The following is a 57,671-nucleotide window of genomic DNA, read 5'->3' on the forward strand; positions in this document are numbered from 1 at the left end:
CGAAAGCGTGGCGTTCTGCTACCTGCAAACCACGGCTAACCGTCCCCCGGCGCGCTTAGAATTCCCGCGCTGGATGCTCGACGATGGCGTGCTGGAACCCGTACTGGATGTTGTGCGGGCCGAGGTGATCGCGGGCCAGGGCTATCCCTACGCCATCGAAACGGCGGATGCTGTTTCGGTGATTACCATGCAGGATCGGGCCGAGTTCTACCAGCAATTCCAGGAGTTCATCGAGCGCCAGGGCCTGAAGTTTTCGTTTTCGACGAAGGCGGTGAGCAAAAGCCGGAGGAGGTGAAAATGACTACTATCTGTGTTTTAGGCTTTTATTCTTCAGGATGCTTATTAAGCCAATGATGAATCTTAGTTCTGGCTTGGCGCGTCCGGGCAAAAACATAGTACATATAATTATTTATCTCATCATTAATATCTATAGGCTTTTGTGAATTCGGCTCGTCTTTACTCTCAAGTCCCTCCTCATTCTTAGGTTCTTTAGTCTCTTTATCTCTATTCCTATTAGCATCCTCTTTTTTGTAAAGCCATTGAGGGATTCGACCATTTTCAATGCTAGTGATGAGAAATTCAGCTAAACCGGTACTTTTTAACTCATCATCCAATCTACTCTTACTAAGCCATTCAGGATTCGGCCCTTTTCTCGTGCGAGAAGTGATGACCTCAATAATATCACCATTCTTCAATTCGTAGTCTATAGATACAAAGCGACCTCCAACCTTAGCCCCAAGATATTTATGGCCAAGATCGGTATGGATACGGTAGGCGAAGTCTAATGGAGTCGCTCCTGTGGGGAGATCAATAATGTGTCCCTTGGGAGTAATCACATAGATGCGATCCTTTAGAATCCTATTCTTTGACTGCTCAGTAGAATCCTGCTTTTTTTCTTCGACCACACTTTTGCGCAACTGAGCCAGCTCTTGATCCCAGATTTGTTCTTTCGTCTTCAGAACTCGTGGCGTCTTGCCCTTCCGGTATGTCTTGCTCTCTTTATAACGCCAGTGCGCTGAAGCTACGCCATATTCCGCAATCTCATGCATCTCTTTGGTGCGAATTTGAATCTCAACTATCTTACCCTCAATTTTTACCGTGGTATGCAGGGATTGATATTGATTTTCTTTGGGCCTTGCTATCCAGTCTCTATATGTTTCACCGTTATACACATCTGTCTCTGCTGGCCATGTGTCTAGAATAATTTCCAATACATCATAACAATCCTGCTTGCTATCCACGATGATACGAATGCCAAGCAGGTCCTTCACTTCCTCGAAGGACAGGTTTTTGGCGACCATCTTGTTATAAATGCTATAGATATGTTTGGCCCGACCAGTAATCACTGCTTCAATCCCAAATTCCTTAAGTTCTGCCTGAATCTGTGGGATGATATTATTGATCTCTTTCTCACGCTCTTCCTTTTTTACTGCAAGTTGTTTGGCTATCTTTTTGTATTGTTCAGGGTCTATCAAGCGGAAAGACATATCTTCCAGATTTGATTTGAGTTGCCATATGCCTATTCTATCGGCAAGTTGCGCATAAATTGCTAAGGTTATTTTTGCCAGTTGCAAATGATTGATGGCTTCTTGCTTCTCCGAAGATAAATCCTTCAGCCGTTTGATCAGATACAGCCGGTCAATAAGCTTAATGATGAGAGCATTCATGTTAGTTGCAATCGCAAGAAACATTCTGATGATATTTTCAATTTGCTTTTCTTTTTTTTGGAAATGAAGCATTGCTAGGGAAAGAAGTTCGGCATCCTTACTACTTACTTCGTCAATGGCTAAAGCATACATTTTACGCAATACATCCTGGCGGTCTCTGCATTGATCGTAATCATTCTGATCGTGAGCTAATGGCCAGATGCCCCATTCGAGAAGGGATAATTGTAGCATTGATTGGACAAGTTCCACTAGTTTAACTTCGTTCTTGAACTGCTTCTTCAGGTCATCGAAAACTTTTTGTGGGCTAATTGGTGGTGGGCAGACTATAGCGGCCGCAATTGCGATGGGACTAGCTCCAAACTCACACAATAATTCGGTGGCATCACAGATATATTCGAGGTAAGGTCTACCAATTGGATGGTCGAGATGAGCATAGTGATTTTCTGCAAATGAGCATGCTCTTCTAATGAGGTTTACTTCCTCCTCAGAGAAATGCTCTGGTAAATTCTTCAGCAATTTTTCTTTCAACAGATCAGTTTTTTTTAAAGCTTCTGTTATCATTGTACTCTCCCACCAAGAATACTTTCTATCGGGATGGATCGTTTCATTAAGTCGTCGAAGTGCTGCTCAAGGCCCATGAACAGAGGGCCACCCTCTCGTGAAATTTGCAGCATTTTCTCGTTCTCATCGTTCTTCGGTGTTCCGGCAGCGAAAGAACTGACAAACATGACATCGTCGAACAAGAGAATCTTGAAATTAGGTGCCTCGTTATAGCATCTCACCTCAAAGTTTTTGTTCTGGCTGGCAATATGCGCCAGGTAATTCAGGATAATACGCATCTTTGTCCTGATTTCTTCCGCCGAACGATGGCCAAGAGTACTGGCATGTTCATCCGTAATGTGTTCAGAATCAGGCGAGAGGACTAACACTTCAATTTTAGCTCCTCCCGCTCGCTTTAATGAATATACGACCTCATAAAGCAGGCTCTTTGGTCCTAAAAAATACTTTTCACCTCTAATGGTCAGTATTTTGATTTTTTTCGCGTTGCGTGCAGCTTCTTTGATATGATCTTCACATGACTCTTGATTAAGAAACTCAACAACTGAGTTGTTCTGTTGCAGTTCTATCCCAGAGCTTGCTAATTGCACCCTCTCGATAACCTTTTTCTTAAATGCAATTTTATCCTCATCGGTTTCATTTGCGCTGATCCTGAGCGCCCTTTCTACGAGCCGCTCCGTCAATGTTCTTACGTAAACTGGATAGTACTTTCTCACAACCACAAAAAGTATCAGCAAAGCAAATAGTGCGAAGACAGCAGCGATTACAGACCTTTGTGTGCTAAACCCAAAAGCTTGCAGGATTAACCCTAAAACTGTTGATAAAACTGTGAAAAATATGCTCGCGATTATGCCATCAACCACATTCTTGTTCATTAGCGTTTCTGTTAGTTGATTGTGCCTTTGTTGTTGTTGATAGCATATCATATACTGCATCGATTTGAAAGTCAAAAAATCATCGTTTGAATCAAAAAAGACAACTCCATTAAAAAATACTATTATCCACATGTAGAAACGAAGAAAGGGCAAGAAGGTAAAAAAACTAGCCTGTTTCCTATCCCTTAACATTTACGCTTTGTCATAGCGAAACGGGAAAATGCCACGCTCGACCGAATTTCTATCTCCTCGCCCATATGATATACTTACCTTAACGTATTCGCCTGGTAGATAGTTAACTCTGGAAAGTTTCTATGTCTCGTTCGATTAAACACACGCTTACCTGCCCGTGCGGGCAGGTTTTCGAGAGCACGATTTATGATTATGTCAATGTTGCGCAAGACCCGCAACTGCAATATACCGTTCTGGCAGGGCTTTTGAACGTTTCTACGTGCCCATCCTGCGGGCGTCGTGCCGCTATCGCTCGCCCTTTCATTTACTCGGACCCGGCCCATAAGCTGCTCGCTTATGTTCATCCTCGCAGCGATGCTCCTGAAGAGGCGCGGCTCATGATCCTGGAGCGGCTTCGCGATACGTACGTCAATATTGTCGGTGATGCCGAAGAACATCTCAACGAGGAAGCTGGCGGCGATATTAGTAGCATCGAGCCTACCGGCCAGGTGCCACGGGTAGTGGAAACACCGCCCTTACAGGTCGTTTTTGGAGTCGATCAATTGCAGGAACTTATCAACGCCGTGCTGAGCCAGGATGAGCGCCTGGGCAAAATCGCCTTGAGCACACAGAGCCATGATGAGGCCGAACGCGCGCAATTACATACCATCGCTCGCAAGCTGGCCTCCGAAATGCAATGCCAGATCGAGGTGGAAGACCTCTCGGACGAATATACTGTCTGGCTTTTCGGCTCCCGCCGCCAGATCGGTGCTATTATGCGGGAGCTAGCCGCGCGCAGTTAACCATATTATTAAGAGGGCGACCAGGCCGTGTCATTCTGAGCGATAGCGAAGAATCTCTGGCTCGGTGGATGCGGATTCTTCGCTATCGCTCAGAATGACATTATAGAGAATGGCATCATAGAGAATGACATCATAGAGAATGGCATCATAGAGAATGACATCATAGAGAATGACATTATAGAGAATGGCATCTTAAAGGAACAGGCAGGCGCACATCATGATCACCATTGGAGTTCTTACCATCAGCGATAGCGGCGCGGTTGGTGCCCGCGTTGATACCAGCGGCGAAAATATTCGCTCGCTGGTCACGCAATTGCCGGAAGCTGTCATCAGCGCGGGCGCGATCATACCTGATGAGCGGGAACAGATCGAGGCTACATTGATCGAGTGGTGCGATGAGAAGCATCTCAACCTGATCATCACCACCGGCGGAACCGGCCTCGCGCCTCGCGATGTCACTCCGGAGGCGACAAAAGCGGTCATCGACCGCGAGGCGCCAGGTATTGCAGAGGCCATGCGCGCAATCAGCCTGCAACATACTCCCTTTGGTATGCTTTCTCGGGGAGTCGCGGGCACACGCGGCCGCTCGCTGATCATTAATCTCCCCGGCAGCCCGAAAGCGGTGAAAGAGTGCCTCGAATATATCCTGCCTGTCCTGCCCCATGCTGTGAATTTGCTGACCGGCGGGCCGAGGGAACACTAAATTTGTCTAACGATAATTCTACAACCTCTCTATTCACCTACGCGGGCCATACGGACTACGTTTTTGCTGTTGCGTGGTCACCTGATGGCGTGTCTATCGCCTCGGCTTCGCAGGACACTACTGTGCGCACCTGGGATGCGGCAACGGGCGAGGATAGATATGTCTACCGGGGGCATTCAAGCTGCGTGCTTTCCGTGGCGTGGTCGCCTGATGGTCACTACCTGGCTTCTGGCGATACGAGCGGCAGCATTCATGTATGGGAAGTTCGTACGGGCCGCGCTATTCTTACATATCGCGGCCACACGCGTTTTGTGAGAAGCATTGCGTGGTCGCCAGATGGCAAGTACATCGCTTCGGGTGGCGACTTTGGGGACAGTACGACAAAAGTCTGGGAAGCTTTTAGCGGCGGCACGATTTATACTGACAAGAATCAGTACAGAGTGTTTGCCGTGGCCTGGTCACCTGGTGGCAGCCGGCTCGCTTCCGCCAGCTTTGATGGCAGCGTGCATATCTGGGATGCCTTTACGGGTGGCAATCTTCTCCATTATAAAGGGCATGATGCCCCGGTTTACGCCATGAGCTGGTCACCTGGTGGACGATGTATCGCCTCCGCGGGCCAGGATACGACCGTGCGCACCTGGTCGGCGGCAACAGGAGATACTCTTCGTATTTACAAGGGCCACACCCGGCCGGTCAAAGCCCTGTCATGGTCACCCAATAGCCGGTATATTGCGTCCGGCGGCGATGACTGGACTATTCAGGTATGGGATGCTACTACGGGAAAGAGTCTTATCGAATATGGCCGTTATCCCAGATGGATACGTACCGTTGCATGGTCACCGGATGGCCGGTGTATCGCCTTTGCGTATGACCAGGCGGTGCGGATTGTGGAGGCACGTGTCCAGTAGGCAGCCGTTGTGGTTGCACTCCACGAGAGCGTACCGACCAGTTAGCCCTCATTATTCTCTAGTGGCAGCGAGAAGTAGAACGTGCAGCCCTCGCCGGGTTTGCTTTCTACCCACATGCGGCCACCCTGCCGCGCGATGATCTCGTGCGCGATGTAGAGTCCAAGGCCCAGGCCTGCAACTTGCTCCTCGTTGCCATTGGAAGCTCGGTAGAAACGTTCAAAAATACGGGCCTGGTCTTCCTGGCTAATACCTCGCCCTTCATCTTTCACGGAGACGACGACCTCTGCATCCTGTCGCTTCACTCCGACTACGACGGGTCGGCCCGCGGGACTATACTTAATGGCATTGCTGACCAGGTTGTTCAGCACCTGCTCCAGGCGCTCTGCATCCCAGTTGCCGCTGATAGCTTCCTCATCTGCTTCGAGTTTCAGGGGATGATCATCCAGGTCAGAGTACGTTTCAATTACGCGGCGGGCCAGCGCCACAATATCGACATTTTCCTGCTTGTGTAGTTCGAACATGTTGACGCCAATACGTGTAATATCTAGCATCTCATCAAGGAAGTGGGAGAGGCGATGAACCTGGCGGATGATGCTATCCAGAAGGCGAACCAGGTTTTCCTGCTCTGTAGCTGCTGCCCCGCGCGTGAGAAAACGTTTGACCATTTGCGTATTTCCCAGGATCGAGGTGAGCGGGTTGCGCAATTCATGGCTGGCGAGCGAGAGAAATTCATCCTTCAGCCTGTTGAGTTGCTCCATTTCCTCGCGGGCTTTTACCTGCTGGGTTATTTCAACCTTTGAGATCAAGACGAAATCCACAACATCTTCCCGCCTCGTATTCAAGAGGGGTATGAGATTGTAGTACCACACGGTTTCCTGTTCGTCCGGTGGAATTTTCAGGCGAACCTCAGGAAGATTTACCGGAATGTGAGTCTCAACCGCAGATTTGAACAGTCGCTCTGCCTCCTCGCGAGAAGGTAGAACGGTCAATTCACTCCACTTGCGACCTATCAACTCATCGCGATTGAGCTGGCGTACCTGAGACACAATATCCAGGTAGCGCGGGCTTGCCATAAGCAGGTTGGTCGATTGCGCATCATAGAGGGCCAGTGGCACCATATCGACGTTGTCAAAAACGAGCCTGAGCCTCTGGAGCTCATCTACAGCTTCGCTGGCCTGCTGCTGTGTCTGGTCTGCCGCGTAAATAATTACGCCGGACACGCGACCCATGGAATCGTGTGAAGGAACAACGGTAAAAGCGAAGTAATTTTCGGTATATCCATTCTGGCCCGGTCCCTTTGGCAAGTGAACCTGCGTGCGGGATGTAGTACGCACCAGGTCCAGCTGGTAGGCCTCGCGCGCCAGGTGCATGATCGGTATCTCGAACTCTCTAAAGAATTCGGCGATTTCTTCAAGCGTGCGCCCATGCATCGGGATGCCTCTCTCCTCGAGCAGGTTCTCGAAACCGGGGCTGGCGGCTTCGACGACCAGGTTCGGCCCGCGCAGGACAAGGATATAGAAAGGAGCCAGCTCGACCATCTCTCCGAGGCGCATACGCTCGCTTTCAAGCATGCTGGTCGTTTCTTGCAGTTCATTTGTACGCGCCCGCAGCTCATCATTCGTCGTTTCCAGTTCCTCGTTGGTGGCCTGCAGTTCTTCGTTGCTGGTCTCCAGTTCCTCGTTGGTGGCCTGCAATTCTTCGTTGGTCGTTTCAAATTCTTCGATGGTAGCCTGAAGCTCCTCCTGCGTCAGCATCAGCTCTTCATTAGCGACCTGCAGTTCCTCGTTGGAATCCAGCAATTCTTTGTTTACATCGTTCAGGCGCTTATTGACCGTGCTGATTTCATTCATGAGGTTATTCTGCTCGGCCTGAGCCGCCTCCAGCTGTCGTCGTATCTGCACCTGTTCGGTGACATCGTTCACGCTGATAGCCGCCAGGTCCTGCGAATTGCTATCCATATGCATCAGCGCTATCGAAAGCGAAATGAAGCGCCCGTTGCCGCCTGACGCATTATCCAGGCTAATTTCGTTCAGAGTGACGGTATTGCGCTCGCGAAAGACGGTGTCAATGGCCGTGCGCACTTCGAGATAGGGGATACTGCGCACGGAATGCAAAAAATCCTGTTTATTCGTCGTATCACGCAATCCCAGCAACAGGCGAGCAGCGTTGTTGGCCGATAATACGTGGTACGTGCGATCAATCACCACCACGCCAATGGGCAGAAAGCGCAGCAGCATCTCATTGAAGCGGCGCATCTGCCCCAATTCAGTGGTAGAATAGGAAAGCTCCTGTTCAATATTCTTTTTGCCCGCGGCGGGAAGAGTATTGGCCGGGTTATGCGTTTCTAGAGATCGCACGTTGAGTTCCAGCAAAGCGGGGCGACGGGCCATCGGCACAAGATTGCCTGTGCGGCGGTAGACTTTCCAATGCTTATTGACCAGCTCGAAATAGGATGAGGTGGGGCGAACGGTCTCAGCTTTGCCCAGGAAGAGATAGCCATTGGGAATGAGCGAGAAAGCGAACTGGTTGAGTACATATTCTTGAAGTTCTGGCGTGAAATAAATCAGGACGTTCCGGCACATCACCATGTCGATGCGTGGGAAAGGGGCGCTTCGGCTCAGATCCTGCTGCCCGAAGATCACCATCTGCCGCAGGGTCTTGGAGATGCGATACCCCTGGTCAAAATGCTCGAAGAAGCGCTCGCGATATTCAGCAGGAACCGTTTTGAGCAGGGTCTCGGAATACAGGCCGTGGCGCGCGAAGTTGATGGCTGCCTCGTCGAGGTCGGTCGCGAATATCTTCACGCTCCACTCGGGCAGTTCCGCGCCCAGTTGATCCGTCAACAGCATGGCCAACGAGTATGGTTCCTCGCCCGAGGCACAGCCGGCGGCCCATAAGCGCAACACGCGGTCTCGCTCGCGCGCCTGCATAATGATGCGCGGCAAGATCTCATTCCTGATATACGTGAACGCTTCGGGATCGCGAAAGAACTGCGTGACGTTGATCAGGAACGCCTTGACAAGTTCTCTTACTTCCTCCGGGTGCGCTTCCAGGTACTCCGCGTAATCGCGCATCGTCTGGCAGTGTGTGACCGTCATGCGGCGTCCGATACGTCGTAGAATCGTGGTGGTTTTGTAGGGGCGAAAATCGATGCTGGCCTGGCGGCTCACGCGTTCGAGGATGACGCGTAGCACATCTTCGGTTTTGCCCTCGATACGAGGAAGTTCAATGCCGGTGAGCAGATCGTAGAGCAGCGGGCCGATTTGTTCTACATCGACCTCGAAGTCTATCACGGCAGGCGGTAAAGCCAACGGCATAGAGGGATAGCGGGCCGTTTCAGGGTCCTGCACGATGACAATGCCACCTGCATCCTTCACATCTATGGCCCCGGCGGCGCCATCCGAACCTGAGCCGGTCAGGATGACCGCGATCAAATGGTCGCCGTAGATCTGCGCGGCGCTTGAAAGCAGCATATCTACTGAAGGCCGCGGGCGGAGCCGTTTCGTGCTATCCTCCTGCACGATCACACTGCTGTCCTGTATGGAAACCATCCGATTGGAAGGAACAACATAGATTTTTCCAGGTTCAAGATGGCTCTTCGTACTGACTAACTCGACTGGAAGAGATGTACGCCTACGTAAAATATAGTCCAGGGAACTGGGACGGTTGGGATCGAGATGCTGCGCCAGGACAATGGGAGCCGGAAAATCCAGGGGCAAATTGCTGACAAGGATCGAGAGTGCCTCAATCCCACCGGCAGACGAGCCGATGACAACCAGGTCGCCAGGATTTTTATTGGGGGTCTCACTTTCACCTGCGGGACTTAGTTCAACTTCGCTCATGCTCTACACCTTCCTCACAACATGCAGTAATACCGGCAAACCGGCGGAGGCAGCAAAGTCTAGAATAATGATGAAGATCTCTTTTCTTAATGATGCTGGCTTTTCCGAGGGCGAGCCAGTATTTTCTCGCCCGTTACTATAGCACATAAACAGGGGATATACAAGAGAAGAATTTAATCCTGCGCTTCTACCACATCCATAGTCGTCTGCACCTTATTCCTGAACAGCGCTGAGCGAATCAACCCGGCGCGATGTTCGGCCTCGCGCACTCGCTGTTCAAAACGCTGAACTAACCAGTCCTGGCCGCGCTCGCGCGCCTGTTGAGCCAGGTTGCGAGAGAGATTCGCGCTTTCCTCAAGCGTCTTGAGCGCAGCCCAGAGCGCATCTTCTACCTGTTCGGCCTGCGCCGCCATGATGCTCTCGGTAGAGAACGCGTGACCGACGCGGCAGCGGTAGCGGGTTAACTCTCCATCTTTGATTTCCCATAGCACCCCGCCACATTCAGGGCACGAGAAAACTGAAGGGGTTCCAGCAGGGTTCCCATTGAATGCATCCATGTTCATTTCTGCCATTTTCACTTCTAGCTCCATATCTTCGGGCACGGAATGAAGACCCTCCCTGGCTATGGGCTTGCTTGCCAGGCGCGCTATGAGAGGGGCCATTTCGGATAACGGTAATGTATAGTCTACTGCCACATGGCGCAGGGCATTGAGGGGCATACTTGGATAAAGAGCTTCTCGCGGGTCTTGAACAATGGCTACACCGCCAAGCCGTTTGATTGCCAGGAGTCCCGCCGTGCCATCATCGAGCGAGCCGGTGAGTATGACTCCTACCACTCGCGCACCATAGGCGACTGCTGCCGAGCGAAATAAAGGATCAATGGCGGGCCGGCGGCGGTTCTCCCTGGGACCGCGCACAAGATGAATATGCTGATCCTCCAACAGCATGTGCAGGTCCGGCGGAGCCACATACATCCATCCATGCTCTATAACTTCGCCGTCCGAGGGATGGACGGCTTTGAGCGGACACGATCGGCTTAAAATTTCGGGCAGCAGGCTCGGACTGTGAGCCGGTATGTGAAGAATGATGAATATCGAAGCCGGTAGGTCCGCCGGAAGTTCGCTCGCCAGCTTCATTAACGCTTCCACACCGCCAGCTGATGCTCCTATAACGATGATATCGTGACCAGGCATATGTTTCTCCTGACCGCGTGCAGGTGGCAACAAACATGCAACTCAACAGCAGTGCCTCTTCCGCGTTCCTTTCCATGATGCTGCCGCAAAACTTCTCCGCGCTATGACGAAATGCCCTCTTTAGTAATACGTAGTTGTTCACCTGTTCAGTGACAAAGAGTACGAGCGAACAGAGCTTCTTCCCCTTCGTTCCTCAGAGCTCCGGCTTCTTGCGCTCAGCATGAGACGCCTGAACTGGTTTTCAGTGGCTTGCTTGCTTGCTCTGTATTCATTTTGAAGTGAGGTCCGTATTATACGAGGGACGCACATCGTTTAGCGCCCGCGGGTCACCACAGGCGATATGCGAAAGGCGGCCCGGCGAGAGGATCGGAGGGCATCCACCTGTGGGCGTCCTCCAAATCACGTAGAGCAACGTAGAGATAACTAGCAAAGGAGCTACAACACACATGGCAATTCAAAGTGCGAAAGAACTTTTCTTGACAGAAATGGGCGATATGTACAGCGCGGAGCAGATGATCTTGCAGATGCTGCCGCAACTGGCAAAGGAAAGTAATAGCCAGCAGGCTGTCAAAGCCTATAACATGCACGAACAGCAGACAAGGCAGCAGATCCAGAACCTGGAGCAATGCTTCCAGATTCTTGGCCAGCGGCCCCCCAATGTTGCCTGCTACGCCGTTGCAGGCCTGAAGCAGGAGCATGATACCTTTGTGAAGGAGAATCCCACGCAGGATATCCTGACGGCGTTCGACCTTGGAGCCGCGGCCAAAACCGAATATTACGAAATGGCTTGCTATAAAGGTCTGATCGAGAAAGCCAACATGATGGGGCAGTCCCAGGTTGCGCAACTCTTGCAGCAGAACTTCCAGCAGGAACAGGCCATGGCGCAGACGGTCGAGCAAATTTCACGCCAGCTTGGCCAGCAGATGGTACAGGAAACAAGGTAGAAAACAAACAGGCGATGAAACACTTCACAGTGCCGTGGGGTGTTTCATTGCCTGTTATGTTACTGTTACCTGGAATTGTACCTGCAGCGGCTGTTGCCCAGGGCGCTCGACGCGTACAAAGATATCCCACACACCTTCCATATCGAACGCCTCGCCGCTGGCGAAGGTCGCGACATAGGCGGGCTTCCCCCCTGAAATCGATTTGCTGGCCGTACCCATATCCATAATCTCCATGTTCGTGCTGAGCTGCACTTTCGCGTCCGTTACCGGCCTGCCGCTGCTATCTTTCAGCGTTACTGTGACGGTGTTCGCCTCGTCAACGCGGGCCGGAGCTACCTGCAATGTGACCAGGAGGTTGCCCGCGGTCTTTGTCTGCGCGGCTGGAGGAGCGGCAGGCGAGCCTGGATTCTGGCTGTAATGAACATTCGGAAAGACTATCGGCGGCGCGAAGAATGACATCAGGGACGCGCACAGCAGAACGGCAGCTCCCAGGCAGGCTGCTATCGCCAGCGCGCGCTTCAACCTGCGCCTGGTCTTTTCGAGAGCCGATTGACGAACGCGCCTGGCCGGCAGCCCGGCATTCACCACCGGCAGCAATGCTACCTGTCTTGCCAGCCGCGGAAGCAGGTAGTACAGGGCATAGGCCACCGGGATCAGCAGAAGGAGCGCGAGCCCGCCCCTGACCAGCAAGGCTCTACCGTATGGGTCGGCGAGCAGTTGGTGCGCGTTGCTCAGGGCTGTTTCGCCGAGGAAGAGGCCGCTGAGTAACGCTACCCCGGTCGCGCCTATCAACACGGGCGTATATCGCTGCAGCACGGTCACCAGCGATTTCCCATACTGACGCGATTCGCCGGCGGGCAAGTGCGGCAGCAGCACCAGCGCGAGGTAGGCAACACTGCCCAGCGATATGCCCTGAGCTACCAGGAAGATCCAGTTCAGGACGATGGTATTGGGCTGCGGCTGTGCCTGGGCCGCGGCATTACCCGAAAGCGCCAGCGTCAGGAGGATGAGCCCGGCCAGGATAAGCCAGGTGATCGCCTGCCATCGCGGTAGCGCGCTCGTTCCCTGCCCTGGCGGCGCAGCTCCCACGACGGGCGCCGTCTCCTTTTCCTGTCGCGCCGCCGTGATATCTTCACGTGTCTCGCCGGGAGGAGATGGAGTGGCATCGCGCGCGGATTCCTGGCGCGAGGTGGTTGATGCCCTGAGCGCGGCCTGCTGGCGCGGCTTGTTAAAGTGACGCGTGCCGGTCGCACGGGCCGCGCGCCGCGATACACCTGCGCTAGCGGTAGTGGCCTGCTCGCGCGTTGTCCACCACAGCAATCCGAGGGCGGCGGCGACGAGGATGACGCGCGCCAGCCAGAGATAGCCATAATTCGTACCCAGAAGCACCTGGATGACCGTCGCCAGGTGAACGCCGTCGTTGCCCTGGAATTGAGTGAAGGTGGTGGCCCGCAAGAGAAGGTTGATGATCTCGCCACATAGCAGCGCCAGCAGGCAGAGGCGCTGCACGGGGACGGACTGCTTCCTCAAGGCGAGCAATGGCAGGTCGTCTTCTTTCTGCCCGCGCGCCAGGACGAGTCCCTCTCCGACCAGGATGCCCAGCCAGAAGACGAGCGCGACCATTGCCAGCCAGTCCCAGGCGACGACCAGAATGCCCAGCGTATCGAGCTGCGGGAGAATATTGCTCGTACTGGGCCCCAGAATGACCTCGCCAGGCAGGCCCAGGCTGGAATGGCCGATATTGAAACCGATCACGCCGTGGGTGGCCCGCCCATCGACGCGCGACAGGGCCGTCCAGCGCACGATGTAGCTGCCCTGTGGCAGGCGGGCAGATGGCAGCAAGGGGGTATCCAGCTCGCGCGGATTGCTGCTGGGGACGACGCTGCGCCCGCCATCCATCAATTGACCATCTGGCGCGAAAGAGATATGCGCGATGCTGGCCGGGCTGATCTCCTCGTTGAAGAAGATGCGTATGACTCTGGGCGCGCTATTGATGGTAGAGCCATCGACGGGGTCGGAGCCAATCACAAAGGACTGAGCGGCCGCCTCTGGGGGAGCCGCTAGCAATGGCAACCAGGTACAGGCAAGCAACAGGCCCAGGCCGGGCAGCGCCAGCAGCAGGAGCCAGGGAAATCGCCTTGATCGCATTCTCTTTGTTTGTCTTATCCTTATCACAGATCGCCTGAAAGGTTGTAGTATGTCATAATGAATGATCTCTGTGGATTGTACCTGCATTGGTGGATATGCGCAAGAGGTGACTATGACGCCAGATGTCTCATTCGTTGCGTCTCAATTTGTCTCTATGCCCTGATCCTCTTTATAATTATGAAGAATACATTCTCTAGAATAGAGCAAACTGATGAAAAAACAACGTTTCTGGTCCCTGTCGCGCCTGCTTCTATGGGGCCATATAGTGGGGATTGTCACCTTTTACCTTGCCCTCTGGCTGCGCACCAGGCCGCCCAAAGAAGAGCGCCTACAGCAATTGCCGCCCGCGTACCAGGCCCCTTTTTTCCCGGAACATCACCCGCTGGTCTCTATCATCCTGCCCGCTCGTGACGAGGAGCGCAACATCCGCCGCTGCGTTGAATCACTGCTCGCGCAAGATTACGACAACTATGAAGTAATCGTGGTTGACGATGGCTCGACCGACGCCACGCCGCACATCCTCGATGATCTGCTGGCAACTCACCCGCGCAGAAATCGCCTGTACGTGCTGCGATTGCGCGACGAGTTACCGGAGGGTTGGGCCGGTAAACCTCACGCCATCCATAAAGGCGCGCAGGAGGCGCGTGGCTCGTGGCTGCTTTTTACCGACGCGGATACCTGGCACGCGCCGGCGGCTCTGAGTACTGCCCTCGCGCGGGCAACCCGCGAGCAGATCGACATGCTCTCTTATGGCACGCAGCAGGAACTACCCGGCTTCTGGGAGAAGGTCGTGATGCCGCTTGCCTACATGGGCATCATGATGCAGTATCCGCCGCGGAAGATCAACGATCCGCTCAGTTCTATTGCGCTGGCGAATGGGCAATTCATCCTGATACGCCGCTCCGTCTATGACATCCTGGGTGGCTATGCGCGCCCGGACCTGCGCGATACGCTGATCGATGACCGCGACCTGGCGCATATCGTCAAATGGAGCGGCTTTCGCCTGCGCATGTTCGATGGTCGAGACCTGGTACACGCGCGCATGTATCGCGGGCTGCGAGACACCTGGCGCGGCTGGCTCAAAAATGCCTTCTTAGGCAGCCGCGGTGGCAATGCTTTCACGCTCTTGCAGCTTATTGGATTGCCCATGATTTCTATTGTACCGTTTCTTTTGCCGCTGCTGTTGTGGATAAGATGGTTAGGGACAAGGCTGGTTCCTGGGAAGGAGCAGACAGGGACGTTCCCACCCTGCACGAAGATTACCCCGGCCGAGTTGGGTGCGGTTACATTACTTGAACTGCTGCCCTTGCTCGCGTACAAGAATTGGGTAGACAGAGAACTTCGGGTGCCCTGGTATTACGCGTTCACGTTTCCCCTGGCGGGCGCGATATTTGAGGGAATCGTGGCACAATCCGCGTGGCGCGTGCTTACGGGCAGGGGCGTAGATTGGCGCGGGCGGCGGTACTTCAAGACGAAAGCATAGCTTCAGTGGGGCCATGTATGGTTTTTCACAGAGTACAGCGGCAAGGGACGCGGGCCGATACATCGGCGCTGGGCGCGATCAATCGGCCCCTACGGTATATTGTTTTCAGGCCGCCTGGCGTGCGATAATATCTTTGTCAAAATGCGGAACTAGAAAGAGAAATAGATGCTGGAAACAAGTTTGCCACCTGAATTGCAACGACGCAGGGAAGACATTCCACTGATAACCGGCCAGGGACATTACGTGGATGATCTCAGACCCCCTGAAGGGCGACCGGCTATTTTGCATATGGCGGTAGTGCGCAGTCCCTATGCCCATGCCACGATAAAGCATATGCAGCTAGATGCGGCACGAGCAGTGCCAGGCGTGGTTGCCGTCTTTTCTGGCGCGGAACTTGTGCGGAATATGCCCACGCTTTTTTCTATTCCCATGCCCGGCCTCAAGAAGCCGGAACGCCGGCCCATGGCCATGGACAGGGTACGTTATGTAGGCGACCCGGTTGCGGTCCTGGTGGCTGAGAGCCTGTATGCCGCGGAGGATGCTCGCGACCTGGTTGAGATAGACTACGAGCCATTGCCTGCTGTGACCGACCCGGAAGCCGCGCTGGCCCCGGACGCGCCGCTCCTGTATGACGATTTCGGCTCGAATATGGCCGTCCTCGCGCCTGCCGGGGGCGGCGATATCGAGGCGGCTTTCAAGAACGCGGATGGGGTGGTGCGCCTGCGCGTGGTCAACCAGCGTGTAGCTCCCAGCACTATGGAACCTCGTGCCTGTATGTTCGATTATGATCCGGCGAGCGGCCAGCTCACAGCCTGGTTATCCTCGCAAGCCATTTACACGGCGCGGGATACGCTGGCAAACTTCCTGGGTATCGATCGCGGTCGCATTCACGCATATAACGCCGATGTGGGTGGTGGCTTCGGCACGAAGTCGGGCTTCGTGGGCGAAGAGATTGTGGCAGCTTCCCTGGCAGTGAGGCTGGGACGGCCCGTCAAGTGGATCGAGACGCGCAACGAAAATTTGCAGGCCCAATCGCATGGCCGGGGCCAGATCAACTATATCGAGGCCGCTTACAAAAATGACGGACAACTACTCGGTATCAGGATACGTACCATTGCCGACCTGGGCGCCTTTCTGCTGGGTGTAACGGTCATGGTGCCGAACGGCACGCCGTATATGTTGAGCGGTCCTTATCGCGTGCAGGCGGTTGATAGCCAGGTGGCCGGCGTCTTTACTAACAAAATACCGACGGCACCATACCGGGGAGCGGGCAGGCCCGAGGCAGCGTACGTCCTTGAGCGCACGATGGATCGTATCGCGCAAGAACTGCATCTCGATCCTGTTGATGTGCGGCGTCGCAATTTTATCCCGCCGGACGCCTTTCCTTATAAAACGGTGACAGGCCTGGAATATGATAGCGGCAATTACGTGCTGGCGTTGAATAAGGCGCTGGAACTGGCCGATTACGCGGGCTGGCGAGCGAAGCAGCAGGAGCAGCGCAAGACGAACAGTGCAAGGTTACTGGGCATCGGGCTATGTACGTTTGTCGAAAATTCGGGCGGCGCTATGAGCAGGCCGGGTATGCCGCAGGAAGCGGCGACGGTACGCATTCGCCGCGATGGGACAATACTGGTGCTCAGCGGTGTGGCAACCAATGGGCAGGGGCACTTCACGGCCTTCGCGCAGATTGCGTCCCAGACCTTCAACCTGCCCGCCTCGAAGATCGAGGTGCGCATGAACGATACGGCGCTGCCAGCTTTCGGTATTGGCACCTTTGGCAGCCGCACGCTCCAGACATCCGGTTCAGCTGTGCTGCTGGCGGCGGAGGCGGTGCGCGACAAGGCGTTCTCGGTAGCGGCGCGCCAGCTGGAGGCCGACCCGGCAGACTTGATGATGGAAAATGGACGTGTGGTGGTGCGCGGTGTTCCCTCGCGAGCAATTGAACTGGGCGAGCTTGCACGGCTGGTGGAGGAGCAGCCGGATTTGATTGAAAACGAGGCTCCCAATCCGGCCAACGGTGTGCCTATCGAGGGGCTGGCGGCATGGCGCGAGTTCAGCCCGCCCAATTCGACGTTTTCTTCCGGCACGCACCTCGCGGTGGTCGAGGTAGATACGGATACGGGAGAAGTGCATTTCCGAAAGTTTGTGGCGGTCGATGACTGCGGGCGCGTATTCAATCCCTACCTGGTAGATGCGCAGGTGCATGGCGCGCTGGCGCAGGGCATCGGCCAGGCGCTCTACGAAGAGGTGCTTTACGACACGAATGGGCAGCTACTCACCGGTACGTTGATGGACTATACGATGCCCAACAGCGAGCAGATACCAGAATTTGTGACCGTGACAGTGGAGACGCCCTCTTTCCGCAATCCTCTCGGCGCCAAAGGTGTGGGCGAGGGTGGCACTATCGGAGCGCCGCCCGCGGTCGTTAACGCTGTGCTGGACGCGCTGGCCCCTCTTGGCATCAAGACGATTGATATGCCGCTCAAGCCGGAGAAAATCTGGTCGCTCATCCAGGCGGCTCGCAATGGTACGCTGCAACAGGAGGTGCCCGAGCCGCCGCCCGTCTTTAAGGCCGGGACGGAGAAACCAAAAGGGGATGTGCCTGATTTTGCCTGAGTTGCCACATTTTTGGCATCCTCAAGCCAGAATTTTACCAGAAGTATGAGACAATCTTCAGATTTGAGCCTTCTACGAAGTAGGTATATTATATCTGGTGCGAGCTACAATGAAATCCTATCAATCACATTACCGCGAGGTCACCCTTCTGCTAGTCTGCGCCGCGCCCAATCGCTGGGAGTCCCGCCTGGGGTAGCACGTGGACGCGACGGCAGGAGGGGGTTTACGGAGTGCGCTCCGATGCCTGGCCCCGCTCAGGGGGTGTAGAGTTCAGCCGAGGCCAGAGCATCGCTATCACTTCCATATCCCCCGGCGACCAGGACGTTGCCATTGCTGAGTCTGGTGGCTGTGTGGAACACACGGGCATCATGCAGAGAACTAGTAAGCAACCAGATACCAGTATTGGGATCATAGAGTTCGGCCGAGGCCAGAGGGGGGCTGCTATCATCTGCCTGTCCTCCAACGACCAGGACGGTGCCGTTGGGGAGCAGGGTGGCGGTGTGTTCCTCACGGGCATCATTCATGGAGCCAGTCTTTGACCAGTAGCCTTTCCTGGGATGATACAGTTCAGCCGATGCGTCGTTTCCCCAACCCCCGGCGACCAGGACTTTGCCATTAGTGAGTAAGGTGGCCGTGTGATTCCAACGGCCTGAGTGCAGGGAGCCAGTCTCCGACCAGGTACCGGTCCTGGGATCATACAGTTCAGCTAACATCCCTGGGTCAGGCCCGTCGTTTGAGAAGCCGCCAGCGACCAGGACGTGGCCGTCCGGGAGCAAGGTAGACGTGTGAAGAGTACGGTAAGTACTCATGAAGCCAGTATACGCCCAGGTGCCATGCCTGGCATGGGGGATCGCTTCTGGCCGGGCCAGCACTCGCTCAGGCAACCAGGCAGCAAGCGTTGCTGCGGCCACGACTCCCACCATGCTCCTCACGGCCTGGCGACGTGTCAATTTGTCATCCACTATCGTTGTGGTGAGGTCTTCCAACCACTGTGCCATGATTATTTCCTTCTGTACTGAAAACGACGATAAGAATGCTGCTTGCTCATTCTACGATTTTGACGGCTCAGTTTCCATAAAGACCCCTGTTGAGTGGCGAGACCTTGAAGCAGTAATTGATCGGCCCTTTCGTCCATGCTGGATTATTTTGTCAAACTCCATAATCTGGCCCCTATCACCCGTAGGCCGCCTTATCCCTCCTACCTCAAATTGATCCACACCGTCTTCATCTGCGTATACGCATCCAGCACGGCGTGTCCCATTTCGCGACCGTAGCCGCTTTGTTTGTAGCCACCGAAAGGCGCGGCCGCGTCGAACATGTTGTAGGTGTTGACCCAGACGACACCGGATTTGAGCAGCGCCGCCATGCGATGCGCTTTTTTGATATCGCTCGTCCAGACACCGGCGGCGAGGCCGTAGATCGATTTGTTGGCGCGAGCGGCCACTTCCTCGATATCCTCGAACGGCAGGGCTACGACGACCGGCCCGAAAATCTCTTCGCGGGCGATGGTCATATCGTCGCGTACGTTATCGAACACGGTGGGCTGGACAAAGTAGCCTTGAGCCAGCTCACCGTCGAGTTTTGGACGCTCCCCGCCGCTGGTAACGACCGCGCCCTCACGTTTGCCAGCATCGATGTAGCCGGTGACGCGCTCGAGTTGCTCCTGCGAGACGAGCGGGCCGATATCGGTGGCCTGGTCGATACCCGCTCCCAGATTCATTTTGTTGGCCGCATCCGCCAATCCCTGCACTACCTGCTCATAGACCGACTTATGCACGAAGAGGCGACTGCCCGCCGTGCATACCTGGCCCTGATTGAAGAAAATCGCATTCATCGCACCGCGAATGGCATATTTCATATCGGCGTCTGGGAAGATGATGTCGGGCGATTTGCCGCCGAGTTCCAGCGTAACCTTTTTCAGGTTGCCCGCGCTGGCCTGCAAGATCTTCTTGCCGACCTCGGTCGAGCCGGTGAAGGCGATCTTGTCCACGTCGGGATGCGCGGCCAGCGCGGCCCCGGCCGTTTCGCCAAAACCGGGGACGATATTGACCACGCCCTCGGGAATGCCGGCTTCGAGCACCAGTTCTCCCAGGCGCAGGGCTGTGAGCGGCGTTTGCTCCGCCGGTTTGAGAACGGCGGTGTTGCCACAGGCCAGCGCGGGTGCCAGCTTCCAGGCCGCCATCTGCAAGGGGAAGTTCCAGGGGATGATCTGGCCCACGACGCCGAGCGGCTCGCGCAGGGTATAGGTGAACATGTTGGGGATCGAAACCGGAATGGTATCGCCCTCCAGCTTGGTGGCCCAGCCCGCGAAATAGCGGAAGTGATCGGCGGTCAGCGGCACATCTCCACCTCTGGAATATTTGATGGGCTTGCCGTTGTCCAGCGTCTCCAGCAATGCCAGTTCCTCGGCGTGTTGCTCGATCAGCTCGGCGACGCGCCAGAGCAGGCGACCGCGTTGGGAAGGGGTGAGTCTGGGCCAGGGGCCGCTTTCGAAGGCCTTGCGCGCGGCGGAGACGGCGCGATTGATATCTTCGGCATCGCCCTCTGCGACTTTCGCCAGCACCTGCCCATTGGCCGGGTTGATGGTGTCGAAGGTTTTGCCGCTGGCCGCCTCAACCCATTGCCCGCCGATGAGCATTTTGACCGGTTGCTGCCGCAAAAAGGGGATCCGGGTCGTATCTGCTGTATTTGTTGTCATGGTTGTTGGTCTCCTTGATACGCTTACTTTTTGGGCGGCGTGGCGGTGGGGATGATGGCGGGGATGTCCGCCTGCCGCACGCGGTCGTTCAACGCTTTGACGTCGGTATCGATGATCTCCTGCAGGCGTTGCAGTTGCGCGTCGATACGGGCTACGAGGTCGTCAAACAGTTCGTACTCCTGCCGCGTTGGAGCGGCATCGGCGCTCGAGACGACACCGCCCAGGGTGGCGAGCTTGGCGTTGAGTTTGGCCGGATAGTTGAGCGTGTCCTGCCGGCTCCTGGCCTTGAACTGTATCAGTTCATCCTCGACCGGCAGCAGGTGATCCTTGATGGTTTTCCCTAGCCGGGCGATGGCTTCATGCTCCGGCAGTTCCTGCGTGCGCTGCTCCCAATCTTCCACCTGCCGGCGAATAGTGCGCAGCGTGTTGATGGCCTCGTGGGTCTGCGAAAGCTTCTCATGGATTTTCATACGCAGGTCGAACTGCGCTTCCAGCTCCTGCTGGGTTGCCGTTACGCGTGGGTCTTTGCGAATCTCGAACGACTCGATGAGCGACTGATCGCCAACGGTCAACCGCACGCGATAGACGCCTGGTGGCACGAGCGGGCCTGCAAGTGTGGCCTCGGAGGCTACATAGCCCTGCACGCGCTTCGCGTCCGGGTAGCGCATATTCCAGACGAAGCGATTCGCGCCCGACTCTTTGGGGATCGGCGGCCCTTTTTCTCCCGATTCCTGCTCCTCTTCCTTCGTATCGAGGGTTTCATCCGTATCGGCGGGTGGGTCGGTAAAGGTTGGTGGCGCGGTCGCCTCCAGTTCTTCCGTCTCGACCTTGCTGCTGAACGAGCGAATCTCCCTGTCCTGAGCATCCAGGAAGGTGAGTGTGATCTCCCCGGCGGGCTTTTCTTTGAGGTAATAGCTGACAATCACGCCGTTGGGCGGGTTCTGGCCGGCATTGAGATTGCGTTCCACCTTTTTGCCGTCCGGCTGCACTTCGACACGCGCGGTAATCATGGTAGTGCCTGTGCCGCGGTAATATTTGCCCGATTCAGGCGCGCGGGCGTAGCCATAGTTGGTCTGGAAACGAGTGGTGGGACGAGGCCTGAAAAGGTACACCGGGCTATTCTGGACATCCTGATCTACCTGGCGCAAGGGTGTGATGTCGTCCAGTATCCAGAACGAGCGCCCGTGGGTGGCGGCGATGAGATCGTCATCCTTGACTGCCAGGTCGTGAATGGGGACGATGGGCAGGTTGCGCTGCAGCGATTGCCAGTGCGCGCCATCGTCAAAGGAGACGAGGATGCCCAGCTCGGTTCCGGCATAGAGCAGGCCGCGCCGCTGCGGGTCTTCGCGAATGACGCGCGTGAAGGCATTTCCGGCGATGCCATTGGTGATCTTTGTCCAGGTCTGCCCGTAATTGTTGGTTTTATACAGGTAGGGCTGGAAGTCGTCGAGCTTGTAGCGCGTGGCGGCAAGGTAGGCCGTGGCCGGGTCGTGCGGCGATGGCTCGATGATGCTGATGAGCGCCCATTCGGGCAGGTCTTCAGGTGTGACGTTCTGCCAGCTCGCGCCGTTATCGCGCGAGATATGCACGAGGCCATCGTCGGAACCGGCCCAGAACAGGCCCTGTTTGAGTGGCGATTCGGCGAAGGCGAAGATGGTGCAGTAGTATTCCGCGCCGGTATTGTCTTTGGTAATGGGGCCGCCAGAGGCTTCCAACTTCGTGACATCGTTGCGTGTCAGGTCTGGACTGATGATCTGCCAGCTGCTGCCCTCGTCGGTTGAGCGGAAGACATGGTTGCCGGTGACATACAGCACGTTGGGGTCATGTGGCGAAATGAGGATGGGATAGGTCCACTGGAAGCGATATTTCTGGTCCTTCGCGCCCCAACCGGAGGCCAGTTCGGGCCAGACATCGATGTTGCGCTCCTGGCCGCTGCGATGGTCGTAACGGCTCAGGTAGCCCTGGTAGCTTCCGGCAAAGACGATGTTGGGATCGTCGGGCCGCACGGCGATGTAGCCGCTTTCGCCGCCGCCGATTTCATACGTATCGACCTCGGTAATGCCGGCAAGGTTTGAACGACTCGGCACGCTGATAGTGGAGTTATCCTGCTGGGCGCCATACAGACGATAGGGCACCTGGTTGTCGGTGGTGATGTGATAAAACTCCACGGTGGGCTGGTTGTAGATGCTGGACCAGCTTTCTCCACCATTGAAGGTGACAGTCGCGCCTCCATCGTTGCCTTCAATCATACGCTGCGGATTGTGGGGGTCGATCCACAGGTCGTGGTGATCGCCGTGCGGTATGGAGACTTCAAAGAAGGTGCGCCCGCCATCGTTCGATTTCCAGGCCTGCACATTGAGTATCCAGAGCGTTTCGGGGTCCTGCGGATGGGCGTAGATATGCATGTAGTACCAGGGCCGACCGCGCAGGCTGCGATCTTCGCTAAGCCGCTGCCAGCTCGCGCCTCCATCATCGGAGCGGAAGAGCGCGCCATCTTCGGCCTCGATAATAGCCCAGACGCGATCAGTTCTGGCGGGCGAGACGGTGATGCCGATTTTGCCCAGCAGTCCTTTTGGCAGGCCAGGGTTGCGGGTGATCTCCGTCCAGGTATCGCCGCCGTCGGTGGATTTGAAGATGCCGCTGCCTTCGCCGCCGCTGGTGAGCGTCCACGGCCATCTGCGCGCCTCCCAGAACGTGGCATAGAGGATGCGCGGATTGTTGGGGTCCATTGCCAGGTCGATGGCTCCGGCGTGCTCGCTTCTAAAGAGGATGTGTTCCCAGGTTTTGCCGCCATCCTTTGAGCGATAGACGCCGCGTTCGGGATTGGGTCCGTGGGCATGGCCCAATGCCGCTACGTAGACCAGGTCGGGATTATGGGGATGGATGCGCACCTTGGCGATGTGGCGGGTATTCTCCAGACCGAGGTGTATCCAGGTTTTGCCCGCATCGGTCGATTTGTAGACGCCATCGCCATGCGAGACGTTGCCGCGAATAGTTGTCTCGCCCATGCCAGCGTAGATGACGTTGGGATCGGAGGAGGAGACGGCTATTGCGCCGACGGAGGCGCGTTTGAAGAAGCCATCGGAGACGTTTTCCCAGATCAGGCCGCCATCGATGGTTTTCCAGACGCCGCCACCGGTAGAGCCGAAATAAAATACCTGCGCGTGCTGCGGGTCTCCGGCGACGGCGACGACACGCCCGCCGCGGAAAGGGCCGACCAGCCGCCATTCAAGCGAATTGAGCAGGTCGGGATCAATGATAGCTTCTTGAACCGCGGAATCGGTGACGGCGGGTGATTGTCCCTGCCGGGCCTGCCGCGATTGCTGCTGGTGAGTCATGTGCTACGGTTCTCTTTTCTAAGTGCTCGCGTTGTTCTAAAAAGCAGAAGCCAGGGCGACACCCGCGGTTGCCCTGGAGGGGGACGGCCCTTCAGTAATTTTATCATATCCTGCCTGGTCTGTGTCCGGGAAAGAAGTATTCTTTTTATCTCAGAAATACGTGTCAAATACAGCTACCCTGTGTATGTCAGGAAGTCTGGCCTTGCAGGATGATTGAGAGGAACCGGGGAGAAAAGCATGCATGTTGAAAGGAAAGGAAAGAACGTATGAGGCCAAACGTTTCAACGGCGACGAGAAATGCGCATAGAGCGGAATACGCGGCGCGAGGGGCCGCGACCAGCCGGTGGATGACAGGATTTGCGCGCCTGGGCTACGCGGCTAAAGGAGTCGTGTACCTGATTATTGGAGGGCTGGCGCTAGAACTGGCAATCGGTCATGGAGGCGCGGCAACCGACCAGCGCGGCGCCTTGCAGACGATCTATGAGCAGCCCTTTGGGAAATTTCTGTTGATTGTAGTCGGCATTGGGCTGGCAGGCTACGCCTTGTGGAGCTTTATTCAGGCCATTTTTGATACCGAGGGCAAGGGGAGAGACGCGAAAGGTATTCTAGCTCGTATTGGCTATGGCGCTGTAGGTGTCGCTTACGCTTTGATCGCGTTCGGCGCTTTCCAGCTGGCTTTGGGAACTGGCAGCGTGGGGCAACATTCGTCCACTTCGACGCAGGACTGGACGGCAAGGCTGTTGAAGTTGCCCTTTGGCCAGGCGGTGGTGGTGATTGTGGGGCTGATCGTGCTAGGTATTGCCTTTTACCTCTTCGCTAAGGCCTGGAACGCGAAATTCCAGAATCGGCTGGCTTTATCCGGGGTGGCCGCGCGCTTGAGAAGATGGATTGTGGGTTCTGGCAGGCTCGGCTATGGAGCGCTGGGCGTGGTTTTCACCATCATTGGCTTCTTCCTGATCGTGGCAGCGTTACAGCATAATCCGAGCCAGGCGAAGGGGCTGGATACCGCCTTACAGGAATTGTTGCGCCAGCCATTCGGCCCGGTGCTGCTGGGCATCGTAGCCTTCGGGCTGTTCTGCTACGGCATCTATTCGCTGGTGGAGGCACGCTATCGACGCGTGGGCAGGTAAAGCGGGTTCTGGCAAAATAAGCCGGTGAGAGGGGCCGGAGATGAACGCTCGCGATCAACACCGGTAATGCAGACGTGGCTGTGACATGCTGGGGACTGTGACATCCCCGGCATGTTTGTACGTAATCATCTTAGCGATGCGTGTTATACGACCAATGAAAGCAGAGCGAGATGATATGATGCCGTTTCACAGCAGAATTTGCAGAGGCGAGGAAGAATACCCTGTAGGGACAGCGCCTGGCGCCTGCCCCGCGCCGGGAGCGGTGGTCGCCCGTCTTTGCAGGCGAATGTGGCTGTTCCTCTTCAACGGGGTATTGTTCCTGCTGTTCTGCCTGTCCCTGTTACCCGCTCAACAGGCTTTTGCGTATAGCGCGGGCGGGCGTTCATCTCCCCCGGCGTTGCAGGTGAGCCTGGGCTTTCAAGCAACGTACAGGCTGGGCTTCTGGACGCCGGTATTTGTTACCGCAAGCAACGCGAGCCAGGCCGGTTTCTCAGGCACGCTTTCGGTCAGTACTTACGCCGGTTCGCCTCGCACCTCGAATAATGCCAGCGCCTATTGGACCTACGAGGAACCCGTTTCCCTGCGTCCAGGCGAGCAAAAACGCTATACATTGAATGTGCCGTTCTATTTTGGGGTGGGAGCGCGCGGCCTCACCGCGACCGCTCGCCTGCTCGATGCCCAGGGGAGGCTTATCGCCACCCAGGATTCCCCGCGCAGCTATGAAGTGCAGCCCGGAGACCTCTTCATCGGCACGCTTTCTGACCCGGGCGCGAACTTCAATGCCCTGGGCAATGCTCCTTTGCCGCACCAGGGCAGCTCGCCGACGCTGTCCGCGCTGGATGCCAGCACCATGCCGGCGATGGAGTCAATGCTTGAGAATTTCGATGCCATCGTCCTGGAGAATTTCGCGACGAGTTCGCTCAGCGCGGTCCAGCTCGCGGCCCTGCAAACCTGGGTAAACCAGGGCGGCATATTGATCGAGATTGGCGGCGCGCGGTGGCAAAGAACCTTGAGCGCGCTCCCCCCGGGCTTATCGCCCGTGATCGCCAGCGGCACGCGTTCAATCCCGGCAGGAACGCACCTGTTGCCGCCCGGTAGCCCTGCCATTACGACCTACGATAACACGATCCTGAAAGATACGCTGCCTGCCGCCTTAGATGCCAGCACGGGGACGGTACGCGCGCGGGACGCGTTATTCAGCAGCGAGGTGCTGCTCGCTTACGGAACGACGCCGTTGATTGCGCGGGCGCGAGAGGGACAGGGGGCGATCTATTACCTGGCTTTTGATCCCACACAGGCCCCACTCGCGGGCTGGGTTGGCACGCCGACGCTGTGGGCCGCGCTGCTGGAACACGCGATGGGAGACAAGTTTCTCATTCCCGGCACAACACCGAACTATTACAGCGGGCCGGGCCAGTTGCTGACCCGCGGGGGCATTCTCAGCATCATAGCGCCGCGAACGCTTTTTGGCCCCTGGATATTGCTCGCGCTCCTGCTCGGCTACATACTCGTGATCGGGCCGGTACGCGTGCTGGTAGTGAGGCGCTTACCACGACCGGCGGCGGGAGAGGCGCCAGGCGCTGCCCCTACGGCGCGGTTGCGGCGCGCGCGGCGCAGCTGGCTCATTATTTTGAGCAGTATTGTGCTTTTTTCCCTGCTGGCCTATGGGCTGGCGGCGATTGAACGGGGATCGGAGCTGAGCGATAACAGCGTCTCGATCATCGCGCTCAATGCCGATGGGTCGATGGCGCATATTACGACCTATCACGGCATATTCTCACCTGCCAGGGGCGATGTGACGCTGCACATCCCTGGGAATAGCGCGGCCCAACCGGTGCCCAACTCGTTGTTGGAGAATAGCAACGCCGGTATACTCGACGATAACGCGGCCGCGTCGATTGTCTCCGGGCCGGGTGGGACGGATGTGACGCTGACCAACATTGGCCCCTGGACATTTCACCCGGTTGTCAGCGAGGCAGACGAACGACTGCCAGGCGGTCTCGCGGCCCACCTGGCGCTGCAAAACAACCGGCTGGCGGGAACACTCACCAATACACTGGCGACATCGCTGAGCGACGTGTATATCCTGTTTGCTTCGGGCGCGGTTGCCGTTGGACAGCTACCGGCGGGTTCGACGCGGCGGATCTCTTTGCCCCTGGACGGCTCTTTGCTACGTCCGGGCCAATCGCTGGCGGACGAGCTTGCCGGGCGCGGCGGGCTGGCGGTCCCCTACTTTCCTTACGCACAAAACAAGCAGCCGCGAACGGATTTCCAGCAACACATGGCGCTGCTGGCGGCGCTAAGCGGAGCCGGTTTTTCCTTCTCACCGTGCAAGGGTTCCTGCGCGATGCACGCGATCGCGAGCCAGGGGAGCATCTTCATTACCGGGGGCAACGTACCCAACCCGGCGGCGATCAACCCGCCCGAACCATTGTTGCTGCCGGGCGCGCCTGCCACGCTGATCGGCTGGGCGGACGCATCCATTCCTGGCATAGACGATGTGACGATCAATGGCTCGCGGCCCGCGGGCCAGCATGAGAAACTGGTGCGGATGCCGCTTGCTCTTTCCGCCGGCGCGTCGTCCCCCACGGGCGCGCTCGCGGGGGCGATCAGCGGCCAGCTGGTCGATATCGAAAGCTACGACGCCCGACTTGTGTTGCCCGGCACGTATGCGATGGGCCACGGCTACCTGACGTTTGAATTTTCGGTGCCGGCGGCGGCGAGCCAGCAGGCACGGGGTCTGACGATCAGGCAACCCGACCTGCTGGCAGCCAGCTCAGGTGCGGCGGCAGGCGCGACCGGTTATGTGCGGGCGCGTCTCTACAACTGGCAGGCGGGCGCGTGGGACGGCGTGTCGCTCAACGCGGAAACGCTCTCCACATCCGACGCGCGGGCATACCTCGGCCCGGGAGGTCGCGTTTTGATGCAGGTGTCCGGTCGAAGCGGCTTCCAGGGGGAGATCTATTTTGGGACGCCTGCTTTGAGCGTGATTGGATAAAGAGAAAAGGTACCTGAACTATCTCAAAACATTGCCGGAAGCCGCGATGATAGCCCATCCCGGGTTGGATAGACACATCATAGTAACTGGTCAGGATCAATGCCTAAAGAGCGTAGTTTTTCGGCAAACATTCTTTTTTGCGCGGCCTCGGTTTCTGCTCTACGTTCCGCGGCCTCGGTCCTCGTTAGCCGCAGATTTCTATTGGAGTCATAGAGGCGCAACAACGCGCCCTCTGGCACCAGGTAGCTTTCGAGATGCGGGCTCCACAGGCTGCCGTCAGGAAGAGAAGGGGCTTTGCGCATCTGACCGGTTCGCCCATCGCGATGCCAGCCAAACAATCGCCCGCCCTTACGCCTGCTCAAGGGTAATGGAGTCTTGTAGGGATCATAGGCATAGTATTCTTGCACCCCCATCGCGGCGTACGCGGCCGGTTTCTCTTCCAGGTCACGCGCCCGGGTTTTTGGCGAGGCGATCTCGAAGACGACCTGGGGAGGCGGCCCATCGACCCCCACGCGCCAGCTGATATCCGGGGTTTTAGTGACGCCTTTGATCAGAGCCACGTCGGGCGCCAGGGGATATTCATATTCATCAGGAGTTTGAAAGAAGTTGAGATTCTCATAGACCGCGCATGATTGGTCGCGAAAGAGCCATTCGAGCACCTGTTTCAGGTATTCGGCCAGGCTGCGATGCGCAGGCGATTCCCCCATCAAGTCCTCCCCGGTGGGGTGGCAGTCGTAGTAGTAGCGGACTGCTCCTGCGTCATTATTGGTTCGCTCGATCATGGCGCGCTCCTTTTGTCTCTCGTCGCTTCGTTGCGTCCAGGTCGCTTTCCCCTCTGTACGCCTCGACCCCTACCTTTTTCATGTAGAGTGACTTTTCGTGCAGCGATAAAGCCACCTGTCTTTATGGTAGCAGAATTGCATCCCCTCTACAAGCCCTTTTCTAGTAGAGCGGTTTAAAGAATACGTATGGCCCGCTCAAACGGCTGCGGCGCGGCTGTATACCTCTGGTTGATTTCTTGCGTGTCCTGCATAGAGGGGTGGTGGGAGCAAACGCCAGGTGGTGCTATCGATGTTGAAATAGATGGGAGGATACATATATGCCAGATGAGGTCAGCAATTCGAACGAGCCACGCGCCGGGCAGGATCAGTATGCGAACCTTGGTTCGCAAGGAAACGACCAGCCCATAGCGCAATATGGAAGCAGGGATGGCACGGGGAAATTCGGCGACCAGGGCAGCGAGCCCGGCTATAGCCGCTTTGGGCCTCACGGCCTGGATAGGGGCGACGAGGAGCATATCGCCCCGGATGGTTACGGGCCGCAGGATCAATTTGGCGACCTGGACGACCAGGACCCTTACAGCAACCTTGAGAATACCGATCCCGGTGAAAGCCCGGGCGGAGAGGGACTGTATGATATCGAGGATACGTTGTATGGCCTGGCCGAACCCCTTGCTAAGCCCGGCGATGAGAGCCTGAAAGAGCGCGATAAGGATTCGTTTGGAACGCGGGGAAGCCAGGATCAATACGGTTACCAGAAATAGCAGCAAAGCATATGATCATAGAGGGTGATTACGATGCCAGATCAGGAACATTTGAATCTGCTTAAACAGGGTGCAAACGGTTGGAATGCCTGGAGGCAGGCACATCCAGAGGCCGAGCCAAATTTGAATGAGGCGGACCTGAGCAGTATCGAACTAAAAGGGGCCAATCTAAGCAGAACCAATCTGAGCGGCGCGAAGCTCACCAGGACCGTCCTGCGGGATGCAGACCTGGGCTGGTCGAGCCTTGTCGGAGCGGATCTGAGTGGAGCCGATTTAAGCAGGGCCAATTTGAGCGGAGCGGATCTGAGCGGGGCGATTATGCAGGAGGCAAACCTGAGTAACGCCAATCTCAGTAAAGCGATGCTTCTCGGTGCCAATTGTATTGGTGCTAACTTGAGCGAAGCGAACTTGCAAGACGCGAACCTGCAAGGCGCGTATCTGAGGCTGGCGGATCTGCGCGGAGCGATCATTTCGCAGGAACAGCTCAACCAGGCCCATTCGCCGGATGACATCCCTTGATCGCGTTTGATGTGGTGATCGTGGGCGTCGGCCTGCCGGATTGAGCGCCGCGTTGATTCTTGGGCGTTGTCGCCGCCATGTTTTGATCTGCGATATGGGCCAGCATCGCATCGCGCCGGGCGAGTACGAAGAGACCGGCGTTCCCGGCCTCTTCGTAGCCGGTGATGCCTCGCGGCGGCGGAAAGGGCCGGGGCGGCATTCGCGATCAACGCGGTGTTGTTGAAAGCGGGCCTGGGGCGATGTGTTGCTCGAACCAGGCGCGGATGTGCCGCAGGCGTTCGAGGCGCAATTTTGGATGCCCGCCGCGCGAAAGCCCGTGGCTCTGCCCCTCGAAGCGCGCGAAGAGCACCTCGCGCCCCAGGTATTTCAGGGCGGCGAATAGCTGCTCCCCCTGCTCTATATTGCAGCGCAGGTCGTTTTCGCTGTGAATGATGAGCAGCGGTGTGTGGATATGTTTCACATAGGTGATCGGCGACATGCGGCGGTAGAAGTCGGGATCATCCCAGGGCGCGGCGTCCACATGCTCCATGGTGAAGGCGGGGCCGATATCGCTGCTGCCGAAAAATGAGGCGCGATCATTGACGGCCCGGTCGCTCACGGCGGCTTTGAAGCGGTCGCTGTGGCCGATGAGCCAGCTGGTCATGAAGCCGCCATAGCTGCCGCCGATGACTCCCAGGCGTTGCTCGTCGATGTAGCCTTTTTGTAGCGCGGCGTCCACTCCTGCCATGATGTCCAGCGAGTCTTTGACGGCCCAGGCGTTTTGCACGGCCAGGGCGAAGTCCCGTCCATAGCCAATGCTGCCCCGCGGGTTGGTGAAGAGGATGACGTAGCCGGCCCCGGCGAGCATTTGCATTTCGTGCAGGAAGCCGTAGCCATACTGTGTGTTCGGCCCTCCATGGATCTCGACGAGTAGCGGGTATTTCCTGCTGGGATCAAAGTTGGGGGGCTTGAGCAGCCAGCCGTCGATGGGCCAGTCGTCCGCACCGCTATAGGGCAGGTATTCGGGGGTCGATAGCTCCAGCTCGGAGAATAGCTGGTCGTTGAACCCGGTGAGGCGCTGCACTTCGCCCGCCGGGGCCATGGGGCAGAGATATATTTCGCCGGCATGGGTGGGATTTTCGATCAGGGCGGCGATCTTGCCCGAGGCCTGGGCGGCGCTGAAGTCGAGGACGTGAATGTCGCCAGGGGTGACGGTGGGCGGTTGCTTGCCGGCGCCCGTTTCGATGGAGATGGCGTAGATGCGCGATGAGCCGTGATATGCCGCCGGGGCGTAGAGGGTTTTGCCGTCGGACGACCAGGCAGGTGGCGGCATGAGCTGGTCGTTGGTCATGTCGCTATTGGTGAGGCCGTCGAAGCTGCCGTCGAATTCGGCGGTGAGGTTACGGGGCGAGGGCCGATCAATCGGCGATGGGCGCGATAAATCGGCGGCTGTTGCTGCTGGGATGGTGAAGAGTTCGACGTGGTTGCCGTGGTGCATTTTGGGGGTGGCTAGAAATGCGATGGTGCTGCCATCGGGCGACCAGGATGGCGAGCTACAGTTCCGCGTTCCATCCGTTAAACAGTGCAACTGGCCGGGCGCGTTGCTTTCTATTGAGAGGATATACAGGTCGAACGTTGGTAGATACCAGCGGTCTTCTGCGCGGTTGGATGTGAAGGCAATGCGCGTGCCATCGGGCGACCAGGTGGCGTCTTTATCGTCCCAGTCGCCGTCTGTCAGCTGCCGCGGCTCGCCGCCTGCCGCGTCGATCAAAAAGAGGTGCTGGCGATGTTCGTGAATGAAGCCAACGCCGTCGCGGCGGTAGACAAGCCTGTCGATCACGCGCGCTTTGGGCAGCGGTTTTCCATCTTCTGTCTCCTCGTCGAGCGGCCCGACGGCGGCATTGAAGACGAGGCCGCGGCTATCGGGCGACCAGGCGGGATTGCCTGCTCCATGCGGCATGAATGTCAGCTGGTGCGCTTCGCCGCCGGCGGTAGGGAGCAGCCATAGCTGGCCCTTGCCTTTCCCGGCCTTGCGCGGCTCTTTCGCGTATTTCGCCGGCAGCTCGCCTTCGCGGTCGGATACGAATGCGAGCCAGCGCCCATCCGGCGACCAGGATGGACTATGCGCGTTGCCTGGCCCCTGGGTGAGGCGCCTCGCTTCTCCGCCGTCTGCTGGGGCGAGCCAGATGGCGGATTGATAGGTGTGCTTGCGCTCGTCGATGGTTGTGACGACGAAGGCAACGCTCTCGCCATCCGGTGAGATGCGCGGCCTGCTGAGAAATTTCAACTGGTAGAGGTCTTCGATTGTGATTGAACGTGACATGTGTGACTCCAAAAAAGGGTTATATTACTCCTTCGCTTGTTTCCTGTATTAATTGGTCGACGACGGCTTTGAAGTCGCCGGTTCTTTGATAGGTGGCCAGCTGGCGGTCGGCGCTCGAACCATTTTCCAGGATATGGTAGGCGTATTCGACTTCGTGGCGGCTGCCCAGTTCATCGACTACGTCGCCGATAAACCATTCGATCAATTCACGTATCAGGTCGCGCGCCGGTAACTCCTGCTGCTTGCCGAAGTCGATCAGTTTCCCGTCCAGGCCATAGCGCACGGCGCGCCATTTGTTCTCTTCGATCAGGTCGACGGGATAGATGCGGAAGGTGAGGTTGTCGCGGCGCAAACGCCAGAGCTTGGCGATGATGGCCTGGAAGATGGCGGCGACGCACACGGCCTCTTCAATGCGCGTGCATACGTCGCAGATACGAAATTCAAGCGTGGGGTACGACCAGTTGGGCCGCACATCCCACCAGATTTTGCTGCCGTCGGGGATGGTATGGGTCTGTGCCAGCGTATTCACCATGTAGACGTACTCGTCCCAGGAGTTGAACACCCGTGGAATGCCGGTGCGCGGAAAGTTGCGGAAGATGATGCTGCGGTACGACTTGAGGCCGGTCACGCGCCCCATCCAGAAAGGCGAGCTGGTGGACAGGCACAAGACGTGGGGCATGAAGTAACGGGCAACATTCATGGCGTCGATCAGGAATTCGCGGTCTTCGATTCCAACATGAATATGCGTGCCGAAGATCAACAGGCGCTGCGCGAGTTCCTGCAAGTCCTGCTTGACGCCCATATAGCGCTCCATGGGCGTGATCTCCTGCTCCATCCACGAGGAAAAGGGGTGCGTTCCGGCGGCGGCGATCTTCAAACCGTTCTTGCCGGCCAGTTCCAGCAGCGCGCCCCGCAGGCGTGCCAGTTCGGTGCGTATTTGAGCCGGCGTCTGGCAGACGGATGACCCGACCTCAACAATGGATTGATGCAGTTCGGGTTTGACCTGCTCGCGAAGCAGTATCTTGCCCTCTTCAAGAATCTGGGTGATATACGAGCGCAGCTCGCGTGTTTGCGGATCGACGATTTGATACTCTTCCTCGATGCCAAGGGTAAGCGAAGGTTCTTTCATATCATCCTTGCCTTTCCGGGGTGACGACCCCTGTCGGGGGGGTGCAGGGCGACCGGTAGAGAGCCGATTGATCGCGCTCGTGGTCGCCCCAACCCGCGTCAGCGTTTTTCAACGATAAAGGTCGCGACAGCTGAGCCGCTGCCTGCTGAGACGTTGAGCAGGGCCTGAGTCGAGAGGCGCGAGAGGCAGCCGTCCACGTAATCGCCATAGAAGACGAGCGGGTTGGTATCGAGCATGCGATCAATCAACACAACCTGCCCATCAATCCAGTTGGGATAGGGTTCGCTGGGAATGGCGACCCGCTCTTGCACGATATATGGTTGCTCCAGGGCAAGCTGGAGTGTCTTTGCCCATGTCTCCGCGTCCGCCTCCCAGCCCAGGACAATACCGTGGCCGCCGTAATCGTCGTTAGGCTTGAGCACGAGTTCCTCGCGATGCTCAAAAATGAACGGAACCAGGTCAACCGGTTTGCCACGATAGCTGGCAATGCGCTCCTCAACACGGCACGTCCAGGGGATATGTGCGTTGATGGCCTCCAATTCGCTGGTCGTGAAAAGTTCGGCGTTGCGTTCATCGCTCAGCACGGCCAGGCTGGCCTTTTTATGCAGGATTTTGCAGCGGGCGGGATTGACCATGCAGACGGCCCCATCGCGTACAGCTTGCAGGACGGGTTGCTCCAGCCCGCCGCGTTCCACCAGTTCGCTGAGCAGGACGCGCTTATAAATCAAGGTAATGGGAAAATCCCCGGCCATCAAGCGCCCTTCGCGATACTCGACTTCGCGCGGATCAGTGATGATGCATTCGATGCCCTGCGATTTGAAATAGTCGGCGAATAGCACAAACTCGCTATAGCTGGGCACTTCGCGCCAGTCCAGAATGGCGATGCGAGGTGCTTCGCGGCGTCCCAGCCATTGTTGAAACGAATCGATCAGCGCGTGCAGGACGCCATGGCGCGAGGGCAGCGGGCGAACCTCGTACTGGCGCAGGAATTCGCGCATCACCGGCAGGCCATAAAATACTTCCGCGAGAGCATCATTGTAGGCCGGGCTGGCCGGTGTCTCAGCGTTGTATTCGGTAAGGCGCAGGCCACCACGTTCGGTGACGAAGAATGTGTCAACGCGCGAAGTCGGGCTGGGGTCGCGAAAACCCGGGTTGTGCGCGATCAGCGTCTCTTCCCAATCGAGCAGGCCAAATTGAGCGCGGAAAGCGGGGTTCTCGATGGCGACGGCATAGATTTTGTTGAAAGCGCCCATCAGCACATGCACGCGTTTTTGCAGGAACAGGTATTGCTCCGGCGTCAAGAAGCGCGGGCGCAGCACATTGCAGAGCGGGCGCTGCCCAAAGAAGAGGCCGCGCACCCGCTGCTGGCTCTCAAGCTGGAATTGGGACTCGCCCGCCAGTTCGTCGGTGAGGAGATCGTGATAGCTGTTAATGGCTTCTCGTAGTGACATTGGTGCTTCTGCTTTCTAACACACCGCACAGGCGGCAGGCGACCTGACGAGTGCGATGAATCGACTCTCTACCAATCCGCACGCTACCCCTACAGAGCAAGGGGGCATCCATTTATACACGAATATCAGATTCCAGACCTGCATTGGCCTTAAAAAGGGCGTCCCAGCGCAGTTCTTTCGCCTGCGAGCGCGGCTGCTTTGCCAGGCGGATAGCCATATCCGCCATATGTTTGACGACCCAGTCGAAATAAAACGGTGTGAGTGAATAGATATCCATATCGGGCGCGGGGTTCATGAAATCGATGGCATACGGGATGCCGTCGCGAATGGCCCACTCGAGGGAGTTCATGTCGTATCCCAGGGCCCTCACAAGCTTGAGCGAATCTTCTACGACGCGGCTGCCAAGCTCAGGAGAGAGGTGTTCGTGTTCGACATGATACTTGCGCTCGTGTGGGTCGTATTTAATGGGCAGCACTTCTTGCTGGCCCAGGGCGATGCAGCGCACGTACTGGTCCCACTGAATAAATTCCTGCACGATGCCGGTACGCAGGCCGAACTGGTTATAGTGATACAACAACTCGTCCAGCGAATGGCAGATGAAAACGTCTTTCCAGCCGCCGCCCAGGGCATCCTTAAAGACACAGGGCAGGCCGACATAATCGATGATTGCCTGCCAGTCCAGCGGGTAGAGCAGGTTGCGCAGGCTTTCGGTATGCACGATGCCGGGAACATAGTCTTTGTTGGGCAGCACGACGGTCTTCGGGCTGGCGATGCCTAACTTCGTGGCAAGCGCGGCCTCAAAAAACTTGTCATCGGCCGTCCACATGAACGGGTTATTGACGACGGTCACGCCCTGCAAAACGGCATATTTAAGATAGATGCGATAGTATGGTACCTCGTGCGAAATACGGTCGATGATGACGGAGTAAGGGCATGGCTCGTCCATGCGCGTACCACCCAGCTTCACTAACTCTGCTTCAACGCCTTCATCGCGGCGGTTGACCTCTTCTATGAAAGCGGGCGGAAAAGACCATTCTCGTCCTATAATGAGACCAACTTTTAGGGTCATATCCTTTTCCTTTCGGTACGCAAATGCGGAACCTAATCGTGACCGCCGATATAGAGCTGGATCATCTGCTTCCACCAGGGCCAGTCATGCGCCCAGCCATCCCAGATACGCAGCGCGTGCCAGATATTTTTGTCCCAGAGGATCTGTGACAGGTGCTCATTATTCGGGCATGACGGGTCATCACGCCCGATGGCCAGAATAATATCCATGTGCCGGAATGCCTGGAGCCGTTCCGGTTCGTGTTCGCCTTTCATGAAATCGCTGGGGCTGTTGAAATAGACGTTCTCGTCCGAGAAGCCGCCGGTGAAGCGCTTGATGTCATACAGGCCGCTCAGGCCGATGACGCGATCAACCAGGTGCGGGTAGCGAAAGGCGAAGTTGACCGAGTGGTAGGCGCCGAAGCTGGTTCCAGCCGCGATCAGGTACGGGTTCGAGTTGTGCTGGACGGTGAAAGGTAACACCTCGCGCAGGAGATACTGGTCGTACTGCACGTGACGAAACGCGCGTTCAGACGGTGGCCGCCATTTGGCATACCAGCTTTCTGCGTCGACACTATCGACGCAGAACAATTGCAGGCCGCCTTCTTCCAACTGACCGCGCAGTGCATCGACCATGCCGGTATCTTCCCATTGGAAAAAACGACCCTGGGAAGTGGGAAAGATCAAGGCGCGAGCGCCTGCATGGCCAAAGACGAGCAGCTCCATATCGCGCTGCAAAGAGGGACTATACCAACGATGATACTCACGATTCATACAATTATACACTCATATCCGGCTTCATGGCCGGCTCAACATTGTGGGACGGTTCGGCTGCGCACTTGCCGTTCTTAACCCGTCTTGCCAGCGTCGCTCGCTCGTTGGCCTTGTCCATCTTATGAACGCCGCTCGCTCGCGGCTTCGCCGTCACATGAGATGCAGGGCGGCTAGCGCTCGCACTCGGACAAGACAAGCAGCTGTTTCAGGCGACAATCGGTGATCGGGGTGCCTGGCCAGGTAATAGAAAAAATGGGCAGAGGACAGACCATTGCCTGCGTAAAATCTTATCACGCTTGTTAAGAGAATGTCAAATCGGAAGAAGCCGGTGATTCCTATAAGTGGGAGAGAGATGCTTCGTGGCACTCAGCATGACATGCCCCGCGCTGTCATGCTGAGTGCCACGAAGCATCTCCCGCCCGACCGTCGCCCCGTACTCCATGGAACTATGATATAGTACATGTAATGATTTCGAATACCCGCGTGTTCTGTAGGGGTAGCGTGCGGATTGGCAGAGAGTCGATTCATCGCACTCGTCAGGTCGCCTGCCGCCTGCCTTCGTCCCCCGGTCGGGACAGGGACGGGCCGCTGCCCTTACAGAGCATGGTGCTAGCGGAGCTGATAGTGCAGAAAACAACCCCAATGCTCGCGGACGAACGAATTACTCTTCCCTGGCGTCGCTTCGTCGTCTGCGCCTTGATCGTCGCGGTAGGTTTCAATTTACGTTCGATTATGCTAGCCGTTCCACCGGTTTTGCCGCTGATCCAGCATGACCTCGGCCTTTCATATACGGAGACCGGCCTGCTTACGGCGCTGCCGGTGCTGGCGCTGGCATGCCTGGCATGGCCGTCGGGCTTCTTTATCGACCGGGTTGGCAGCCGGCCAGCGGTCATTATTGGTCTGACGCTGCTCGCGGGCGGCACTTTTTTGCGCGTTCTGAGCGTCCAGATCGCGCCGGAAGCAGGTGCGGCGCTACTTTTCCTCTTCACATTGCTTTTCAGCATGGGGGTCGCTTTGACTCAGACGACCATACCAGTGCTGATACGCCACTGGTTCCCGGCGCAGATCGGCTTTGTATCGGCGCTCTTCAGCGATGGGCTGATCATTGGAGAAGCGGTGGCGGCAGGGATCACCGTCCCGTTGATGCTGCAACTGGCGGGAAAAGATGGCTGGGCAGCAACCTTTATCTTTTGGGGCCTGCCAATAGTGGTAGTATTCGTCCTCTGGCTCTGGCTTGCTCCACCCGCGCATACCAGGCCGGTCAGAGCCGGTCGCGGACAGGCAGCAGGCGCTATCCCGACAGCGATGGAAGACGCGGCGGCGCAATCAGTAGCGATGAGCGATAGGCTTCCTGAAGATACCGGCAAAAGACCTCGTGTCAACGCGCTGCACCTCGGTATCCTGATCGGTGGGGGCAGCCTCATTTATTTTGGTATGAATGGCTGGATCGCGCCCTATAATGTGGCGATCCATGCCAGCGCCTTAACGCCGCCAGCGCTGGCGATCTTGAATGCCGCGCAATTGCCGGTCAGCCTGGCAGTCACACTTTTCGCGCAGCGACTGGCGGGCCGCCGCTTGCCCTTTATTATCGCGGGCCTGGTCTGCGGCCTCTCAATTGCCGGCTGGCTACTGGCGCCGGCGACCCTGGAACCGCTATGGGCCGCCCTGCTGGGGGGAAGTTCCGCTTTCGTCTTCACACTCGGCATCGCGCTGCCGCCCCTGCTAGCGTTGCCTCACGAAGTAGCGCGCCTGACGGGCATCACTATCTCCCTTACCTACGCGGTCGCTTTCGTAGGGCCTTTCGCAGGCGGGGAGTTATGGGATATCCTGCACATACCCGCCATGGCCTTTCTGCCGGTAATCATTGCCTCCTTAATGCTCATCATTCTGGGCACATTGCTGCCCTCTCGCGCCCAGTTCGGATTGCAACCCGCCCCATAGGAGCCGATTCATCGTGCCCAGCGCCGATTGATCGGCCCCCGTCCCGGGACGCCTGATGAATTTTTCCAAACGAATCGGGGTATCCGTTCGTGTCATTCTGAGCGCAGCGAAGAATCCGTGTCCATCGCGCCAGAGATTCTTCGCTGCGCTCAGAATGACACGACCTGGGCCGCTTAGATTACCGATTTTGATTGTTAAAATTGATTAGGGGCCGATTTATCGGCCCCGGAGTTGATGACTTGCCTGCAAAACTGTAATGAAGTATGCTTTCTTTGAAAGAAGAAACTCCAACCCTGATTTTTTCCCTGGTGAATAGGGGAATGCTCCAGGGACAGCGGCTTGTCCCTGTCCTGAACCCCCGGAGCAGGCAAGATCAATGGAGGGACCTATGATGCAGCTGTATCGAGATCGAAGTGAAGCAGGACAGGAACTGGCGACCAGGCTGGCTGCATACGCGCATCGTCAAGATATTATTGTGCTTGCCTTGCCACGCGGGGGCGTTCCAGTGGCTTTCGAGGTGGCGAAGGCCCTGCACGCCCCATTAGATGTGTTTGTGGTACGTAAACTCGGCGTGCCCGGCCACGAAGAACTGGCTATGGGAGCCATCGCGACGGGGGGCGTGCGTTTTGTCAACCAGGAAGTGGTACGCATGCTGCGCATTCCTGATGCCGTAATCGACGCCGTGACGGCACGAGAGCAACAAGAGCTGGAGCGCCGCGAACACCTGTATCGCGATGACCTGGCACCCCCCGATGTGCGTGGCCGGGTGGTGATCCTGGTAGATGACGGCCTGGCGACGGGTTCGACCATGCGTGCCGCGGTAACGGCGCTGCGACAGCAACAGCCCGCCCGTATCGTCGTCGCCGTACCGGTAGCTGCCCCTTCTACCTGTGCGGAGTTGCGGGCCGAGTTGGATGAAATCATCTGCGCGCAAACGCCGGAGCCATTCTATGGAGTGGGCTACTGGTACGAAAATTTCGCGCAAACCAGCGAAGAGGAAGTACATGACCTGCTGGCACAGGCCGAGCAAGAAAGACCGGCCGTGAGGAGCAAAAAGTAATCTCGCACGGATACAACCTGGATGCGACCGTGAAAAAAGCACCCGGTTGAACGTAATCATCTTAGCTGGTTCAGCAAGACGCATTCACCCTCGTCATATAGAAGTTATTTATACGGCAGGAACGGGTACAAAGATGCTTAAGCGGTATGCTGCCGGGCCACAGTTGAATGTTCTCCGCGTGCTACTGGCAGCATGCTGCCCGCTTTTGGCCGTGCTGCTCTTTCCTTCTCTCACGGCAGCGGATTCAACCCACGTAGCAGCACAACATATTTCGCTGCAAGTCAGCCTTGGATTTAACGAAAACTACCGCCTGAACCTCTGGTCTCCTGTTCAGATCGCGCTCACGAATAGCGGACCTGATTTTAGTGGAACAGTATCCGTCTACACCTTCAGTTCCCAGGCCCGCTCGAACTCCGCGCCGCCTGCTTATTCGCCCTGGAACTTTCAAGTACCTATCAAGCTCGCAAAGGCAACGCGGAAAGAGATTCATTTGAACATCCCTCTCTACTACGTGAGCGCGAATTACCCGTTTGGCGTCGAAGCGCGCGTGCTTGATACACGGGGGCGCGTCGTCGCCACACGGCGGGATGTCGCCAACTACCTGAATGCCAATGACATCCTGGTTGGCACTTTCTCCGCTCGCAACGCCGGATTCGGGCCTCTATCGACCGTCGCGCTGCCCAACCACGCCAGTTCTATCGTCGTCACTTCCCTGGACGCAGCCAGCATGCCCTCATCTCCTGCTCTACTCGCCAACTTCGACATGCTGATAGTTGATGATGTGACGACCGCGGCGCTCAGCGCGGCACAACGGGCCGCCCTCGTATCATGGGTCAACCAGGGCGGTGCGCTCATCGAGGTGGGTGGAACAGGTGCGCAACGCACGCTGGGCGGCCTGCCCCCTGAATTACTGCCCGTCCACCTGCTTGGCACCGCGATGCTTCCACCAGGCACGCACCTGCTGCCTGAAGAGGACAGGCCCCAGGCGTCGTCCCCACAGGGAAGCGACCAGCCCATGAATGATACGCTGCAACAACCCATTCCTATAAGTACAGCAACATTGAACGTGAAAGGAACAAATGGACAACCACAAGGCGACGAGCAGGCCACCACAACAAACACCCCTACCGCTCTGGCCGTCCTTTCCTCTGGCGCCATCCCGCTGCTGGTAGAGGCGCAACATGGGCAGGGCACAATTTGTTACCTCGCCTTCGACCCTGCCGTACAGCCTTTCCTGGGTTGGTCCGCCATCACCGTCTTCTGGAAAAGCCTGCTAGTGCGCGCGCTCGCCGACCAGGCCTTGATCGGCAACGCGCCAAAATTCAGTAGCGGGCCGGGAGATGTGCTGGTAAAAGAGGGACTGGAACAGATGCTACAGCCACCCTATTTCTTCTCACCATGGATCGCCGCCGTACTGCTGCTGAGCTATATCCTGGTACTCGGGCCGGTCAGCATCCTGCTACTGAAGCGTTTGAAGCGCCCTCAATGGGTATGGCGTACCATCCTGGCCGGCATCGTCTTCTTCTCGCTTTTCTCCTATGGACTCTCATTTTACGCCCACGGCGCCGCCCTGCTGGATAATACCATCTCGCTGCTACAGCTGAACGCCGATGGTTCACCGGCCCATATCACCACCTACTCCGGCATTTTCACACCCGACGATGGCGACTTCATCATCCAATTTCCCGCCAATCAGCTGGTACTGCCCGTCTCATATCCCCTCGCCGCCTCAAGTCCTGTCTACTCGTCCGACGACCCGCACATCAGCCTCTCTCCAATCTCAGACAGCGTCATTGTGCGCGAGCCGGGAACAGGGCCATGGACCTTTCATGCCCTCGTCTCGCAACAGGACCTCCAGCTGCAAGGCAAGATCACCTCCGCTCTCACCTTGCAGCAAAACCGCCTCGTGGGATCAATCACCAATACGCTCGAAACCGCGCTCGATGATGTGTTCGTGCTGTTGCCACACACATTCGTCTCCATCGGTCACCTGCCCGCCGGGGCAACCACGTCCGTTGATCTCCCGTTACAACACGCCGCAAAAGCCGGTACGACTCTGGCCGACGCCATTGCTATAGATAATGGCCTGCCCGCGTCGTATTTCCCGTACAGCAATAATGGTCAGGCCCCCAGCGATTTCCAGCGCCACATCGCCACCCTCGAAGCGCTCAGCGGTGCCGGAATCGCCTATACGCCCTGCGGCGGCCCCTGCATTACCCAGGCGCTTGTCAGCAAAGGCTCCGTCCTGACCGCGCCCCCCGGAACACCTGAAACCCTGCATCTACCCGTCAACAGTGATCCATTGCTGCTAAACGCGGCGCAGGCCACCCTTATAGGCTGGGCAGACGCCCCACTGGACGGCACAAACGCCATTACCATCAACCAGAAGCGCCCAAACGGCTTTCATGATAACCTGGTAGAAGTGCCGGTGGCCCTCGATTTTCCGCAAAATGCGAACGTGCCGCCCAACATCGTGCAGGGCAGGGTAATAGACGAACAGAATAGCGACGTGGAATTGACCGCGCCCGACACCTACAGCCTGACGACGGGAGTGGTGAGCTTTGAGTTCGCGCTGCCCCTGTCCCAGGCTGCGGCGATTAGCAGTATGACCGTAACGGAACCGGATGCCATCTACGACCTCAGCCATCAAACCCACCCGCCTGTAGCCGGCGACGTGATACAGGCGAGCCTGTTTAACTGGCAAACGAACAAGTGGGAGAGGATAACGCTACACTCAGGAACCTTTACGACGGCAAATGCCGCCGCCTATATTGGGGCGGGCGGGCGCGTGCTCTTGCAGGTTGCCAACGCCGATCCATCGGGCCTGCTGCTGTTCGCGAAGCCATCGGTGAGTGTGCAGTAAGGAGATATCGCTATGGCCCTGCTGGGCATCGATTTAGGCACAGGCGGAGTAAAGGTCCTGATTCTGGATACCGGCGGGCAAACCTTGAGCGTAAGCAGGGCGGGCTACGAGGTCGCATCTCCACAGCCGGGCTGGGCAGAAAGCGATCCCGGTGCGTGGTGGCAGGCGACGGTAACTGCCGTGCGAGCGGCAACGGCACAGGTTCCAGGAGCGGAGATCGCCGCCATTGGCCTCTCAGGGCAGATGCATGGAGTGGTTCCAACCAGCGAAAAAGGACGCCCAACACGACCCGCTCTACTATGGCCCGACACGCGAGCGGAAGAGCAACTTCAACGCTACTCGGCCCTGCCGCCTGCCCTCCTGGAGCACCTGGCAAACCCGCTCGTGCCCGGCATGGCCGGTCCGCTTTTGTGCTGGGTAGCAGACCACGAACCGTCAGTCTATACTGCGACGCGTTGGGCGCTGCAAGCGAAGGATTGGCTTCGCCTCTGCCTGACAGGTTCCATCGCCGCCGACCCCAGCGATGCCTCGGCCACCCTGCTCTACAATCTATCTGCTGATAGATGGGCGGATGAGGTGATAGATGCTCTTGGTCTGAGGCGCGAGCTATTTGCGCCCATCTCTCCATCCGCGGGGATTGCCGGGACGCTTTCCACACACGCGGCGCGAGAGCTTGGCCTGCCACCAGGCCTGCCCATCGCTACGGGAGCCGCCGATACAGCTACCGCGGCACTCGGCAGTGGTTTGCTCGTTCCTGGTCCCATGCAACTGACACTTGGAACCGGCGCGCAGGCAGTGCAACTTATTGCTGAACCACTGGCCGATCCTACGAGGCGCACGCATCTCTATCGAGCCGCCGGTGGAGCTAGCTGGTACCGGATGGCGGCGGTACAAAATGCCGGGCTCGTGCTCGACTGGGTTCGCGGAGCCTTGAATGCTACCTGGGAAGAACTCTACGGGACCGCAAATCGAGTGCCGCCGGGTTCTGCTGGATTGATATTCCTGCCCTACCTGACGCGCGAGCGCCCGCACCACCCCAATCCCGCCAGCACCGGAGCTTTTCTGGGTATGCGTATCGACCACGGGCGCGAACACCTCTTACACGCCGCGCTCCAAGGGGTGGCCTTCGGCATCCGGTCTGCCCTGGATGCCCTGCCGGGATCGAGCGCGGAGAATATGTTGTGCCTGGCCGGTGGTGGCAGCGTCCATCCCGCCTGGCGTCAAATGCTGGCCGATATTCTGGGCCGTGAATTATGGACGGTCGATACGCCCGATGCTTCCGCTCGTGGGGCTGCCCTGCTGGCCGGTATCGCCAATGGCACCTGGGCCAATGCGGCGGCAACGGCTTCGATTGCTCCTGCTGTGCATCTCGCCGCGATGCCGGGTAGCACGAAAGCGGCTTACGACGAAGCCTACGCGAAGTTTCTTAGCTTGTCGGATGCAACTTTTGAGGCAAACAGATAATCTGGCTATCGCGCCTGTTTTTCTGTACATCCCTTTCTGCTTCAGGAGCCATAGACTATGTGCTGGCCTGCGTACGCAACCGTGCCGCCGTTTCCGCCAATGTGCGGCATTTAATGGACGCGCTGCCGCCGTAATTAAAGAGGAAACATCATGAACTACCGCAAATTGGGCCGTACAGGATTAAAAGTGTCGGCGCTCTGCCTGGGAACCATGCAATGGGGCTGGACGGCGAATGAACAGACAGCATTTGCCGTTATGGATGCCTTCGTAGAGCATGGAGGCAACTTCCTGGACACGGCGGATTATTACTCGCGCTGGATACCCGGACATAAGGGCGGTGAATCCGAGGAAATTATCGGCCATTGGATGCAATCGCGGCGCAATCGAGAGAGCATTATCGTGGCAACAAAGGTGCGCCAGCCAATGGGACCAGGCCCCAACGACCAGGGCCTTTCCCGCAAGCATATTTTGGAGGCGGTCGAAGCATCGCTGATGCGCCTGCAAACCGATTATATCGACCTCTACCAGATGCACGCCTACGATGCTGACACGCCCATTGACGAAACGCTGCAGGCGCTTGATGACCTGCGGCGAGCAGGCAAAGTGCGCTATGTTGGTGCTTCGAACTACCCGGCGTGGCGGCTCGTAGAAGCCCTCTGGAGCGCCGGTGTCCATGCTACCGTGCGCTTTGACTCGCTCGAACCTCATTACAACCTCGTTCATCGCCAGGAGTTCGAGCAAGACCTCAAAACCATCTGCGAGCGGTACCAGATCGGCGTTATCCCCTACAGTCCCCTGGCCAGGGGCTTCCTCACTGGCAAGTACAGGCGCGGCGAGACTACCGCAAGCACATATGCTGAGACCGTCGCGAAACGCTATGACCACGATAGCGCCTGGCGCATCCTGGAAGTTGTGAGGGAAATCGCACAAGAGACAAATAGCACTCCTGCTGCCGTCTCACTGGCCTGGCTGCTGGCACAATCCGTCGTTACCGCGCCCATTGTAGGAGCAAATTCCGTGGAACAGCTGGAACAAAACCTGGCAGCAGTCGAGCTAACGCTTACGGAGGAGCAATTGTTGCGGCTCGATAAGGTATCGAGCTTGTAGGGACAGCGGCTGGCCGCTGTCCCTACAAGCTCTTCTCACCTGGTTGTGAAAAACCGTCATTATTTTCTGCCACGCCGGGTAATCTCATGCATCTCTTCGATGCTTTGACAATGCATAAGTTCGTGGCCGAGACCAGCCTTGATCCAGGCAGAGATAGCCTGGGCATGCCGTGTATCGTTCCTGGTTCCATTTGGTTGCGGACCGCGTAAAAGGAAAGGCAGGTAGAGCCGCCTCAACCTCACTCCACCAGTACCGGTCACTATGCTCAACATAGCTTACTTCTTTTTATACAGCGTGGCAAGAATCATCAGCCTATCACCTCTTGACATCGTGGTATATACCATGGTATTCTTTGAGCGAATCTACCACCGTAAATACCATCGTAATATCGAAGAGAGACAGGAGTAAGCTATGCCATCCAGTAAAGACCGCCAGCGCGTCGAAATTCCGCTTTATTTCTATGAGCAACTGGTGAAGATCGCTGAGACGGAGGATCGCACAATCACCAGTGTCCTCAACCAGCTGCTATTTCAAGCGTTGCAGGACTACCGGCCGACGTGGATACCCGCTAAACATCTCAACCGCTTCAATGGGCATGCCCAGCATGTCCTCTCGCTCGCCCGCGAGGAGGCCCTGTCTTTCAATCACAACTATATCGGGACGGAGCACCTGTTATCAGGCCTGTTGCGCGAGCAAGGGAGCCTTGCAGCCCTGGCGCTGGAAAAATTGGGTGTCACTCTTGATTCCGTGCGTGCAGCTGTTGAAGAGAAAATTGGGCGTGGAGACCAGCCTGTTGAGGAAGAGATAGACTACGTGCCCCGAGCTCGCAAGGTACTCGCACTGGCGATGGACGAAGCAGAGCGGCAGGGAAGTGGCTATGTCCGTACCGAGCATATCCTGCTCGGAATTGTGCGCGATGGCGGCGGTGTCGGCGCGGATATTCTCGATACGCTTGGGGTTTTGGGAAAGGTACGCGCCCAGGTTTTCGAGCTGCTCGGCTAGCACTTCGAAAATGAGGCAGCTTGTAGGGACAGGTTCCTATCCCCCGATTTGGTCGTCAACATTCATCAGGAGAAACAGCCATGCGTGATTCCAGTGAAGTTTGGACCGGCAAAGCCAGCAGCTACGACCGGGCGCGCCCGGCACCGCCACCAGTTTTGCTCAATCTGCTGACGCAATTGATTCAGGCACCGCATCCCGCTCTGGTGGTGGATTTAGGCAGTGGTACCGGACTCTCTACCGCGATCTGGGGTGAGCGGGCCGGGCGGGTGATTGGGATCGAACCCAATGCCGGCATGCGAAAAGAGGCGCAGCGCAAACTCGAGGACTATCCCTACGCGGCACGTATCGAGTATCGAGAGGGAGTTGCTCAACAGACCGGCCTGCCTGATGGGTGCGCTGACATTGTCACGGCTGCCCAATCGTTCCACTGGATGGAGCCGGCTGCGACGCTGGCCGAGATTGCTCGAATTCTGCGCCCCGGAGGACTCTTTGCGGCGTATGACTATGATTCACCGCCGGCAATTCATTGGGAGCTTGATCGCCTCGCTCAGGAGGAAAACTTGCGCTTCGTGAAGCTTATCCAGGAGCGCGGACTGGCGCACACTCTCAAAATCTGGCCGGAGAACAAATCTCTTGCCCCTCTACGCGAGTGCGGCCATTTTCGCTTCACCCGCGAGGTCTTGCTACATTCTATCGAGCAGGGAGACGCGGCGCGGTTTCTTGAGATGATGCAGAGCAGTGCGTTCAGCGGCCAGTTCCAGTTTTCCGAACAAGAAATCGGTTTTGATCGCCTCAGACAGGCCGCCCTCGAATATATCGGCTCCGAACCCATTCCCTGGTATTGGAGCTACCGGGTTCGGATTGGGATCAAGTAGAATATACTACTGTGAAAACGAAAGGACATAGCGCTTTTTCCTTTGCGCTTGCTTCCCCTGCGTTGCTACGCATCAGGCAATCGCAGCAGAAGCATGCCATCTGTATTGCCGGTTGTAGACATCAGGATCGATTGCAGGCCGTTTTTGGGGCGCAGGGTGATGAGTGCGTCTGGCTCGACACGGAAGCCGGGGGCGGTGAAAGGCAGATATTGCTGCAAGATCGTCGCCAATAGCAGCCGAATCTCCAGTTGCGCAAAAGGCATACCGATGCAGATGCGCGGGCCGCCGCCGAATGGAAAGTACGACCAGGGAACAATTTTCTGTTCGCTGTCCGCGTCCCAGCGTTCGGGCCGGAAGATTTCAGAGTCGCCCCAGATATCTGGCAGGCGATGGATGATCCATTGGCTAAACATGACCATGGTTCCCGCCGGAAAATGTACGCCATCGAGATCAAATGCTTCGATTGCGCGCCTACCAAGTGTCCATGCCGGCGGGTAGAGGCGCATCGATTCGTTCATTACCCACTCGGTATAGGGCAGGTTGGACAAATCATCCACCGTCGGAGCGCGGCCACCAAGGACTGAATGTAACTCGGCCAGCAGTTTTTCGCGCGCGGCCGGATACTGGGAGAGCAGGTGGAATGTCCAGGTCAGCGCATTGGCGGTCGTCTCGTGTCCGGCGGCAAAAAAGGTCAGAATGTGATCGTGTACCTGCGTATCGCTAAGGATACCATCTTCATCATGTGCTGCCAGAAGCATGGAAAGCACGTCGCCGGTATCGCCGCCCTCGGCACGCCGGCGCGCGATCAGGTCATAAATGAACGCGTCCACAGCGCGTTTGGCCGCCATGCGCCTGCCATAGGACGTTATGGGCAGGTCCAGGCGCAGGTGCAAGAAGCCCTCTGCAAGGGTGATGGGATTACTGATCATAGTGGTGAATGCTCGCCCCAGCGTATCCACCTGACCGGCAAGATCGACGTTGAACAGGCATTTGGCGACGATGCGCATGGTGAGTTGCTGCATGGCCCTCGCTACATCGATGCGCTCGTCGGCATGCCAGTCTTGAAGCATCTCCTGCGTGTGCTGCACCATGATTCCGGCATAGCTCTCCACCCGTTTCTTGTGAAAAGCGGGCTGTACCAGGCGTCGCTGCTGCCGATGGGCCTCTCCATCCAGAGTGAGTAGCCCATTCCCAATCAGGTCGCGCAATTCCTCGTTAAACTCGGCGCTGGTAAAGTTGCGTGGATTTTCGGTCAGTACATAACGGACATATTCGGGCCGGTAGAGGATGATAACGGGTATGGGACCGAAATGTACCGTAACCATGTCGCCATAGGTGTGCTGGAGGTGTTGTAAATACTCCAGTTGATGCTGCCGAAAGGCGAGAATATTGCCAAGCAGTGGTAGAGACCTGGGACCTGGAGGTAAGATTGTATGTCCATGGCGCATCGTGTTCATGACACCAGTATATCATAGAAAGGTGGCAACATGATTTATTTCACAGTCGTCACCTTTGGTACGCGCTTGCCGCAGTTCGGGCAGTACGAATCATCCGGCTGCATAAAATTACCGCAGTAGGGGCATTTTTTCAGCAAGTGCTGCCGCGATTCAAGCACCTGCTTGAAATGGACATTTTGACGGTAAAGCCACACGGAGAGGAAAAAGGCGAAGATGGAGAGGAAAATGACCAGGATCAAGAGCGTCACAGCCAGAAAATCCAGCCCGGCAAACACCGACCCGGCTGCGTAAACAATGGCGTCACAAAGCAACATCATGCCAGTATACATGTGTTTCTCCTGGACATATTCCGTAGAAGTCAAGAATGCCTCCCCAAACCATTTTGATTATAGCACAATATATTTACATCGCGCTAGATGTTTTTGATAAAATACTCTACATTATTCTATAAAAACTCTACGTTAATCGTGTCAGGATGTACTTACCCTCGTCGGTTGCCTTCCGGCAAAAACGGCGATCTGCGCGATCCAGGCCGGGTTATGTTGAGCGCGCGAGCCGCAGCTCCGGGGAACGAAAGGGAAGAATCCGCGCCCTGCGAGCAAAATGCGTCCCTACAGAACCTTTTTTTGTTGTGATACGTGTCTACAAGAGATAGGAAGAAAAAAGCTGATAGGGACAGCGCCTGGTGGCTGTCCTCCTCATGAACTCTCTTCCAATGTTGCTGGAATGTATGAATACCGGAATATGTGAAGCGAATGGCAAGATATTCAATCGAAGACGCGGCTAAAAAACTTGGCATTGATACGGAGACGTTAGGGCGCTGGATGGCAAGCGCCAATATGGCAGCCTCTCCAGACCCGGCCAGCCACGAATATGTGCTGGATGAGCAGCAGCTGGATCAGCTCGCGCGTGCGCATGGCTTGCAAAAGGACGCGCTCCCGGCGCAGAATACTCAGCAGGGAACGCCCTATTGGGGACAGCAGGCAGAAGGCATAAGTGGCGTTCCCACCATACATTTACAGCAGAGTGATCAGATACATGCGCCCACGGACGGACGATCACAAGCGTCGCCCCTACAGAACGGGGTGGTGACCGGACAATCCGCTCCGCCCATGTCGCAGGATGCAGTGAACGAGCCAACTTTGAGTATGGATCAGAGGGGACGGGATCGTTCCGGGCAACCAGCGGACGCCCCGGATATCGTGCCAGAAATTCGCCCGATTAAGCTTGAAGCGCCGGTTGTCACCATTGGACGCTTCCCCAATAATATGGTCGTGCTGAACAATCCCCAGGTTTCCGGCTATCACGCACGTATAGAGCAGTTGCCGCGTGGCGGCCATCACATCGTGGATTTGCGCAGCACCAATCACACTTACGTGAACTCGCAACAGGTGCGAGACCAGGTACTGAAACCAGGAGATGAAATCAGCATTGGCGGCTACCAGTTTACCTACACCGGCGATGCGCTTGTGCAGGCGGGTGAGGGATATAGTATCCGCATTGATGCCCTGCACCTCAAGCAGTATGGCGGCTGGCGTGTCACGCTGCTGAACGATATTTCGCTGGATATCCCGCAGCATTCACTGGTGGCCTTAGTAGGTAGTTCAGGGGTAGGCAAGACAACGCTCCTTGACGCGCTAAGCGGCATTCGACCGGCGGCTAAAGGGTTAGTGCTGTATAACGGGCGCGATTATTATCGCAATCTGGCCGCGTTTAATACGCAGATCGGCTACGTGCCGCAGAGCGATATCATTCACAAGGATTTGACGGTGCAGCACGCGCTGTACTATACGGCCAGGATGCGCCTGCCCAGAGATTTTACGCGCAAGCAGATCAAGGAGCGCATTAACGAAGTGCTGGATGAGGTGGAAATGACGCACCGGCGCAGGATGCTGGTGCGCAATCTCTCCGGCGGCGAGCGCAAACGCGTTTCCCTGGCGCTGGAGCTGCTGGCAAACCCCAGTGTCTTCTTTCTAGATGAGCCAACATCGGGTCTCGATCCCGGTCTTGATCTGAAAATGATGCAGTTGTTGCGCAAGCTGGCAGACAAAGGACATACCATCATTCTGGTGACGCACGCGACGACGAATATTAATGTCTGTGATTTCGTCTGCTTCCTGGCCCGTGGTGGTCGCCTGGCGTATTTTGGCCCACCTGCCGAGGCGCTGCCCTATTTTGGCGTGCAGACATACGCCGAGGTGTATAATGCGCTGGACCCAACGGACGATCATAAGGATGCGCCCAAAAAGGCCGAGGAACGCTTTAAGCACTCTCCCTATTACCAGCGCTATATCGCGGACCCCCTGAACCGCGAGATGGAGGCGAATCAAGACCTGGAAGAATTGAACCTGCCGGTCAAGAAGGCGAAGCGCGGCAGCCCCTGGCGGCAGTTTCGCATCCTGACCAGGCGCTACCTGGAATTATTGAAAAATGATGTCGTGAACCTGGCAATTCTGCTGTTGCAGGCGCCCATTATTGGAGTGATCCTGTACTACCTGGCAAGCCCGACGACGTTTACATCAACGAGCGTAGCGACGTGCCCTATACACGCCAACGCCTTGCAGCAGACGGGACCGATTGTATCCTACAGTTGCCAGCGCGTAATCGACTTTCTCAATTCGCCGCAGGGGGCGCAATTCGCCGCGCAGCAAGGGATGTCGAAACAGCAGCTATTGCAGGCCGCCATCGCGCCCAATTCAGGGGCCGATGCGCAGACGCTGCTATTCATCATGGCTTTTGCCGCGGTGATGTTTGGAGTGATTAACGGCGTGCGAGCGATTGTGCGCGAAGTGCCTATTTACCGGCGCGAGCGCATGGTCAATCTTGGCATTGTGCCCTACATGTTCTCGAAAATCGTCGTGCTGGGCATCTTATCGCTGCTACAAAGCGCCGTTCTGGTGTACATCGTGAATCTGAAAGCGCCGTATCACCAGGGCATCATCTTGCCGCCTTTCGCGGAAATATATATCTCGATGGCGCTGACATCATTGGCAGGATTGATGATCGGCCTGCTGCTCTCGGCGCTGGCCCCCAACACTGACCGCGCAATGAGTCTGGTACCGCTCATCCTTATTCCGCAGGTAATCTTCTCAGGCGTGGTATTCAATCTGAACTCGCCCATCCTGCAAGCGGTGGGAGCGCTGTTCGCCGCGCGCTGGGCTATTGCCGGCATGGGATCGACCATTGGCCTGCATGCCGACAAACTGGGAGTCGATAATTTTTCGTACCAGGGCACGCTCTATGTCACGCTCAATCCCGCCGATGCCTTGCCCGGAGCGATTGAACACCTCGCGATTGTCTGGGGCGCCCTGGTCATTATGATCATTGTAATTGCCCTGGCTACCGCGCTCGCGCTGAAAAGCAAGGACGTAAGCCGGTAGGGACAGCGGCTCGTTCCTGTTCTCAGCCCCTGGTGCCTGTCCTTTGCGGATGAGGACAGGCATCCCTGATGATTTTTAACGATCAAAATCGGCAATCCGAGGGGTTCAGGCCATGTCATTCTGAGTGAAATAAGCCGAAGCCCTGAGCAACGAAAGGGAAGAATCTCCGCTCAGCATGACATGGCCTGAACCTCTTGTTTTTCTCTTAATAGAAAAGTACCGGCAAGACCTTGCGCTTTTGACGACGCCTGACCCAATCTGCTATAGTTGCCATGGGGGACACATTTTGATGTATCCATGGCTTCAACCACTATTTTTGCTTCAGGAGGGTGTCATGTCTACGCGGCTTCACGTGATATCACATACGATAGCGAAAGTGCTATTGTCAACACTTCTCTTCACGGGTTTATGTACTACCGGCTTCTTCGTCGCTCCTGCTGCCTATGCCGTCGGGCGGCATTCGGCACAAACGCAGGCCCCGGCCCACAAAGGCAGATTTCTCGTACTGGGCGGTGGCGCGCTATCCAATTTTAATGATCCTGTTTATAGCGAAGTTGTGAGCCTGGCCGGTGGAAAGGGCGTCGCAAGGATAGGCATTATCACTGCCGCCTCGTTTACGCCGCGCAAGGATGGGCAATTCTACGTAGACCTGTTTTTGAAACATTATGGGGTTGCCGATGCCGAATGGATACCCATTGATCGCGCGCACCTCAATAATACAAAATCTCCCAAAGTGATTGCCCAGATCAACAGCATGACCGGCTTCTTTTTCGGGGGCGGAGATCAATCCCGGCTGGTCTTTTGTATGTTTTACAATGGTACACCAGCTCCTGGCAATCATCCCAGGCCATCGCCCGCACTGAAGGCCATCATCGCAAAATATGATGCTGGAGCGGTTGTTGGTGGCACGAGCGCGGGAACCGACGCTCTGGTGAAGGATCCCATGATTACTGGCGGCGAGAGTTACGAGGCCATTCGCAACGGCGCATTTCCTTACATACAGGAAGATCACCTGAACGATCTCTCGTATGATCCCGCCGGCGGCTTCGGCATGTTTACCTATGGACTGCTCGATACCCATTTTACCGAGCGCGGACGCCAGGGACGCCTCATTCGCCTGGCGGCAGATACCCACACGCCGATGGGTTATGGCATTGACCAGGATACAGGCCTGCTGATTACGAATGCTGATAGCCCTCAGGCGCAAATGCAGGTCATTGGACAACACGGCGTCTATATCCTGGACCTCTCGAAAGCGACAATAGATAAGAAAGGTCCGTTCTGGTCTATCTTCAACGTCAAAGTGACCTACCTCACCGTCGGCGATTCATTCGATCCCAACACGAAAACGGTCACAATCGCGAATTGGAAAACCCCGCTGGCAGGTCACGAACAGCATAATCATCCGCGACCCCCAACGCATGATATCTTCAGCAGCTTCCGCGATCATGGTGGTAAAAACGGCCAGGGAGTGCCCAATGCCTTCACCGTCTTTTCAACCAATCTTTTCGATAGTCGCGCCGCCACCACCTATGGCCTGACATACGAGGACCACCCCACCTTCGAGGTGCAAATGATCAAATTGAAGGACGCGTCCGGCTACATCGGAGCATTCCAGGGCATGCAATACATCTCATACATCAAGCTGACCGTAAACATTTTTACGTATCGCCAGTAGGGGCGGGGGTGGTGATGTGGTGTGGAGTGGGAGCTTGCTCTGCCCCGGGGCCGATGAAGAAATTTCACGATCAAAACCGGCTGTCGAAGTGGTGTTAGCCGTGTCATTCTGAGCGCAAGAAGCCGAAGCCCTGAGCAACGAAGGGGAAGAATCTCAAGTGGTTCGCGGATTCTTCCCCTTCGCTCAGAATGACAGGCCCCGGTGCTGGAGCCAGGTAAACAACCTCTCCATCCCCCCATGCAAGAACATGGCGGTTGTATCTCACTGCTGCGGGTAGTTAGACGGGGGATTGCCATAGGGAGGATAGCCGCCCTGCTGGTTTCCATACTGCGGAGAACTGCCTTGCTGGTAACCCTGTTGCGGATAGCCATCCTGCTGGGGATAGCTTCCTTGTTGTGGATAGCCCTGCTGGGGGTAGCCCTGTTGCGGGTAGCCAGACGGCGCATACCCTGCCGCCGCAACCTGCGGGGTTGCCGGTGTTGTCGGCCCGGCAAAGATGTAGACCAGCATCGTAATGCCCGATAGCAATAGCAGGCAAATGAACCAGCCCCAACGACCGAGTTGAGCAGTCTTCACCAGCGCCCCAATCCAGGCAACCAGGTTAATGATACCGGCGACAACAAACAAGAAGATCGATATTCCAAAGAGGGCAGGATTACCAATCGACGCCTGTGTATATCCACTTGCATCGGTGTACGTCTGAGAGCCTGCAAGGCCGGCGAAGAGCAGTATGATGGCCACGATGGTTACTGCCAGGCCAATCAGGTAGAGATTGCGACTGAGCGCTTTGCTCATGATGTACCTCCTTCGAGAGAAAAACAAGTAAGCCCAACTTTTGATCCGTTTGTGCTTATCTTTTTGACCACATATCTTCTTAACGCTCCATTATATCTTTTTTAGAGAGTGAAATATAGGGATGGGATATGGTAAGATCAGAACAAAACGTTTGAAAGGATTCTCTCTCTATGAGACAACAGCCTGTTTCGCATCCCACGCCTGGTGCTATTGCCCTGGTCGGCTCCGGCGAATACCTCGACGCGATGAACACGACCGATCTCTATCTTATGGAAACCGTGGGCGGAGTTCGCAATGCGCGGGTGGCATTGCTACCCACGGCCAGCGGCCTGGAAGAAAATGGGCCTGCCTACTGGAATGACCTGGGGCTGCGCCATTTCAAGCAGTTGGGCGTGCAGGATGTGCGACCTACGGCTATCATTGACCCTGCCAGCGCCAGGGACCCGCGACAACTGGCCTTGCTGGAAGGAGCCAATTTTTATTACTTATCGGGTGGCAATCCGCAGCATACCATTGAGACGCTGCGCGATTCCGCCGCCTGGGAGATCATCACTTCGGCCTATAGCCGAGGCGCGATACTTGCCGGATGCAGCGCAGGAGCAATGACGCTTAGCGCCTATACAATTGCGATACGACAGATGTTCATGGGTGAAAAGCCCGGATGGTTAACATCGCTCGGCGTCGTGCCGCGCCTGGTAGTCTTCCCGCATTTTGATCGTATGGCAAACTTCATCGACGACACAACGTTTCAGGAACTGCTCTCCACGCTCCCTGAGGGGATCATCGCCGTGGGTGTGGACGAAAATACCGCCCTGGTGCGTGTGGAAGCCAATCATACGGGCGACCCAATGGCAGCCGAGCGCTGGCAGGTCATGGGATTGCAAACCGTTAAGGTCTTTGTACGGGGAATGGAGCCGCGCATTATACACGTGGGAGAGGAAGTGATGCTGTGATTACAATGAATGCGCAGAAAAAAGAAGAGCAACGGCTGGCGCGATTGTCCGGCGCTCTAGGTGATGCCGTGGTGATTGTCACGGGCGCCAGTTCGGGTATAGGGGCGGCGACGACTAAGGAATTTGCGCGTCATGGCGCTCGGGTGGTGCTGGCTGCGCGGCGCGAAACTGAACTGGCGGCTCAGGTCAGCGCGATTACCGGCGCGGGGAACCGTGCGCTTGCCATCCCCACCGATATTACAGATGAGGCGCAGGTTACGCGCCTCGTCGAGCAGACGATAGAGCAGTTCGGGCGCGTCGATGTGCTGGTTAATAATGCCGGTATTGGGCAGTCGAAGCCGTTTGATAAGCAATCAATCGAATATATTAATCGCGCTCTCGATACGAATCTGCGCGGCGCAATGCTCGCGACACATGCCGTGCTGCCGGGTATGCTGGAACGGCGGCATGGCGCGATAATCTCGGTAGCCTCGGTGGCGGGCCTTATCGCCATTGACCCACTCTATTCGGGCACCAAGTACGGCTTGCGCGGCTTCTCATTATCGCTCCGCAGGCAACTGCGGCGCACCGGCATCTCGGTTTCGCTCGTTTCACCCGGCTACATCAAAACAAATATGAATCGCGGTATGCGCTTTCCCATGCCAGGGCCGGACCTGGTGGCGCGTGCAATTGTTGACCTGGTGGTGCGGCCACGGCGTGAGGTCATCGTACCTGGATACTACAGGCCGCTCGTTGCCATCGCCACTGCCTTACCCTGGCTGGTCGATCTTGCGATACGCTGAGGTATAGAATCCATGACTACCACGATGCATGCATATTCAGAAGCAGATCGGCAGTGCGTCATCGACTTTCGACGCGCATGTATCACCGTCGAAAATAGCAATGATTACCCTACCGTCCTTGACCTGTATGAACTGCTGGATGTCTCGCTGGCCGGCCAGGCGGTGCGAACCACCCTCTGGGAAGATAGCAGCGGGAAGCTCATCGCTTATGCCATAGTCGAGACAGCGATACCTGGAACAAGCAGCGAAAACGCGGCTGCGCAATCTGTTTCTGCTTCAGCAGGCTTCCATATCCGCGCAAGGCCTGGCGGCCATCTCGGCAAATACTGTGTGGGCCGTCGGCTCCTACTACAATACTCGCATACAGCAAACGCGGACCCTGATCGAGCATTGGGACGGCACGAGCTGGAGTATAGTTTCCAGTCCGAACGTGGGAAAAGGTGCCTCTCATGACAATTACCTGGTTGGAGTAGCAGCCGTCTCCGGCAACGCCAGTGACATCTGGTCCGTGGGAAAATACTACAATCCCGGTACCCCGCATGGGTACCATACCCTGGTCGAACACTGGGACGGCAGCAGTTGGAGAGTGGTGAAGAGCCCGGACCCGGGAGGAATGGGAGGCAATCCTATCCTGTATGCAGTAGCGGCAGCCTCTTCGCACAACGTGCAGGGCCGTGGGCTACTACCAGACCGACGTCTTTATGCCAACTGTGACGCTTGCTGAAGCATATTGTTAGCAGGTGGGGTCCTGGTTCCTTTGACGCCGGGATAGGCAGTTTCTAGAAGAGGCTCAGTTGGGCTAGTGGCTTTCGTCCACTCAAGAGGATATAGGGAGATGCTTGCTGGGGCGCACGAATGCCAAGTTTCCCTAAGTCAGTAAGAGAGGTCAGCTTGCCCTGGCGACGCGCTTTGAGAATGGCATCGGCTCCAACGGGGCCAATTCCTGGGATGCGCAGGAGTTCGTCCCGTCTTGCCGTCATTAGTTCAACAGGAGCTTCCCGTAGATAGCGTTCTGCCCATGCTCGCTTCGGATCCATATCGAGCTGCATATTCCCATCCGGCAAAAATGGCAAATCTTCCACTTTCCAGCCATAATCGCGCAGCAAAAAGCTGGCCTGGTACAAACGGTGTTCACGCAGGGGATTTGTCGGGGGCAGGTTTTCAAATGGAGTTTGAATCACCGGACTGAAGCCCGAATAATAAGCCCGTGTCACATGATATTGCCGGTACAGGCGGTTGCTGAGCGAGAGCAATTCGTGATCTGTATCGCCGACCGCCCCCACTACAAACTGCGTCACGGTACCGGCCAGCTTTTCGTAAGGATGGGCGCGGCGTATCTGTTCAGCCAGTTGCAGCATACTGAGCAATTCACGCTGAAAATCTTTCTTTGGTGCCAGCGCGTCTAGACGTTCCTGCGTTGGGCCTTCCAGGTTGACCGAAACCCGGTCCGCCAGTTGCATCAAGCGGTACAGTT

At 56.7% G+C, this 57,671-nt stretch carries 43 protein-coding genes (2 of these 43 cut by a window edge); 23 read left to right on the forward strand and 20 right to left on the reverse strand.

Features of this window, described 5'->3' with window-relative positions; genetic code table 11:
- Positions 1–295, forward strand: partial view of a DNA double-strand break repair nuclease NurA gene (locus tag VFA09_14355; protein HZU68455.1) — the final stretch only. It extends 980 nt beyond the left edge of the window; the window shows 295 of its 1,275 coding nt (coding positions 981–1,275); the start codon falls outside the window, past its left edge; it ends in the stop codon at positions 293–295.
- Between the two features lie 28 nt (positions 296–323).
- Here VFA09_14355 and VFA09_14360 read toward each other — a convergent pair whose 3' ends face one another.
- Both VFA09_14360 and VFA09_14365 read right to left on the reverse strand, forming a co-directional pair.
- Entirely contained in the window at positions 324–2,228 is a 1,905-nt protein-coding gene (locus VFA09_14360; protein HZU68456.1) for a TGS domain-containing protein, read from the reverse strand.
- Positions 2,225–3,100, reverse strand: coding sequence for a hypothetical protein (locus VFA09_14365; protein HZU68457.1), 876 nt, complete (start codon positions 3,098–3,100; stop codon positions 2,225–2,227). Before VFA09_14365 ends, VFA09_14360 begins: the two co-directional genes overlap by 4 nt.
- Before the next feature lie 314 nt (positions 3,101–3,414).
- Between VFA09_14365 and VFA09_14370 the strand changes: the two genes are divergently transcribed.
- The 3 genes from VFA09_14370 (at position 3,415) to VFA09_14380 (ending at position 5,685) form a co-directional block, all read left to right on the forward strand.
- Complete coding sequence (locus VFA09_14370; protein ID HZU68458.1) at positions 3,415–4,074, forward strand: CpXC domain-containing protein; 660 nt, start codon at positions 3,415–3,417, stop codon at positions 4,072–4,074.
- A 217-nt stretch (positions 4,075–4,291) separates the two neighbouring features.
- Positions 4,292–4,777, forward strand: a complete 486-nt coding sequence (mog, locus tag VFA09_14375) for a molybdopterin adenylyltransferase (GenBank protein HZU68459.1) — start codon at positions 4,292–4,294, stop codon at positions 4,775–4,777.
- Between the two features lie 2 nt (positions 4,778–4,779).
- The gene (locus VFA09_14380) at positions 4,780–5,685 is read left to right on the forward strand and encodes a WD40 repeat domain-containing protein (protein ID HZU68460.1); all 906 of its coding nucleotides are present in this window, start codon (positions 4,780–4,782) and stop codon (positions 5,683–5,685) included.
- Between the two features lie 41 nt (positions 5,686–5,726).
- Here VFA09_14380 and VFA09_14385 read toward each other — a convergent pair whose 3' ends face one another.
- Entirely contained in the window at positions 5,727–9,527 is a 3,801-nt protein-coding gene (locus VFA09_14385; GenBank protein ID HZU68461.1) for a CheR family methyltransferase, read from the reverse strand.
- Between the two features lie 173 nt (positions 9,528–9,700).
- Positions 9,701–10,720 (reverse strand): chemotaxis protein CheB, encoded by a 1,020-nt coding sequence (locus VFA09_14390; GenBank protein HZU68462.1) that lies wholly within the window; start codon positions 10,718–10,720, stop codon positions 9,701–9,703.
- Positions 10,721–11,166: 446 nt separating this feature from the next.
- On the opposite strand from VFA09_14390, the gene VFA09_14395 reads away from it, so the two are divergent.
- On the forward strand, positions 11,167–11,664 hold the full coding sequence (locus VFA09_14395; protein ID HZU68463.1) for a ferritin-like domain-containing protein: 498 nt from the start codon (positions 11,167–11,169) through the stop codon (positions 11,662–11,664).
- Positions 11,665–11,718: 54 nt separating this feature from the next.
- Here the strand turns inward: VFA09_14395 and VFA09_14400 are convergent, their stop codons facing one another.
- Positions 11,719–13,812, reverse strand: a complete 2,094-nt coding sequence (locus tag VFA09_14400; GenBank protein ID HZU68464.1) for a copper resistance protein CopC — start codon at positions 13,810–13,812, stop codon at positions 11,719–11,721.
- A 211-nt stretch (positions 13,813–14,023) separates the two neighbouring features.
- Between VFA09_14400 and VFA09_14405 the strand changes: the two genes are divergently transcribed.
- Both VFA09_14405 and VFA09_14410 read left to right on the forward strand, forming a co-directional pair.
- On the forward strand, positions 14,024–15,295 hold the full coding sequence (locus VFA09_14405; GenBank protein ID HZU68465.1) for a glycosyltransferase: 1,272 nt from the start codon (positions 14,024–14,026) through the stop codon (positions 15,293–15,295).
- 165 nt (positions 15,296–15,460) lie between these two features.
- Positions 15,461–17,911: a xanthine dehydrogenase family protein molybdopterin-binding subunit gene (locus tag VFA09_14410; GenBank protein HZU68466.1), complete on the forward strand. Its 2,451-nt coding sequence runs from the start codon at positions 15,461–15,463 to the stop codon at positions 17,909–17,911.
- A gap of 254 nt (positions 17,912–18,165) precedes the next feature.
- On the opposite strand, the gene VFA09_14415 is transcribed toward VFA09_14410, so the two are convergent.
- The 3 genes from VFA09_14415 to VFA09_14425 form a co-directional block, all read right to left on the reverse strand.
- A complete protein-coding gene (locus VFA09_14415) occupies positions 18,166–18,909 on the reverse strand; it encodes a kelch repeat-containing protein (protein ID HZU68467.1) in 744 nt (247 codons plus the stop codon).
- A gap of 200 nt (positions 18,910–19,109) precedes the next feature.
- Positions 19,110–20,609: an aldehyde dehydrogenase family protein gene (locus VFA09_14420; protein ID HZU68468.1), complete on the reverse strand. Its 1,500-nt coding sequence runs from the start codon at positions 20,607–20,609 to the stop codon at positions 19,110–19,112.
- A 23-nt stretch (positions 20,610–20,632) separates the two neighbouring features.
- Entirely contained in the window at positions 20,633–23,947 is a 3,315-nt protein-coding gene (locus VFA09_14425; protein ID HZU68469.1) for a hypothetical protein, read from the reverse strand.
- 266 nt (positions 23,948–24,213) lie between these two features.
- On the opposite strand from VFA09_14425, the gene VFA09_14430 reads away from it, so the two are divergent.
- On the forward strand, positions 24,214–25,077 hold the full coding sequence (locus VFA09_14430) for a DUF1206 domain-containing protein (GenBank protein ID HZU68470.1): 864 nt from the start codon (positions 24,214–24,216) through the stop codon (positions 25,075–25,077).
- 175 nt (positions 25,078–25,252) lie between these two features.
- Positions 25,253–28,075 (forward strand): hypothetical protein, encoded by a 2,823-nt coding sequence (locus VFA09_14435; protein ID HZU68471.1) that lies wholly within the window; start codon positions 25,253–25,255, stop codon positions 28,073–28,075.
- A 77-nt stretch (positions 28,076–28,152) separates the two neighbouring features.
- Here the strand turns inward: VFA09_14435 and VFA09_14440 are convergent, their stop codons facing one another.
- On the reverse strand, positions 28,153–28,857 hold the full coding sequence (locus VFA09_14440) for a Uma2 family endonuclease (protein ID HZU68472.1): 705 nt from the start codon (positions 28,855–28,857) through the stop codon (positions 28,153–28,155).
- Between the two features lie 317 nt (positions 28,858–29,174).
- On the opposite strand from VFA09_14440, the gene VFA09_14445 reads away from it, so the two are divergent.
- Positions 29,175–29,618 (forward strand): hypothetical protein, encoded by a 444-nt coding sequence (locus tag VFA09_14445; protein ID HZU68473.1) that lies wholly within the window; start codon positions 29,175–29,177, stop codon positions 29,616–29,618.
- Positions 29,619–29,651: 33 nt separating this feature from the next.
- Positions 29,652–30,137 (forward strand): pentapeptide repeat-containing protein, encoded by a 486-nt coding sequence (locus VFA09_14450; protein HZU68474.1) that lies wholly within the window; start codon positions 29,652–29,654, stop codon positions 30,135–30,137.
- Here VFA09_14450 and VFA09_14455 read toward each other — a convergent pair.
- The 6 genes from VFA09_14455 to VFA09_14480 all read right to left on the reverse strand — a co-directional run bounded on the left by VFA09_14455 (position 30,103) and on the right by VFA09_14480 (position 36,840).
- Positions 30,103–30,336 (reverse strand): hypothetical protein, encoded by a 234-nt coding sequence (locus VFA09_14455; GenBank protein HZU68475.1) that lies wholly within the window; start codon positions 30,334–30,336, stop codon positions 30,103–30,105. The genes VFA09_14450 and VFA09_14455 overlap by 35 nt on opposite strands.
- A 6-nt stretch (positions 30,337–30,342) precedes the next feature.
- A complete protein-coding gene (locus VFA09_14460; protein ID HZU68476.1) occupies positions 30,343–32,439 on the reverse strand; it encodes a S9 family peptidase in 2,097 nt (698 codons plus the stop codon).
- 19 nt (positions 32,440–32,458) lie between these two features.
- On the reverse strand, positions 32,459–33,568 hold the full coding sequence (locus VFA09_14465) for a carboxylate-amine ligase (protein ID HZU68477.1): 1,110 nt from the start codon (positions 33,566–33,568) through the stop codon (positions 32,459–32,461).
- A gap of 98 nt (positions 33,569–33,666) precedes the next feature.
- Positions 33,667–35,019 carry a hypothetical protein gene (locus VFA09_14470; GenBank protein ID HZU68478.1) on the reverse strand — a complete coding sequence of 451 codons (1,353 nt, stop codon included), beginning with the start codon at positions 35,017–35,019 and terminating at the stop codon, positions 33,667–33,669.
- Between the two features lie 112 nt (positions 35,020–35,131).
- The gene (locus tag VFA09_14475) at positions 35,132–36,088 is read right to left on the reverse strand and encodes a hypothetical protein (GenBank protein HZU68479.1); all 957 of its coding nucleotides are present in this window, start codon (positions 36,086–36,088) and stop codon (positions 35,132–35,134) included.
- A 32-nt stretch (positions 36,089–36,120) separates the two neighbouring features.
- Complete coding sequence (locus VFA09_14480) at positions 36,121–36,840, reverse strand: alpha/beta hydrolase-fold protein (GenBank protein ID HZU68480.1); 720 nt, start codon at positions 36,838–36,840, stop codon at positions 36,121–36,123.
- Between the two features lie 624 nt (positions 36,841–37,464).
- Here VFA09_14480 and VFA09_14485 point away from each other — a divergent pair.
- From VFA09_14485 to VFA09_14505, 5 genes are all read left to right on the forward strand, one after another.
- Positions 37,465–38,781, forward strand: a complete 1,317-nt coding sequence (locus VFA09_14485; GenBank protein ID HZU68481.1) for an MFS transporter — start codon at positions 37,465–37,467, stop codon at positions 38,779–38,781.
- Positions 38,782–39,169: 388 nt separating this feature from the next.
- Positions 39,170–39,841, forward strand: coding sequence for a phosphoribosyltransferase (locus tag VFA09_14490; protein ID HZU68482.1), 672 nt, complete (start codon positions 39,170–39,172; stop codon positions 39,839–39,841).
- A 133-nt stretch (positions 39,842–39,974) separates the two neighbouring features.
- Positions 39,975–42,704: a hypothetical protein gene (locus VFA09_14495; GenBank protein ID HZU68483.1), complete on the forward strand. Its 2,730-nt coding sequence runs from the start codon at positions 39,975–39,977 to the stop codon at positions 42,702–42,704.
- Positions 42,705–42,716: 12 nt separating this feature from the next.
- Entirely contained in the window at positions 42,717–44,168 is a 1,452-nt protein-coding gene (locus tag VFA09_14500) for an FGGY family carbohydrate kinase (protein HZU68484.1), read from the forward strand.
- 150 nt (positions 44,169–44,318) lie between these two features.
- Complete coding sequence (locus VFA09_14505; GenBank protein HZU68485.1) at positions 44,319–45,275, forward strand: aldo/keto reductase; 957 nt, start codon at positions 44,319–44,321, stop codon at positions 45,273–45,275.
- A gap of 59 nt (positions 45,276–45,334) precedes the next feature.
- Here VFA09_14505 and VFA09_14510 read toward each other — a convergent pair whose 3' ends face one another.
- Complete coding sequence (locus VFA09_14510; protein HZU68486.1) at positions 45,335–45,547, reverse strand: hypothetical protein; 213 nt, start codon at positions 45,545–45,547, stop codon at positions 45,335–45,337.
- A 139-nt stretch (positions 45,548–45,686) separates the two neighbouring features.
- Between VFA09_14510 and VFA09_14515 the strand changes: the two genes are divergently transcribed.
- Positions 45,687–46,277, forward strand: coding sequence for a Clp protease N-terminal domain-containing protein (locus VFA09_14515; GenBank protein ID HZU68487.1), 591 nt, complete (start codon positions 45,687–45,689; stop codon positions 46,275–46,277).
- Positions 46,278–46,357: 80 nt separating this feature from the next.
- Positions 46,358–47,152 carry a class I SAM-dependent methyltransferase gene (locus tag VFA09_14520; GenBank protein ID HZU68488.1) on the forward strand — a complete coding sequence of 265 codons (795 nt, stop codon included), beginning with the start codon at positions 46,358–46,360 and terminating at the stop codon, positions 47,150–47,152.
- 65 nt (positions 47,153–47,217) lie between these two features.
- On the opposite strand, the gene VFA09_14525 is transcribed toward VFA09_14520, so the two are convergent.
- Both VFA09_14525 and VFA09_14530 read right to left on the reverse strand, forming a co-directional pair.
- The gene (locus VFA09_14525; GenBank protein ID HZU68489.1) at positions 47,218–48,609 is read right to left on the reverse strand and encodes a cytochrome P450; all 1,392 of its coding nucleotides are present in this window, start codon (positions 48,607–48,609) and stop codon (positions 47,218–47,220) included.
- A 35-nt stretch (positions 48,610–48,644) separates the two neighbouring features.
- Positions 48,645–48,938, reverse strand: coding sequence for a zinc ribbon domain-containing protein (locus VFA09_14530; GenBank protein ID HZU68490.1), 294 nt, complete (start codon positions 48,936–48,938; stop codon positions 48,645–48,647).
- A gap of 426 nt (positions 48,939–49,364) precedes the next feature.
- Here VFA09_14530 and VFA09_14535 point away from each other — a divergent pair, with 426 nt between their 5' ends.
- Entirely contained in the window at positions 49,365–51,989 is a 2,625-nt protein-coding gene (locus VFA09_14535; protein HZU68491.1) for an ATP-binding cassette domain-containing protein, read from the forward strand.
- Positions 51,990–52,323: 334 nt separating this feature from the next.
- Positions 52,324–53,667: a cyanophycinase gene (locus tag VFA09_14540; GenBank protein ID HZU68492.1), complete on the forward strand. Its 1,344-nt coding sequence runs from the start codon at positions 52,324–52,326 to the stop codon at positions 53,665–53,667.
- 261 nt (positions 53,668–53,928) lie between these two features.
- On the opposite strand, the gene VFA09_14545 is transcribed toward VFA09_14540, so the two are convergent.
- Positions 53,929–54,462 (reverse strand): hypothetical protein, encoded by a 534-nt coding sequence (locus VFA09_14545; GenBank protein ID HZU68493.1) that lies wholly within the window; start codon positions 54,460–54,462, stop codon positions 53,929–53,931.
- A 170-nt stretch (positions 54,463–54,632) separates the two neighbouring features.
- Here VFA09_14545 and VFA09_14550 point away from each other — a divergent pair, with 170 nt between their 5' ends.
- The 3 genes from VFA09_14550 to VFA09_14560 are packed head-to-tail and all read left to right on the forward strand — an operon-like array spanning position 54,633 to position 56,650.
- Positions 54,633–55,415, forward strand: a complete 783-nt coding sequence (locus tag VFA09_14550; GenBank protein HZU68494.1) for a Type 1 glutamine amidotransferase-like domain-containing protein — start codon at positions 54,633–54,635, stop codon at positions 55,413–55,415.
- Between the two features lie 5 nt (positions 55,416–55,420).
- Entirely contained in the window at positions 55,421–56,197 is a 777-nt protein-coding gene (locus VFA09_14555; protein HZU68495.1) for an SDR family NAD(P)-dependent oxidoreductase, read from the forward strand.
- Between the two features lie 12 nt (positions 56,198–56,209).
- Positions 56,210–56,650: a hypothetical protein gene (locus VFA09_14560; GenBank protein HZU68496.1), complete on the forward strand. Its 441-nt coding sequence runs from the start codon at positions 56,210–56,212 to the stop codon at positions 56,648–56,650.
- Between the two features lie 326 nt (positions 56,651–56,976).
- On the opposite strand, the gene VFA09_14565 is transcribed toward VFA09_14560, so the two are convergent.
- Positions 56,977–57,671 carry the 3' portion of a radical SAM protein gene (locus VFA09_14565; GenBank protein ID HZU68497.1) on the reverse strand. Its footprint extends 643 nt past the window's final position, so only the last 695 of its 1,338 coding nucleotides appear in the window; its start codon lies off the right edge, out of view — the gene reads right to left on this strand; its stop codon occupies positions 56,977–56,979.

The organism is Ktedonobacteraceae bacterium, assembly GCA_035653615.1.
Taxonomy (GTDB): Bacteria; Chloroflexota; Ktedonobacteria; order Ktedonobacterales; family Ktedonobacteraceae; genus DASRBN01.

Excerpts from the sequence above, each read along its gene's own strand:
- VFA09_14405 (HZU68465.1), top strand. The coding sequence starts at position 14,024 with ATGAAAAAACAACGTTTCTGGTCCCTGTCGCGCCTGCTTCTATGGGGC.
- VFA09_14515 (HZU68487.1), top strand. The coding sequence starts at position 45,687 with ATGCCATCCAGTAAAGACCGCCAGCGCGTCGAAATTCCGCTTTATTTC.
- VFA09_14465 (HZU68477.1), bottom strand. The coding sequence starts at position 33,568 with ATGAAAGAACCTTCGCTTACCCTTGGCATCGAGGAAGAGTATCAAATC.
- VFA09_14530 (HZU68490.1), bottom strand. The coding sequence starts at position 48,938 with ATGTATACTGGCATGATGTTGCTTTGTGACGCCATTGTTTACGCAGCC.
- VFA09_14560 (HZU68496.1), top strand. The coding sequence starts at position 56,210 with ATGACTACCACGATGCATGCATATTCAGAAGCAGATCGGCAGTGCGTC.
- mog (HZU68459.1), top strand. The coding sequence starts at position 4,292 with ATGATCACCATTGGAGTTCTTACCATCAGCGATAGCGGCGCGGTTGGT.
- VFA09_14475 (HZU68479.1), bottom strand. The coding sequence starts at position 36,088 with ATGACCCTAAAAGTTGGTCTCATTATAGGACGAGAATGGTCTTTTCCG.
- VFA09_14480 (HZU68480.1), bottom strand. The coding sequence starts at position 36,840 with ATGAATCGTGAGTATCATCGTTGGTATAGTCCCTCTTTGCAGCGCGAT.
- VFA09_14365 (HZU68457.1), bottom strand. The coding sequence starts at position 3,100 with ATGAACAAGAATGTGGTTGATGGCATAATCGCGAGCATATTTTTCACA.
- VFA09_14495 (HZU68483.1), top strand. The coding sequence starts at position 39,975 with ATGCTTAAGCGGTATGCTGCCGGGCCACAGTTGAATGTTCTCCGCGTG.
- VFA09_14500 (HZU68484.1), top strand. The coding sequence starts at position 42,717 with ATGGCCCTGCTGGGCATCGATTTAGGCACAGGCGGAGTAAAGGTCCTG.
- VFA09_14555 (HZU68495.1), top strand. The coding sequence starts at position 55,421 with ATGAATGCGCAGAAAAAAGAAGAGCAACGGCTGGCGCGATTGTCCGGC.
- VFA09_14545 (HZU68493.1), bottom strand. The coding sequence starts at position 54,462 with ATGAGCAAAGCGCTCAGTCGCAATCTCTACCTGATTGGCCTGGCAGTA.
- VFA09_14460 (HZU68476.1), bottom strand. The coding sequence starts at position 32,439 with ATGTCACGTTCAATCACAATCGAAGACCTCTACCAGTTGAAATTTCTC.
- VFA09_14550 (HZU68494.1), top strand. The coding sequence starts at position 54,633 with ATGAGACAACAGCCTGTTTCGCATCCCACGCCTGGTGCTATTGCCCTG.
- VFA09_14420 (HZU68468.1), bottom strand. The coding sequence starts at position 20,609 with ATGACAACAAATACAGCAGATACGACCCGGATCCCCTTTTTGCGGCAG.
- VFA09_14505 (HZU68485.1), top strand. The coding sequence starts at position 44,319 with ATGAACTACCGCAAATTGGGCCGTACAGGATTAAAAGTGTCGGCGCTC.
- VFA09_14440 (HZU68472.1), bottom strand. The coding sequence starts at position 28,857 with ATGATCGAGCGAACCAATAATGACGCAGGAGCAGTCCGCTACTACTAC.
- VFA09_14510 (HZU68486.1), bottom strand. The coding sequence starts at position 45,547 with ATGTTGAGCATAGTGACCGGTACTGGTGGAGTGAGGTTGAGGCGGCTC.
- VFA09_14535 (HZU68491.1), top strand. The coding sequence starts at position 49,365 with ATGGCAAGATATTCAATCGAAGACGCGGCTAAAAAACTTGGCATTGAT.
- VFA09_14455 (HZU68475.1), bottom strand. The coding sequence starts at position 30,336 with ATGCCGCCCCGGCCCTTTCCGCCGCCGCGAGGCATCACCGGCTACGAA.
- VFA09_14360 (HZU68456.1), bottom strand. The coding sequence starts at position 2,228 with ATGATAACAGAAGCTTTAAAAAAAACTGATCTGTTGAAAGAAAAATTG.
- VFA09_14425 (HZU68469.1), bottom strand. The coding sequence starts at position 23,947 with ATGACTCACCAGCAGCAATCGCGGCAGGCCCGGCAGGGACAATCACCC.
- VFA09_14540 (HZU68492.1), top strand. The coding sequence starts at position 52,324 with ATGTCTACGCGGCTTCACGTGATATCACATACGATAGCGAAAGTGCTA.
- VFA09_14395 (HZU68463.1), top strand. The coding sequence starts at position 11,167 with ATGGCAATTCAAAGTGCGAAAGAACTTTTCTTGACAGAAATGGGCGAT.
- VFA09_14430 (HZU68470.1), top strand. The coding sequence starts at position 24,214 with ATGAGGCCAAACGTTTCAACGGCGACGAGAAATGCGCATAGAGCGGAA.
- VFA09_14445 (HZU68473.1), top strand. The coding sequence starts at position 29,175 with ATGCCAGATGAGGTCAGCAATTCGAACGAGCCACGCGCCGGGCAGGAT.
- VFA09_14525 (HZU68489.1), bottom strand. The coding sequence starts at position 48,609 with ATGAACACGATGCGCCATGGACATACAATCTTACCTCCAGGTCCCAGG.
- VFA09_14390 (HZU68462.1), bottom strand. The coding sequence starts at position 10,720 with ATGCCTGGTCACGATATCATCGTTATAGGAGCATCAGCTGGCGGTGTG.
- VFA09_14385 (HZU68461.1), bottom strand. The coding sequence starts at position 9,527 with ATGAGCGAAGTTGAACTAAGTCCCGCAGGTGAAAGTGAGACCCCCAAT.
- VFA09_14450 (HZU68474.1), top strand. The coding sequence starts at position 29,652 with ATGCCAGATCAGGAACATTTGAATCTGCTTAAACAGGGTGCAAACGGT.
- VFA09_14435 (HZU68471.1), top strand. The coding sequence starts at position 25,253 with ATGATGCCGTTTCACAGCAGAATTTGCAGAGGCGAGGAAGAATACCCT.
- VFA09_14370 (HZU68458.1), top strand. The coding sequence starts at position 3,415 with ATGTCTCGTTCGATTAAACACACGCTTACCTGCCCGTGCGGGCAGGTT.
- VFA09_14410 (HZU68466.1), top strand. The coding sequence starts at position 15,461 with ATGCTGGAAACAAGTTTGCCACCTGAATTGCAACGACGCAGGGAAGAC.
- VFA09_14400 (HZU68464.1), bottom strand. The coding sequence starts at position 13,812 with ATGCGATCAAGGCGATTTCCCTGGCTCCTGCTGCTGGCGCTGCCCGGC.
- VFA09_14520 (HZU68488.1), top strand. The coding sequence starts at position 46,358 with ATGCGTGATTCCAGTGAAGTTTGGACCGGCAAAGCCAGCAGCTACGAC.
- VFA09_14415 (HZU68467.1), bottom strand. The coding sequence starts at position 18,909 with ATGGCACAGTGGTTGGAAGACCTCACCACAACGATAGTGGATGACAAA.
- VFA09_14470 (HZU68478.1), bottom strand. The coding sequence starts at position 35,019 with ATGTCACTACGAGAAGCCATTAACAGCTATCACGATCTCCTCACCGAC.
- VFA09_14490 (HZU68482.1), top strand. The coding sequence starts at position 39,170 with ATGATGCAGCTGTATCGAGATCGAAGTGAAGCAGGACAGGAACTGGCG.